Here is a 57,671-nt window from a genome sequence, read left to right as displayed (position 1 = left end):
TGCTGCTCACCAACGGCACCACCGGCCTGAACGCCGCACAGATGGACTTGCTGCCGCAACTCGAACTCGTGTGCGCCTTCGGCGCGGGGTATGAGCGCATCGATGTCGCCGCGGCAACCCAACGCGGCATCGCCGTCGCGCATGCCCCCAACACGAACGGCCAAACGGTTGCCGACCACGCCCTCGCGCTGATGCTCGCGGTCTCGCGCGGACTGGTGACGCTCGACCGCGCGGTCAAGGCCGGCGGCTGGGCCAAACATCGCGCACCGCGCCCCACACTGCACGGTGCACGGCTCGGCGTGATCGGCCTGGGCAACATCGGGCAGGCCATCGCCAGGCGTGCCGAAGGCTTCGGCATGTCCGTCGGCTATCACACGCGCACACCGCACGACGATCGACGCTGGCAGTACTTCGCCAACGTCGCGGAACTCGCCGACGCGAGCGACTTCCTCGTGCTCGCCTGCCCCGGCGGTCCTTCGACCCATCATCTGGTCGATGCCGACGTCCTCGCGCGACTTGGCGCCAACGGCTTTCTCGTGAACGTGGCGCGCGGCAGCGTCGTCGATACCGAGGCACTGATCGAAGCGCTGTGCGACGGCGTCATTGCGGGCGCCGCACTCGACGTCTTCGAGACAGAACCCGAAGTGCCTTCCGCGCTGCGCATGCTCGAAAACGTGGTGCTTACCCCTCACGTCTCCGGCCGCTCGCCGGCCGCATTGCAAGCCCAGATCGATTCAGTGCTCGCCAACGTGCGCGCCCATCTGGCAGGCCAGCCGCTGCCGACACCCGTCAACTCGACAACACAGACGGGAGCGAAGTCGGGTCGCGAAGCATCGAGATAAAAAAGAAGCGGGCAACCGGGAGACCATCGGAGGTTGCCCGCTTCAACACTTCACGCTTTGGAGGCCCTGTGAAGTCGACTGCGGAAGACGGCGCCGCCGTCCGGCGTTACCGTCCTGATGCCATGCTTATGCCTTTCCGACACCTTGCCGGATGCCGCTTGCGCTCGATTACCGCGCAGGCCAGGGCTTCGCCGGCGCGCCCATCACCGGCTCACCCAGCAGCGGGCTCGACAATGCGTAGGCACCGTTTTCCGTGAAGGCCCACATGATGTTGCGGTCGTACTCGGTGTACATCGCGAAGACCCCCTTGCCCAGCGTGTAGACCGGCAGTTCCGTCTCGTCGGCCAGGCCCGGCACGAAGTAACCGGCAATGTGCGGCTTGGCGGGATCCTTCACGTCGAAGATCTGCACGCCAGCGTTGTAGTAGGAGTACGGCACGATGCCCTGACGCCAGGTCCCCGGCTGTCCGATCGAGTTCGAGCGCTTCGGCCCGTAGTTGCCGCCACGCTGGCAGAAGCTCGTGAACGGCGCACCGGCAGGCACTTCCGGTTCCGGCAGCTTGGCAGCGACCTTCATCTTCGCGGGGTTTCGCGCGTCCACCACGAAGATGTCCTTGAACGGCTCGTAGCAGTCGCGATTCATCGGATACCCGCTGGTGAACACGTACCCGGTGCGCTCATACTGGCTCACGTCGGCGTTGTCGTACTCCGTGCCGGCGAAACTGGGCGCAGTGTTCACGTTGCCCATGACCTTCGGATGCGCCGGATCGGACAGATCGAACGACCACAGTCCCAGACCACCCATCGCGCCGAAGCCCACCTTGCCGCCCTGCTCCAGCGGCTTGGGCAGAAAGATCGGCATACGCGAGCCCATCCACGACGTGCGATTGCCCGCGCGCGGGTTCTGCAAATACGCCTGCTCATGCTCCGCGTTGCCGAGGATCTGGCCGGGCACCGAGATTTGCGAGACGAACTTCGGATTCGCCGGATCCGACATGTCCCACACCTGATAACCCGGCGAATACAGATAGTTCGGGTATTCGGTGAGCGCGTAGCTATCGTCGGGCGCTGACGAGAGAATCATGTACTTGCCGCCGTAGAACTCGGGCGAATCCAGCGAACCGGAGCCCTGCTGCTGGCCGACCGGCGCGTCCGGATGCCTGTAGTCGGTCGTGCGTGTGGCGATCAGCTTCCAGTCGGACGGCAAGGGGCCGTCCATCACAAACACCTTGAAACCCTTGAGCGAGTTGTAGTTGCGCTGCGCCGCCACCTTGTCGGGCTGCTTCGACTTGTCGCGCATCAGCCCGTAGCGTCCGATCTCGAAGGACGCGACAAGAATCGGCTTGCCCAGCTTCTTGTTCCACACGATGGTGGCGCCGCCGAGATAGTCCTGAATGTTGTCGGCGTCGAACTTCTCGCTCGACCCCTTCGGACCCCACACGCCGCCCTTCGAATAGACGACCTTCCCGTTGGCCGGGTCGGTCACGTCCATGATGCGCAGGTAGTCTCGGTCATGGATGTAGAGATAGCGCTTGCCGTTGAAGTCCGCGATGTTGTTCCACGCGTGGAACGGTGAATCGACACCGGGATAGAACGCGAGCACCTTCACGTTCTTGGCGTAGCTCTTCTTGTCCCAGAACGTCAGCTCGCCGGGAAAGCGCTGTCCGGTGTGCACTTCGGGCGTCGCCTTCGGCCAGATGAACTTGCCCGTGGCCGGGTCCATGCCGTAATCCACGCCGGGCTTGAGCGGCTTGGGCTCACGGTCCGGCGTGAGGCGCAGCCATCCGGCCAGATACGGATCTTTGACACTCGGCGTGCCGGGCGTGCCGGCGGGTTGTGCGTCGAGCGGTGCGGCCTGCGCCGCCGGCGCGCTCTCTGGCGCCGAGGCACGCGCGGCGAACGCCATCGTGAGCGCGGCGAGCACCGCGGTCGCGGTCAACGAAACGCTCAGGGTGTGCTTGCGAAACATGTCTTCCTCCTTCGTCTCAAAAGTCTTCTCTCCAGCGCACGGATCGAGGGATCGCCCGAACGGGAGGCGTAATGCGGAAAAGCCGGAATGTGCGCTCAGAACGCGTGACGAATGCCCAACTGAACGCCGGACGGGTTTTGCGAGCCGGTCGGGGTGACCTGGAACGTCACAGGGTAATGAACCAGCGTGTCGTTGCTGTGCTGGACACGGGCGTAGGTGGCGTAAAGCGTAGTGCGCTTGGACATCCCGTACATGTAGCCGACGACGAAACCGTTGGCGTTCGAGAGCGCCTTGTTGTCGTCGTCCTGACGGTGGACGAAGCTCGCATAGAAGCGGTGGCGATCCGTGAGCGCGTAACGCACGCCCGCTTGAATGTCCCAGCCGCGCACGTTGAACGCCACATACGGCGGATACGCGTAGTAGCCGTTGTACGTGTGATAGATCAGCGTCGGCTCGACGCTGCCGAACTTGTACGTCGCCGCGAAATAGTTGTCGCGCGACGAGCGGATCTGACTCGCCGAATAAATGTCGCGCGTGTATTGCAGCTCGCTCACTGCGCCGAGAAAGATGTCGCCGCTGCGATATTCGAGCGCGGCGGAATAGAAGCGGCCCGCGCGGGTCCCGTCTCCCAGACCGGTCGTGGCCATGAAGCGCGCGTTCAGGCCGTACCAACTGGGGGTCTTGTACTGAATGGCGTTATCGACGCGATACGACGCGTAGAAGAACTCCATGTTGTTGACCATACTGAAGTCGGCCGCCCAGCTCGGATCGGCATAACCTGCAATCCAGTACGAGGGCGTGAACTGACGGCCCAGCGACAGATCGCCCCACGGGCCCTTGATGCCCACGAACGATTGCCGTGCCTGTGTGGACTGCACGCCATTGGTCGCCGTAAACATCGGCTCGTAGGTGAAGAAGGCGCGGTTGCCGCCGCCCAGTTCTTCGTAACCGCTCAGATTGAAGCGAGAGTTGTTCAACCCGCCGCTGGACATTCTTGTGACCTTGCCGCCGTTCGCCCCCGATCCCCACAGTTGCTCGAGATTCAGGTCAATGAAACCCGAGAGCGACACTCCCCCGGAAGATTGCGCATACGCACCACCCTGCATTGCACCCAGCAGCAATGCACACAACACTCGCTTCTTCATGCTGTCTCCTGATAGTTCTCGTTTTTGTCGCGGCGCCCCCGTGTTGCTTGTCAGGATGTCTGCCGCCCGCCCGTTGTATGTATACAATCTTTCGAGCGATTATACATATCAAGGAAATTGAATTTCTACTGCTATTTATTTATACAAACGACTGATTTTGTTATAGCGGGTTACCCCTGATAACCGATGCCGGCGGGCATGCCGATGCGACCCAACCGCCGCCGGCCGATCGGTCCGGCGGGGTTGCAGCGCTTGGCATTGCGGGGTGGCCCGGCGCTCAGATGCCCGAGCGATCCGCCTGCAATCCTTCGTGACGCAGTTTCGGCGCATTGTCGGCGCCCGTGCCGTCTTTCGATGCGCCGCCCCAACCGTGGGCCGTCACGTCGAAGATCACGCCGTTCGGATCGAAGAACTTCACCTCGTAGAAGATGTTGCTTTTCACCGGCACCTCGCCCATGTAGTACCGCCCGCCCGCCTGCTCGATCTTTGCTCGCGCGGCGTCAACGTCTTCGACCCAGATGCCGATGTGATGCAGGCCGACAAACTCGCGCCCGCGCTCGCCGGCTGCCTCGTCGTTCTTGTAGTTGAGCAACGCCAGGTTGATGACGCCATCCGAGAGGTACACCCCCCGCGCGAGCGACGAATCCGTCTCGCCGACTTTCTTGAAATCGAACGCCTGCATATAGAACTCGGCAGCCTTCCAGGGATCGGGAACGGACAGCGCAATGTGACGCAGTTTGGCCATGATGTATGTCTCCTTCGTATTGAGGTAGTAAGCCCGGCCGGGAACACCCGGCAGATGGCGTATGTATACTATCTCAGCATATTGCATTCAAAAACGTATTTTTGAATGCAATGAGGCACTTCGGCAGGCGGGCGCTCCTGCCAAACCGGGTGCCGCGCGGCGTCCGATCGAATGGAGAGGAAAAATACTCGTATAATCGGCATGTATACAATCCAACCAAAACGACGCATCCACGAAGCGAGATAGACAAGCATGGCCGAAACCATTGCCGCACGAATCTGCCGGGTGTTGACGGGCGAGATCATCGACGGACGCCTGCCGCCGGGTCAGAAACTGGAAGAAGTCGCACTGGCCGAACGCTTCAAGGCCTCGCGCACACCGATTCGCGAAGCGCTGCGCGAACTCAACGCCCGAGGCCTCATCGAGCTCACGCCACACAAAGGCGGTGTGGTGGCGAGCATCAGCGTGGACGATTTGTCCGACATGCTCGAAGCCATGTGCGAACTCGACGCCCTTTGCTGCCGTCTGAGCGCCCAGCGCATGAGCGCCATGCAGAAAAAGCAGCTGGAAATGATTCACGTCCAGAGCAAGCAGTGCATGGATGCGGGCGACGAAGCCGGTTACCTCGCGCTCAACCGCGAATTCCACCAATTGCTGAGCGCGGGCACGCAGAACAAGACGCTCATGGCGCTCATCGACAGTCATCGCGAGCGTCTCGCACCGTTCCGGGCGGCGCAATCCGACGTCGAGGAACGCTTCACGGTGTCGTTCGACGAGCACGAACGTGTCGTCGAAGCCGTTCTGGCGGCCGACGCCGAAGGCGCCTACAACGCCATGCGCAGCCACACGGCACGCCTGAGCATCCACGTTCTCGAACGCCTGCAACACAGCCGCAAGCTGTCATAGCCGTGCGGTGCCGGGCCACAACGCTGTGCGCCCGGCCTCCCCATCCTTCCTTCCATCGCCTCCCGCCTCCCCTGACGCCGCCCGCGCCAGCCGCCGTTCGTTCGCTCACGTATTTCAACGCCCGCGCCCGTTGACGAGGCGTCGCGCGCCGGTCCTTTAAGCGGCCCTTTAAGCGGCCCTTTAAGTGGTCCTTTAAGTGGTTCCGCTCCAATCCATCGATTGGTGAGCGACGCGCGATGACGCCAACGCTCGCCCCCGCGCGGCTTTGCGCACCAATGTCACGCAAAGTGAGCCGCCCGTATGAGGTTGTCCGACGCTTGGGCGCTGCCTAGGCTCCATCGGTGAAACGCGGCGCGCGGCATGCCTGCGCTCTCCCTGTTGACGGGCGGGCACGGATACCGATTCGCTTCGCGTTTGCGGGCCGTCGCCCTCACGGGGCCGACGGCATTCCCTGAGCCTTTCGTGGAGACACACATGTCCCAAATCACCGATGTGCTGGTCAGTATCGACACCAAGACGATCCTCGACCGGTACGGCAAGAACTGCAGCATGGCCAACCCACCGATCATCGACTTCAAGCATGTCTTCATGATCGTGACGCAGGGCAACGTCGTCAGTGGTCAGGCGGGTGGCGAACTGGATGTCGCAGCCACGGTCGGCGACGTCATCCGGTGGCGCGAATGCTCCCTTTCGCTGGGCTTCGAGCAGTCGTGCATCTTCTACAAATTCGTGGGCAATCAAGGCAATGAGCTGATCTCGCCCCCCTCGCCGCGCGAGGCCGAGGTCATTATCCCGGTACCGAATCCGCCCGATCCGACCAAGCCGAAGAAGCAGCAGTGTTCGAACTATTTCTGGTCTTGCGAGACGCTCAAGACCGGGCGCGTGACCTACCACTTCCAGTTCATGGTGCTCGATCGTGGCGGCAATGTCTGCGGCTGCTATCAGTGGGACCCGTTCATCACCATCCGCAACCACTAAGCCATCAGCGCTGCTCTCCCGCGCCACGCCACACCAGGGCGCACCACGCAAGCCGGGCGCGGGAGCGCGCGCATACCTTGCCGCAAGGAGTCTCCATGTCCGACCCATCGACCTGTGGCGACCTTCATGACGAAAGCGCCGCCGACGTGCTGCTCGCCATCGACACGGTGACACTGCTCGATCATCCGCACGATTCGCCGGTGGGCGATGCACACACGACCGCCGTCGACGGCAGCGCCTGCTTTTGCCTGTCATCCGGCGCCGACGCGTTGACAGGCGTCAACACGACGACCTGGCCGCTCGACGTCCGTCCGGGCGCTCGACTACGGCTGCGCTGGACACCCCTCGCCATGCGCGGCGAGCATGCCGTGCTGTTGCACCTCTCGCTGGCCGACGAAGCGGTGCTTGGCAATCTGCAGCTTCATGTCGACGACAACGCCGTTCGGTATGCGCCGCTGCCCGGCTCGCCGGGAGACGCCATCGCACGCCCTGCACCGGACGCGTTCTGGCAGGCGCAGGTCGTCGCCAGCGGCAAGGCGACGCTGACCGTCCAGGCGATCGTCACGGACCGCGACGCCGCCGTTCTGGGCCGCTTCGGCTGGACAGTGCCCATCGCCGTGCTGTGAACCCGTCGCCGACCATGGCACGGCGCATCCACCGCAGCGGACCACAGCGGACCGCGGCAGACCACAACGGCCGGTGGCAGATAGCAGTGGATGGAACACATGCGGGACACCGATACATCGACGCCAACTATTTGTAAATCGAATGCCGTGCATTCCAATATTTAATTTGTCGATGCGCGACCGGTTCGCTATCTTGTAAGTCTTACCCCACCGTTTCACTCCCCCAAGAGACCCCGCGGCGCGGCGGCGCCCACCCACACGGAACGCAGCGCCAGCGAGGGCCCGGGCAGTACAGAGGTCGTTCCATGAGTTCCTCCGGTCACCACCGCATTTTTCAGGGCGCTGTCGATGCCGACGGCGCGCCGATGACCCTCGCCACGCGCGACGGTCGCTTCACCTACATTGGCGCCCCGACACCGGATCTGCCCGGCGCCGCCAGCGCTGAGGTCATCGATCTGCAAGGCAAGCTGGTGTTGCCCGGTTTTGTCGACGGCCACATCCATCTGGACAAGAGCTTCGTCGGCGACCGCTGGCGGCCCCATCGTCCCGCAGCCACCCTGCGCGAGCGTCTCGCCGCAGAGAAGCAGGAAATCGCTGCCGCCGCCCCGATGGCGCAACGCGCGGACGCCCTGATGCGGCAAACGGCGTCCTTCGGCACCGTCGCCATGCGCTGCCATGTCGACGTCGATGCCAGCACGGGCCTGTCCCATCTCAACGAAATCATGACCATGCGCGAGACGTGGCGCGAATGGCTGGACATCGAACTCGTCGCATTCCCGCAGGCCGGTGTCATGAGTTGCCCCGGCACCGCACGGGTGCTCGAAGACGCCGTGCGTGCTGGCGTGCAAGTGATTGGCGGCATCGACCCGACCACACTCGACGGCGACCCGCATGGCCAGCTGAATGTGATCTTCGGCATCGCGGAAAAATACGGTACGAAAATCGATATCCATCTGCATGAGCCCGGCGATATCGGACTGGCGCAGTTGCATCGCATCGCCTCGCGCACGCAGGCCGCCGGCTTGCAGGGACGGGTGAGCGTGAGCCACGCATACGGGCTGGGCGACATTGGTCCGAACGAACTCGACACGATCGCCCGCGCGCTGGCAGACGCCGACGTTTCGATCATGACCAACGCGCCGGGTGATCGCGCGTTCCCGCCGATTCTGCGCCTGCGCGAAGCGGGCGTGTGCGTATTCACGGGCAACGACAACATTCAGGATAGCTGGTGGCCGTACGGCAACGGCGACATGCTGCAGCGCGCGATGCTGATCGGTTATCGCTCGGGCTTTTACACGGACGACGATCTGCGCGTTGCGCTGGAGATGGCCACGAGCGCCGCCGCACGCGTCATCGGCAAAACCGATTACGGACTGCAAGTGGGCTGCGAGGCGAGCTTCGTCGTCTTCGACGCGCCGAACGCAGCCGCCGCCGTGGCCGCCGCACCGGCTGCGCGCGCGGTCTTCCGCCACGGGCGTTATTGGGGCGGCCCGGCGCAACTCGCGCTGGACCCTGCCCTGCTCAGGGACACAGCAGGGTCCACCCCGACCTGACTGTCATGCGCGACGCCGCGCGCCCCGCGACGGCATCGCATGCGTTCGTTGCACCGAAGTGACGCGATCTGTGCGCGCCCCCAAAGCGTACAGACCCGACCGAGGGGCCCGGCGACGGACGATGGGGAGAAAAATCAGAATGCATCAGGAGCCAACCAACATGTCGAAGACTACGTATTACGCGCCGCATGGCGGGCATCCGGGTCAAACCGAACTGCTCACCGACCGCGCCATGTTCACCGAGGCATACGCCGTCATTCCGAAGGGTGTGATGCGCGACATCGTCACGAGCCATCTGCCGTTCTGGGACAACACCCGCCTCTGGGTGCTGGCGCGCCCGCTCTCAGGCTTCGCCGAAACGTTCGCTCAATACATCATGGAAGTCGGTGCCGGCGGTGGCAGCGATAAACCGGAGCAGGACGACAAGGCCGAAGGCGTGCTGTTCGTCGTCGAAGGCGAAATCACGGTCACGATCCAGGGCAAGGCGAATACGCTCACGCCAGGTGGTTATGCGTTCATCCCGCCCGCGACCGACTGGCAACTGCGCAACCACAGCCAGAGCACGGCCCGCTTCCACTGGATCCGCAAGCACTATCAGGCCGTGGAAGGTCTGCCGTATCCGGAGCCGTTCGTGAAGAACGAGCAGGATGTCGAGCCGATTCCGATGCCGGGTACCGATGGCCGCTGGGTGACGACGCGCTTCGTGGACATTCAGGACATGCGCCACGACATGCACGTCAACATCGTGACGTTCCAGCCCGGCGGCGTGATCCCGTTCGCGGAGACCCACGTCATGGAGCACGGCCTGTACGTGCTTGAAGGCAAGGCCGTCTACCGTCTGAATCAGGACTGGGTGGAAGTCGAAGCCGGTGACTTCATGTGGTTGCGTGCGTTCTGCCCGCAGGCTTGCTACGCGGGCGGCCCCGGCCCGTTCCGTTACCTGCTGTACAAAGACGTCAACCGTCACATGACGCTGACGCTGGGCGCGCAGCCGAAGTAAGCGGCCTCTGTCCCGTCGCTCTGCGCCGCGCGTGTCGTCCAGTCGTATCGGTCACTTCGATGCGCGCGGCTTCGATTCCAACAGTCCCACCAGCACCTTGGCCAGCGCCCCGACCATCGGGTCGGCCGTCGGGCGGTGAAAGATCGCCAGCTCGAACGTGTCGATGGCCGGCAGCCCCTGCGCCCGGCCCAGCACCACATGCCCCGGTAACACGGCGCGCGGCGGCACCAGACTGATCCCCATCCCATCGGCCACAGCGCCCTGAATGCCGCTCAGGCTCGAACTCGTGAAGCTGATGCGCCAATTGCGGCCCATCGATTCGAGCGCATTGATCATGTCGTCGCGATAGAGTCCGCGCGTCGGGAATGTGACCAACGGCACCGGATCGAGCCCGAACGACGGATGCTTCGCACTGTCGATCCAAGCCAGCTTTTCCGGGCGGCTTGCCACCGACTCGCGACTATTGCGGCGCTGCTTGACCAGCACGAGGTCGAGTTCGCCATGATCGTAGCTGCCAAGCAGATCGCGACTCAGCCCGCTCGTGACTTCCAGTTTGACCTGAGGATACTGACGGTTGAAACGCGCGAGCACCTGAGTGGTGGCGCCCGTGGCGAAATCCTCCGGCACGCCCAGCCGGACGGTCACAGCCACCACGGCGCCCGAGAGCGCCTCGAACATCTGGTCGTTAAGGGCGAGCATCTGGCGTGCGTAACCCAGCAGCAGTTCCCCGGCATCCGTCGCATGCACTTCGCGATTGCCACGGTCGAGCAGTTTGTGCCCCACCATGTCCTCGAGACGCCGCACCTTTTGACTGACCGTGGACTGTGTCGAATGCAGGCGTGCGGCGGCCGTCGTGAAGCTGCCGCAATCGGCCACCATGAGGATCGAGCGCAGCAGGTCCAGATCGAAAAGTGGCCGATTGACACGGCTTGGACGGTTTGGACGATTGAGACGATCGGGCGGTCGATTCGATTTTGCACTGCCAGCCATGTTGGGCATTCATTTTGTCGATGGATGGCAGACCTTTTATCATGCGCGGCGAACGCCCGACAACTGGGGTTTTCGGGGCGGTCCCGGCACGGGCGAAGCGCCGCGCGCCCCCCCTGCCCCATTACGCGCCCAATGCCCGTCCGTCGCTGCGGGGATCGTGGGCGCCGCTCATTTGCCCGTGCTCCCCGATGCGAATCGCGCCCGGATGCCCCGCCAACTGGCTTTGCGGTGGCAGCGGGCTCATCTCGTGCCCACGTGCCGCCAGGGCCGAAAAGACATCGGCACCCGCGTCCTGTTCGAGCTTGAGGCTGTCGCGCGAATCGGAGAAGGTCTTGCCGAGCAGAAAGCGGGGCCGCCTGAGCGCGGCGAGCGGATCCATGTCGTAATCGATCAGGCGCGTGAGCACGGCGGCGAGCGTCTGCGGCTGACCGTCGGCGCCCTGCGTGCCATAGAGCAATTGCGGGCGTCCCTGCTTCAGATACATGCCCGGATTGAGCGTATGGAATGGTCGTTTGCCACCGGCGAGCACGTTCGCACTGGACGGGTCGAGACTGAACGACGCGCCACGGTTATGCCACAGCACGCCGGTGTCGCCGAGCACAACACCGCTGCCCCAGTCGAAATACACCGTCTGCAACATGCTCACGCAATTGCCCTGAGCGTCTGCTGCGCCGATATAAACGGTATCCCCGGTCTTGAAGACATGTGGCCAGGGCATGGCGCGATCCATCCGAATGCTGCGGGCGTGCGCATCGAGATTCGCGCTCGCGAGCAAACGGTCCACGGGCACGTCGACGAAGTCGGGATCGGCCACATAACGGTTGCGGTCGATGAAGGCGAGCTTCACCGCTTCGACAAGCACGTGGTAATAGTCCGGACTGCCTTCGGGCATCGACTTGAGATCGAAGCGATTGAGAATGCCCATGATCTCCAGTGTGGTCACCCCTTGCGTTGGCGGGCGCAGTCCCAGCAACTCGCCATCACGATAGGCCACGCGCAACGGCGCCTCTTCACGCGCCTGCGCACGCGACAGATCGCTCGCGCGCAGCGGAGAGCCGACTCGCTTGAGGCCGGCGGCAATGCGTGCAGCGAGATCGCCTTCGTAAAACTCGCGTCCGCCATGTGTTGCGATGCTGTCGAGACTTCTGGCGAGCGCCGGTTGATGGAATCGTTCACCGACCTGCGGGATACGACCGTTCGGCATGAAGACAGACGAGAAACCCTCCCAGTTGGGTAGGTCGCCAGCGCGAAACGTCTGCCAGAAGTGCTGCGACGGCGTGATCGGAAAGCCGTTTGCCGCATACTCGGTCGCGCGCGAAAACAGCGACGACCAGGCTTGCTGCCCGTTCCACTGCTTGCGGCTGATGTCGTATGCCTTGTCCCAGATGGCGACGGTCGCCGCCGTGGTAAGTGTTGCCCCCGGCCCGCGCACAGGAATGGCGCCGGCATATGCCGGCGGTTGCGCGGCGGCCTGTCCGATGCCGGACAACGTGCGGACATTGCCGTCACGGTCGCTGATGACCATGAAGGCGTCGCCCCCCAGTCCCGTGAAGTGCGGATAAGTCACGCTCAACACGGCGCCAATGGCGATCGCCGCCTCGATGGCGTTCCCGCCCGCACGCAGCACTTCCAGTCCCGCTTCGCTCGCCAATGCATGCGGACTGGTGACCATGCCCCGCGTGGATCGCGCGAGACGCGGATCGTTCGTGCCCGTCCTTGCCTGGGGCATGGAGGCGGAACCGACGGCTTCGGTGACCGTGGCGGCGGTGGCGACTGACGCCGCCGATGCCGTGGATGCCGCCGATGCCGTCGAGAGCGGCAGCACGGCGCTTCCTGCCAGCGCTGCCGTACCCATCAGAAAATTCCGACGCGCCGCGAGGCTGGCAGCGTCGCCGGCGGTGGCCGGTTGTGTCGTCATCAGCCCTTCGGCCATTTTTTGCTCAAACGTCATGCCGTTCTCCCCTGTTGGAACCTTTTCTGGGATCTCATCAAACGACGAAGCGTGCCCGACACTGGCGACGCTTCGTGCGCACATCAAAGCATCGTCGAAGCCCCATCGAAGCCCCATCGAAGCCCCATCGGAGAGGCATCGGAGAGGCATCGAAGACGCACCGAATCGTCGGATCAGACTTCCGCCTTCCAACCCTTCCAGTTGCGCTGATGCGTCACCTCCGGCGCCGAGTAACGCTCCTTCAGCCACGCGTAGACGGGGCCCAGGGCGTTCATGGCGACAGCGGCGGCGAGCGCTGCAAACGGGTCCTGCGCCACCGGTCCGAAGCCGCCGAACAGCGTGGCGAAGTACGTCGCGAAGCCGAAGAACATGCCGGGAATGAAGTTCAGGCCCGGGAAGACGCGGGCGAGCGCCATCATCGACCCGTTACCGACGAAGAGAATCACCATCTCGGCCAGAATCAGCGTGTTGCCGCTGAACTGCGTGGCAGCCTGCTTGAATCCGAGCACGATCAGGAAGGCAAAGCACGAGCCCACGGGCAGCGTCGCCCAGATGCGCTTGAGGTTCACCAGCGTCGGGCCGCCCATCGCGAAGGTCGCGGCCCAACTGATGAAAATCGCCCAGGGAGGCAGGTGCAACGGCAGCATCGCAATCGGGATGGTGGTGACAGCAAGCAGTGAGGCAACGACTTCCGCAGGCAGCTTCTTCATGATCGTCTCCTTGAGTGTTATGAGAACTTCATTGCGCACAACAACATGAATGCCGGTGAATTTCGCAGTGATGCTGCGTCACGACCGTGATGCGGCCGCGTTTGATGACCCACAGGCGTGGCGGGATGTCGAGCAGCGCGTCGGCCACCCGGAACGTATCCAGAATGATGAGATCGGCCTGCTTGCCTACAGCGATGCCGTAGTCATGCGACAGGCCGATGGCGCGCGCTGCGTTGTGCGTGCCCATGTCGAGAATCGCCTGCTGGTGCTCGGGCACCCCGAACTGTGCAACGTGGGCGAGCAGATTGCCGATCTGCAACATGTCGGCCTTGCCGAACGGTGTGAAGGCGTTGCGCACGTTGTTGGACGAATACGCGACGTTCACGCCGGCGGTATGCAGCGCCTTGACGGGCGTGAGTCCGCGACGCGGGTTCTGCACGTCCTTGCGTCCGCCCAGATACAGGTCTGTCGCGGGCAGCGTCACGATGCTGATGCCCGCGAGTCGAATCTGTTCGATGACGGGGGCGAGCGCGTCGTTGTCGAGCGCACCGAGACTCGTCACGTGCCCGAGCGACACGCGTCCCTGATAACCGGTCTCGATGGTTTTCTGCGCGATGTACGAAATAGCGGCAAAGCGCTGGTCCGCAGTGTCGTCCGCGAAGTCGGCGTGCATGTCGACAGGGGCGTCGAAGCGCTGGGCGAGCTCGAACACGATGTCGATGTGACGCTTGGTGTCGTCCCAGTTCAGTTCGTTATAGGGACAACCGCCCACGACGTCCGCGCCCATGCGAAGGGCGTCGATCATCAGTTCGTAGGTGCCCTTCGACTTCAGAATGCCTTCCTGCGGGAACGCGACGATTTGCAGGTCGAGCAGGCTGTCGTATTCGTCCTTGAGCGCGAGCAGCGTCTCCACGCCGATGAGGCCCTGAATCAGGTCGACGTCAGGGTGCGCGCGCACGGCTACGGTGCCGTTCTTCACTGCCATGTCGAGGACCTGACGCGAGCGGTCGAGTACGTCTTCGCGCTCCTGCTTGCTCTTGAGAATGCCCGTGACACGGATGGCTTCGTCGAGCGTGCCGAAGCGCGCCGGCAGACGACGATGCAGCAGCGCCTTGTCAAGATGGAGGTGCGCCTCGACGAGACCGGGGATCGCGGCACGTCCCTGCGCATCGATGCGCTCATCTGCGCCGGCGTCGATGCCCGGCTCGATCGCTGCGATGCGTCCTCCCTTGATGGCGATGTCCACGAGCGGCGCATCGTCGCGTACGCACACGTTGTTGATCAGCAGGTCCACATGCATGGTGCGGTCTCCTTACGTCACGAAGTCGATGAGGGTCAATGGATGGCAGGTGCCGGTGAACGCTGCCGGCCGGGTGGCAATGGCCTGAACCAAGCGTAGAGGAGCGCCCGTGCAGGGGGCATCGGGATTTGCTGGTTTTCGTCTAGGAATTTCCCTAGACGCGGTGCAGCAAGCAATAACGACGTACCGAATGAAGTGCTGAATGAAGCGCTGAAGGAAGCGCTGAAAGATTGCGCGCAACGGCCGACGTAAGATCAGACGCGACGCCCGTCCACGTTCAGGCAATGGGGCGATACGCAGCCGGGCGACCGAAATCGGAGAAGAAGATTGGAGAAGAAGCTCAGAGGCGAGAATCAGGCATCGGTCCCGGCCACGATCAGGCCGTGTTCGATGGCGTAGTGGACGAGACCGGCGGTCGAAGGAATGTCCATCTTGGTCAGAATGTTCGCCTTATGCGTGCTGACCGTCTTGGCCGAGAGCGACAGGCAACGTGCCATGTCGTTGATCCCGTTGCCCTCGACAAGCATCTGGAATATCTGAAACTCGCGGGCGGTAAGGCGCGTATGGGGAAGTGCCTCGGCGGGCTGCTGCAACTGGCGAACGAGCTTCTCGGCAACGAGCGGCGAGACGACCGTGCCGCCGCGTGACACGCGTCGGATCGCGCTCATCAACTGCTCGGATTCGGCGTTCTTCGTCAGATATCCCGCCGCCCCCGCGCGAATGGCCTGCACCGCGTATTGCGATTCGCGATACATGCTCAGGACCAGCACCGGCAGTGTGGGATACGTCGACTTGATCTGCGAGATGAGGGCGATGCCGCTCTTGCCCGGCATCGACATGTCGAGCAGCAGCACATCCACGGTGGTGAGGCGCAGGCGCCTGAGGACGTCCTCACCATCCACCGCCTCTGACACCACCGACATGTCGGGCGCCATGGCGATGATCTTTTTCAGACCGTCGCGAATGATCGCATGGTCGTCCGCAATCATGACCCGCATGACCACCCCGCTTCCTGTGTCGTATCGACGCCGCCCGCTGCGTCCAATGCACCCGGTGCACCCGGTGCGCCCGGTGCATCCCATCCAGCCAGTGTGTCGGCGGTCGTCATGCCGCCGGCCGCCGGGCGTGCCGGAATCCGGACCATGACGCGCGTGCCCTGCCCCGGTGCGCTCTCGATCTCGAAGGCGCCGCCCAACATCAGCGCCCGCTCGCGCATGCCCATCAGGCCGAGGCGCTGACCGTGACCGGCGCGGGCCGTGTCCATCCCGCGACCGTCGTCGGCAATGCTCACGTGGCAATGCCCGTCGCGCAGCGCCAGCGACACGCGGACGTGCGTGGGCTGACCGTGACGGCTCGCGTTGGTGAGCGACTCCTGCACGATGCGAAAGATCGCCGTGCTGCACTCGCTGTCGAGGCATGCGGTCACGGCTTCGGGCATGTGAAGTTCGCACGGCAACCCGTGGCGCTGCGCGAACGACTCGGTGAGCCACTCCAGCGCCGCATGCAGACCCAGTTCATCGAGCACCGCCGGGCGCAGGTCGGTCGCGATGCGATGCACGGCGTCGAGGGTCTCATCGACCAGTTCCTTGAGCATCTGGATGTGTGCGGTCTGGTCCGCCGGCGGCATGTCGGGTTGCGTTTCCATGTAGCTGAGGCCGAGTCGCAATCCGCCGAGCCACTGCCCCAGTTCGTCGTGGAGTTCGCGAGACAGGCGCGTGCGCTCGGCTTCGCGCACGGTTTGCAGATACGCCGAGAGCTGGCGCAGTTGCGCGCGCGAGTCGAGCAATGCCATCTCGGAGCGCTTGCGGTCGGTGATGTCGCGCGAAATGCCGACGGTACCCACGATGCGACCGCGTTCGTCGCGCACGGGCATCTTGACGGTGTCGAACCAGCGCGGTGCGCCGTCGGCACCGGGTCGGCTCTCTTCGTAGCGACGCCGCACGCCGCTCGCGACGACGGCCTTGTCCGTGGCGAGATAGACACGTCCCCATTCGGACGACCAGACCTTGTCGGGGGTGCTGCCGATGATGTCAGCCTCGGTGCGCCCGCACGCGGCCATGAACGCGTCGTTGACGAGGATGTAGCGCGACTCGGTGTCCTTTAGCCACGCCTGATCCGGGATGTTATTGAGAATCGCCCTATGCAGTTCGCCATGCGTCTCCACTGCGTCTCCTTGCCTTGCCGATAAATGGCGCGGCGCAACACGGTCAGAGGCTCGCAGACAAGGCGTGAGGCTTGCCGGCGGTGCGGGCAGATGTCGGCGCCGATCCGCCACCAATATAGCCAGACCGGCGTGTGCGCGCGCCTCTAGTTTTCCCGCATATCGGAATGCTGCGATGTTTCATGATTTTTGCTGATGGTCGCCTCACGGAACGCTCGCGTCGGCGCTCATCGGATCGGCAAGGTCGATCAGCAAGCTCCGCTATTCTGGTTCAGCAATGCCGGCGGCCAGCCAATGACGTGCTTGCGGCGTGGCGGCAGCGTCTTATCGCATTACCCACTTCCGATGTATGATCCGAATCCATGAATATATAAAGTACTTCTAATAACAAGGATGCGCATACTCTTATGAGTGAGATCGACGCGCGAGAAAAATCGGGGAAGCCAGACGTTACAGTTGCACTCGGCGGCGTTGTGTCAACCGCTGGGCAACAGGCATTTGGCATGCGCTTTTTTCTTCAGCCCAGGCTTCGTGCGGTCTTCGTGCTGCTGGCATGTGTACTGTGCATCGATCTCGTTTGCGTATCGCTTGAAGGACTTTCGCTTGCGGGACTTGACCATTTGTACTGGCTCAGCCCAACAGCCGCGATTGCGGCAGGCACTTATTTTCTGTCACGACAACGTGCATCGAGAATTACAGGCCTGTGGGCCCGGGTGAGTATCACGCTCTTTTGCCTTTGTCTGCTGACGCTATTCTCGTTAGCGGCAGTGGTACTTCAAGCGAATGCCATTGCGACTCGCTTTGATCTGGTCGACGCGCGGCTCGCGCAGATCGATACGGCCCTGGGCTTTCACTGGAAAGAAGCATATTTCTGGTTCGAGCGGCACACGACTGCCTTCTACGGGCTACGCGTTTCGTATCGGCTTTACCAATGGCAAGTGGCGCTGCTACCGGTACTGCTCACGTTCAGCGGACGTCTGGAAACGCTTGCCGATTTTTTGTGGTTGTTCTGCATAAGCGTCGTTCTGGCAATTCTCGTGTCGGCCTTCATGCCGGCGTCCAACCCTTACATCTACTTCGGCCTCGTGGGTCCCCACGACGTCTCCGAGTGGTCTCAGTTCGCTGCGTTGCGCGACGGAACGCAGCGCACCATCGACCTCAACGACAATCAAGGGCTGATCTCCTTTCCGTCGCTTCATGCAGCGCACGCTGTGATTTTTACCTATGTCGTCAGGCATCTGCAGGGATTGAATGTGCTGCTCGCCGGGATCAACGGGGTCATGATAATCGCTGCGCTACCCTTCGGCGGGCACTACCTCATAGACATCATCGCAGGGGTCGGGCTGGCTATCACCGTCATCTATCTGACGCGAAAAATGACGGCCCGTACCCCCTTCCGCCATCACCCATCGTAGCCGCGGAACAGGCCGCACAAGCGGAAAACGTCTTCCGTGTAGGGCATGTTCCTGACCTTGCAATAACGGCTGGCGAGCTTCATCAATTCCTTGATGTCGCGCCCGCTCGCCTTCGGATAGCGGGCCGCCAGCGTCTCGATGAGTCCATCGTCGAGATACGCCCCGACCTGCTCCGCCTGCATGCGCCATAGTCTGCGCGCATCTGCGGCAGACGGTACTTCGTAGTGGATCGTGGCGATGCAGCGCGAGAGAATTGCGTCGTCCACGTCGCCAATGCGATTGGTCGTCATGAACAGCAACCCATGGAAGTACTCCAGCGAGCGCAGGAACTCCGCCACGATGGCGTTGTGCTCCAGATCGTTGTCCCGCCGCCGGATGTAGACGTCCGCTTCGTCGAGCAACAGAATCGCGTTCCAGCGCATGGCGCGCCGCAAGATGCTCATGAGCGTGGCGCCCACCGACGCCGCCGTCGTGCCCAGTTGCCCCGAGTGAACGCGGTAAAGCGGCTTGCCGACCACCTCCGAGTAAATCTCCGCCGTCAGCGTCTTGCCCAAGCCCGGCGCCCCCTGACACAGAATCGTCGCCCCGCCCGACTTGCCCGGCACGAAGTCGGGCATCATCACGTCCATGTTCGACGTCAGAATGTCGATCAGATCATGGTGATGCGCGGGGAGCACCAGCTTGTCGCGCAGGCTGGGCTGGTATTCGTATTCGGTCATGTTCTGCACGTGCACCCAGAGATTGCGATGCCAGTCCAGATGGAAGACATGCACGTAGCAGTGCAGCGGGATCGTCTCGAAGGCCTGCGCGATTTCGGCATTGCGCCAGAACTCCGCGTCGCATGCCATTTCGAAATTGCGCTCCAGCCGCTCTTCGTCGTTGACGCATTTGGCCGTCACGCCATCGCCTACCCGAATCAGCTCCGTGACCCCCTTCGGATCGATGGAAAAGGCCGCCCGTCGCAATACGAACTGTGCACCGAACGCCCGCTGCACGCGCAAGAAGCGCTGCGCATGCTGTTCGTACTCGGCCTTGAACTCAGCACATTCCTTGTAGAACCCGAACTCCGCGAGCAACTCCGGAATCGTGCGATTGGCGATGTCGTCGCGCGTAAAGACGAGCGACGTGGTCATGCCGGAGCGTCGAGGGCGGTGCTCGGTCGGACTCAGATTCGCCGACTGCATCGTATTCGCGAGCATGTCCACGACGACGTACGGCGCTCCCTGATCCGGCTCGACGTACCGCAGGCGGCGCACGAGCCACGGCAGCAGCGCACCGTCGCGGTGCCGCTGATACAACCAGCCGTCGATGACGTCACGCGCGAGATAAGCCACCAACCCTGGCACGAGCTTGTCCAGACTCGGTATCACACGGGCCTGCGGCGCGTTGTAGACGTTGTCGAGTGCGAGCATCTGGAACATCAGCGCACGCTCGTTTTGCGATTTGCTCAGCACGTAGAGCGTGTTGAGCGACTTTGCGTCGAACCACTCGCTGGAGACCAGCATGTTGCCCCGGCACACGCCGTAAGCCGTCAGGTGTTTGCCCAGCGGTGAGTCGGCGCCGATGAGTTGCATCAGCGGATGAATCAGTGATTCGGGAATTTCGAAATCCATGGACGGCACTCCCCCGTTTGACGTATGAGCAAGTGAGGCATTTGGCAAACCCGCGCAGCGCGTCCCGCGCGCGGTGCAACGCTTGTATCTGGCGACGGGTCAGGCGAGGAAAAAGTCGATGGCTTGCGCCACGACGCCCGGCTCGATGATGTGCAGACCGTCGAATTCCACGTACCGGACATCGTAGCCTGCCGCTTTGAGCTTGTTTGCGTTTTGCCGACCGCTGGTCGCAATCGGCAATTGCTCGTCGATGCGCCCGTGCGCGATGAAGATCTGCGGCTGACCTTCCTGGACGAAGATGGACATGAAACCGCCCGAGAACGCAATCACATGGCTCGCAATGTCGCCATTCGTCACACCGATGGATAGCGCATAACTGGCACCGTCCGAAAATCCGGCGAACGCCACCCGCTGCGGATCGATGGCATAACTTGCGCTCACCTGGCGCAGTGCCGCTTGCAGACGCTCCAGGTCGGGCCCATTGCCGCCGATCACGATGTCCCAGGTCGGGAAGGTCGAATGCGGCGCAAGCACCAGAAACTTGTGACGGTCCGCATGGGACTCGATGAAGGGCAACACCTTCTCCGGGTAACCGCCCGCGCCATGGAACATCACGAATAGCGGCACCGGACGATCGGTAGGCAAATCAGCGGGAACATAAAGGACGGCGTCGCGTGTTTCGCTCAGGCCCAACGCGTTGCGGCCCGGCGTGTACAAAGGGACGCCGACAGGCGCCGCAATGTCGGCCGATACAGATGAGGAGATCGAGCGGGACGCGATGACGTCCGGTGACATCCGTCCGAACAATGAAGGGTCGAACATGGCGCAGTGATTGTCTCGTGATCGTTGATATTATTGATATATTGTATATCACAAGATTCCTCGTCGACGATCCCGACGGTTTCGTCGACAGTTTTATCCGGCCATGTAAGCGGTCAATCCGGCCACCAGCGCGTCGAACGTCACCTTGCACCGGGCACTGGTGCGCAGGTCTTCGTGCATCGTCACCCATGTCTGCAACCTGAAGCGAAAGGCGCTCGGAAGGACGCGCACGAGTCGTGCATCGCGCCGGGCGAGCGGCACCTGCGCGCCCCCTATTCCGTATCCCGCACGAATCATCGCCAGTTGTGCGAGGTCGCTGTCGGCGCGAAACGCGAAGGCATCGCGCGACCATGCCGGCACGCCGCGTGTGGCTCCGCGCAGGAACGGCGTCATCTTGTCGAAACCGATGACCGTGTGGTGCGCGAGATCGGCCAGCGTCGACGGCGTGCCATAGCGCGCCAGATAGTCGTCGCGTGCGTGCAAGCCGACGTCGATGACGCCGACGCGGCGTGCAATCAGTGCGTCCTGCGTCGGCGGCGCCATGCGCACGGCGATGTCCACTTCACGATGCAGCAAGTCCTGAATGCGATTCGTCGGCACCAGTTCCACGGTCAGTTCCGGATGCGCGCGGCGCAGTGATGTGAGGATCGGCGGCAACACCTCGACGCCGACAACCTCGCTTGCCGAGAGACGAACGACCCCGCGTACCCCCTCGCCGTGACTTGCCGCCGCCCGCTCGAATGCCAATGCCGTGTGCTGCATTGCCTGTGCGTGGGTACGCAGCGATTGCGCCGCGTCGGTTGCCATCAGCCCTGTCTGTGAGCGCGTAAAGAGTGTCTGACCCAGCGCCGCTTCTAGCGTGGCGATATGGCGTCCGGCAGTCGGTTGCGTGATGCCCAGCGCACGCGCGGCACCCGAGAGCGATCCCTCCGTCAGCACGGCAAGAAACGTTCGGTACAGATCCCAGCTGAGATTGGACGTCATACAAAAATGTATAGCCGATAGATATCTTTCGGCAATTTTATTCCAATCGACTTATGGGGAGAATGGCATCGACGATAACGAACGAGGCCTCGCTTCATGAACCCTTCCACTCAGAAATCCCTGTCCCGCGCGCTGGTGCTGGGCGCAACGGGCGGTATTGGCGGCGAAGTCTCGCGCCAGCTCAATGCCTCCGGATGGCAAGTGCGCGCGCTGCGGCGCGGCGGTGCGCCTGATGCGCACGATGCGACCGGGGCGGCCCGGGCAATATCCGACGAGACCGTAACGCAACCGCGCATCGAGTGGATCGATGGCGATGCCATGCGTGCCGACGACGTGCTCGCCGCCGCACGCGGGTGCGACGTCATCGTGCACGCCGTCAATCCGCCGGGCTATCGCAACTGGCATACGCAAGTCCTGCCCATGATCGACAACACGATCGCGACGGCGACGCGCCATGGCGCGACTATCGTCCTGCCGGGCACCGTCTACAATTACGGCCCCGAGACGTTCCCCCTGTTGCGCGAAGATGCCCCGCAGCGCCCGCTGACCCGCAAAGGCAAGATCCGCGCGACGATGGAAGGTCGCCTGCGCGACGCCAGCCGCAATGGTGTGCAAACGATCATCGTGCGCGCCGGGGATTTCTTCGGCCCCCGCACGCGCAATAGCTGGTTCGGCCAGGGTCTGGTCAAGCCGGGACACACGACGCGCGTCGTACAGGTGCCGAATGCGCCCGGCATCGGACACGAATGGTCGTACCTGCCGGATGTCGCCCGAACGATGGTCATGCTCATCGAACGGCGGAAGGCGCTGGCGAACTTCGCCAACTTTCACATGGCCGGGCATTGGGACGCCGACGGCACGCAGATGGCGGCGAGCATCACGCGCGTGATGGCACGTTATGGTGTGGAGGTCACCACACGGCGCTTTCCGTGGTGGCTGATGACGGCGCTCTCGCCGTTTGTCACGACGTTGCGGGAACTGCGGGAAATGCGCTACCTGTGGCAGCAACCGGTGCGCATGGACAACACGCATCTTATCGATGCGCTCGGCGAAGAACCGCACACACCGCTCGACATTGCGATACATGCCACGCTCGATGGTCTCGGATGCCTGCCGGGCAAGCCCTCGGCTCGGGCGGTCGAGGAGATATCGTGACGCGCGGTGCCGTCAGTCCCGCCGTCCCGTCAGTCGCCTCGGGCGCCGCCGAGCAGACGCGAGATGCGCCGCGCCGCGTCGGTCAGCGCGGCAACGGTCTGCGGATTGGGATGCGCGGGCAGATAGTGGATCGAGCCGACGATGGCCAAGGTGCCGAATAGCGAACCGTCGTCCTGGACGATGGGCGCGGCCAACGCATTCACCCCGAGGAACACTTCTTCCGGGGCGTCCGCCCAGCCGCGCTCGCGCACCAGCGCAAGCTCATGGGACAAGCGCATGGCATCCGTGATGGTGTGCGGCGTGCAGGCGTCGAGCGGGCCGGCGAGCACGGCGTCGCGACGCTCCTGAGCGCCGAACGCCAGCGCAATCTTGCCCTGCGCCACGCTGTGCAGCTTGAATTGCGTGCCGGGGTGCAGCAAGATCTCGAGCGGACTGCGCCCGCGCATCACGTCAAGCACGACGACGTCCGTTTCGGTAAACGAGCTGATGACGATGGTTTGTCCGACGGCATCGCGCAGTTCTTCCATCACCGGTCGGGCCAATCCCACCACGTCGAACTGCTTGACCAGCTTCTGCCCCAGCAGGAACAAACGCCAGCCGATGCGATAGCGGCTCGTGCGCGGATTCTGCACCACGTACCCCTCCTGACGCAGTGCCGTGAGATGCCGGTGAACCCGCGCCTTGGGCACGCCGAGCGCCTCGGCCAGATGCGTGACGCCGCACTCGGCATTGCGCTCGGCCAGCAACTCCAGAATGCGCAGCGAAATGACCGACGTCGAGGATGTGTTGAGTTCGTCCCCGCCCGAGGCATCGGACCGCTCGCCCCCCTCAGCATGTTCGGCACGTGCCGTGCTCACGGCGCGGGCGTTGCGGATGAGGTCGTGCGGAGTGTCCTTCGATCGTTTCACTGATTGTCCTTTGTCACTGTCGCCACGCACGCGCCGGTTACTGTGCGTCGAGCGAGATGAACCGCTCGCCGAACACGTGATAGCGCTGCGGCTTGTTCTTGTTCACGTCCTCGGGCCGCACGTATCGAATCGAGCTGCGATTGCGACATGCCCGCGGCAGGATGAAGCAGCGGATGAAGGTCGTATCGCGCGCTTCGGTCGTCGGTGCGAGCACCGGCGCGTGACCGAGTTCGAGCCAGGCCTGTCCCGGCCCGTGGGTGTGCGACGCACCGAGCGTTTCGATCGTGATCTCGCCTTCGAGCGTGCAACGCACGCCGGGCCCTTGATGCACGTGCGTATGCGCCACGCCGCCGGGGGGGAATTGTACCTTGTCGCAACGCATGAGCCACTGCTGACGCGGGTCCAGTTCGATCGGCGCGGCGAGCTTCAGGGTGGACGAAGCGCCCGGTGCCGACGCGATTTCGCCCGGCGTCGGCTCACTGCCCGACATCAACTCCCAACGCCACAAGGTCACGCCCTCACTACCGGCATTGAGCGCCACGCTGTCTTCGCCAAGCCATGCGCTCTGTGCCGGATGGTGTTGCGCCCCCGTATCGAACTCGATGGCGACATCGCCGCGCACGACATAAATCGCCCGGCGGGCCGACGGCAGATACACCGGCGGATGGCCAGGCGCGATGACATCTTCGAACAAACGCAATTGAAACGGCTTCACTTCTCGATCTCCTGTGACGAGTTCATTGCCCCGAACATCGAGACAATTTCCGCATTCAGTATCGACTATCGATACGCAAAGCACTATTTATGGTTTACCACGAAACGCAACTTCGGAATGTGCTGGTACCATTCAAACGAAATCATTCCCATGTGTATCGATCATCGATACACGAGGTATGACACTAGGATGGTTCCATGAAGGAGACAAGAATGGACACTGGCACGACCGCCCTGAAATCGGCGGGCGCGGCACGCCGGCCGTGGTATCGCGGCGCGAGCCCCGCGCAATGGCGCGCATTTGGTTCGGCCTACATCGGCTGGATGCTCGACATCATGGATTTGATGTTGTTCGCGATGGTGATTCGCTACATCAGCGCGGACTTGCATTTCGACAAAGGCGTGGCGGGCATCATTGCGTCGCTCACGCTGCTGGCCACCGCCTTCGGCGGCTTGTTCTTCGGTTTCCTCGCCGATCGCATCGGGCGTACGAAGTCGATGATCCTGTCGATCTTCTGCTACTCCATCGGCACGGCCCTGTGCGGCTTCGCCGACTCGGTGACCTCGCTGCTCATCTTCCGTTTCCTGCTCGGCCTCGGTATCGGCGGAGAGTGGTCGGCGGGCGCTGCACTCATCACCGAAACATGGCCGGCGGAACATCGCGCCAAGGTCATGGCCTGGGTGCAGAGCGCGTTTGCCGTCGGGTATGCGGTGGCGGCCATTGTCGCGGCCGTGATCCTGCCGCACTTCGGCTGGCGCTGGGTGTTTGCCTTCGGGCTGGTGCCGACGGTGCTCGCGTTCTGGGTGCGCCGTCACGTGGAGGAGCCCGCGATCTGGCGCGAGCAACGCGTGCGCCTCACGCTCGGTCAGACGCTGGGTATGTTGTTCGGTCCGTACGCACGCAGCACGATTGTCGGACTCGCCTTCACGGCCGCGGCGATGTGCGGGTACTGGGGCCTGTTCACCTGGATTCCGGCCTATCTCTCGACGCCGGTCGAACAAGGCGGCCCGGGATTCGACCTGATTCGCTCGACGACCTGGATCGTCATCATGCAGATCGGTGCGGCGGCAGGTTTCGTGTGCTTCGGCTACATTGCCGACCGTATCGGGTGCCGCAAGTCTTTCCTGTTGTTCTTTATCGTGTCGGCCATTACGGTGCCGCTTTACGTCGTGATCCGTGAGCCGATGCTACTGCTCGCGTTCGGCCCGGTCGTGGCGTTCTTCGGCACGGGCTTCTACAGCGGGTTCGCTCCGACGTTCGCCGAAATGTTCCCGACGCAGGTGCGCGCCACCGCGCAGGGCTTCATCTACAACACCGGGCGGGCGACCAGTGCCCTTGCACCGGCAGCCGTGGGCCTGCTCTCGCGCGGCGAGAACGTCAGCGTGGCGTTGGGGGCCACCGCCGGCTTCTTCCTGCTCGCGGCGATCATCGTCTACTGGTTCTTGCCGGAGAGCCACGGCGAAGCACTCGCCTGATCGGGTGCACCACGCATGCATAGAACGTGGCGACTTCGCGCGCCGATGGTAGTCACCACCATCGGCGCGCTGTCGCTCTCACTTCCCCTGCCGCTTGAGTTGTCGCCCCGGTCTTACGACTGGGACAAGTGAATGACCGACGGGCAGTCCGAGTAAAGCCGTGCAACGTCATCCGCGCGCAGCGTGAGCACCGCACGCTGGTTGACGTATCCCTTGTCCGTGATCTCCCCTTGCTCCAGCGATGGCGGCGACGCGAGGATCGCAGCGCGGGCGGCGCGTTGCGAACTGCCGGCGTCCTGCGCGAGTTGCGCGAGCGCCTGGGCGACGACGGCGCGAACATCGTCGTGCATGGCCATCGCCTTGCCTGCATGCGCCGACGTGCCAGGATCGACCGGTGACGCTCTGGCCCGCATAGCCGGACTCGGAAAGATCAGCAATCCGATTTCGTCCCGATCATGGCCGGCAATGACGACGTCCGACGCATAGGGCGCGAGCGCCGTCACCGCGCGCAGGCGCAACGCCCCGACCGAAACCCACGTGCCGCTCGTCAGCTTGAAATCCTCCGATACGCGGCCATCGAAAATGACACCCGCGCCCGGATCATTGACGTCCGAGAGTCGCCCCGCGTCGCCCGTTCGATAAAAGCCCTCGTCGTCGAAGGCTTCCGCCGTGGCCACCGGGTCTCCCGCGTAGCTGCGAAATACCGACGGCCCCCTCACGCGCATTTCCAGCTTGTCGCCGTTGGGCACGAACTTCAGTTCGTTGCCCGGCGCAGGCACGCCGATGTTGCCTGCCCCCGGAATCGGAAAGTGCACGCTGGTAATGAGCGGCGAGGTCTCCGTCGCGCCCCAGGCCGAGGTGAAGAACGGCATGGTGTCGCAATGGCGCGACGCCAGTCGCTCGAAGCGCTGCCACACGGCGGGCGGCAGACTCGCCGCTGCATAGAACAGCACTTGCAGCCGACCGAAAAAGCGCGCAGCAAAGGCCTCGTCCTCTTCCAGAAACGGCGCCAGCGCTTCGAACCCCTTCGGCACATTGAAGTGCAACGTCGGGCAGACGTCGCGCAGCGCTTCGACGCTGCGCCCGATCAACTCGGGTACCGGACGGCCATCGTCGACATAGAACGATCCGCCGTTGCGCAATGCCATGTGAAAGTTGTGGTTCGCGCCAAAGGTATGACTCCACGGCAACCAGTCGACGATCACCGGCGGCGCCTCGTCGAGGAAATGCCAGCACTGCGCGATCATTTGCTGGTTCGCCGCGAGCATTCGATGCGTGTTGACGACGATCTTCGGTTTTCCTGTCGACCCGGAGGTGAGCAGCAGCTTGGCCGTGTCCTCCGGTTGGACCTGTGCGAAGGCCGCATCGAGCGCCGCAGACGCCGGGGTGCGTGCCAACGCGTCGAACGTCAGCCAGCCGGCACGTGCATGACGTGTAGCCACGATCGGACAGCGCACCGGCGCACCCGCCAGCGCGTGCGCATAGGCGTCGCCGTCTTCCACATAAACCAGCGCCGGGTCGAGCCGGGAGAGAATGCCGTGCAGCTTGCTCATGTCCTTGGCGATGCGCGAATACGCCGACGACACGATGGCCGTCTGACGCCCCGCCATCATCGCGCCGAGCACGAGCAGTGCGTGATTCACGCTGTTGTCCGAGAGGATCACCACCGGCCGCTCGCGCGGCACGTCGAGATCGAGCAAGGCCTGCCCGATACCGCGCGCCATGGTCAGTGCACCGCCGTACGTCACCCGTCGCCAGAGATCGGAGGACGATGTACGTTGCCCCGACGCCAGACGCTCGGCGACGAATACGGCATCCGGCGTACGCGTCGCCCATTGCACGAGCCAGTCGGCCGGACTGCGCGCGAACTCGCCCAGACGGGTACGTGAGCGGATGACGAAGCTGCCGTCTTCGCGCACCTCGCGCTCGATGTCGGGTCTGGCAAGACGGCGCGTACCTGGCCTTGTCGCGTACCCGGCGGTTGGCACCTGCGTCATGGTCGGGGCGCCTGGCATGTTCACTCGATCGTCCACTTGCCGCCCTTCACGGTAACGAGCACGCGACCGTCTTCGCCATAAGCCGAATGGTCCTGTGCGTTGACGTTGATCATGCCGTGCGTCGCCGCAAGGCCGCGGGTTTGTTCGATGGCGGTGACGAGCGCGTCGCGAAATGCCTGCGTGCCCGGCTGCGCCTGTCTGGCCGCCACTGACACGGCACGGTCGAGCACCAGATAGGCGTCGTAGGCGTAGCCCGCGAACAGATTGCGCGAGCCGGCGCCGTACTGGGCTTCGTAGCGTTTGACGAAATCCGTTGCCACGGCCTTGCCCGCGTGAGTCGCGGGCAGCTGTTCGGCCACGAGGATATTGCCCACCGGCAGGATCACGCCTTCGGCGCTTTTGCCGGCGACGCGCAGAAAGTCGTTATTGGCTACGCCGTGCGTCTGATAGATGCGCCCCCGGTAGCCGCGCTCGCGCAGTGTGCTCATCGGCAGCGCGCCCGGCGTGCCGCTCGCGGCGATGATGACGGCGTCCACGTTCGACGACATCACCTTGAGCACCTGCGCCGTGACGGACTGATCGTTGCGGGCGTATCGCTCGACCGGTGCGACCTGAATCTGACGGGCCGTTGCGCGCGCCTGAATATCCTTGAGCCACGCTTCGCCATACGAGTCGCTAAAGCCGATAAAGCCGAGCGTCTTCACCTTGTGGGCCTTCATGTCGTCGAGCACGGCGTCGGCCATGACCGCGACCGATTGCGGCAGCGAGAAGACGTAACGCATCTGCGCTGCGCTGGGCACGAACGGACACAGTCCGAGTTGCGGGGTGCGTGTGTCGGCCGCCACGGCGGCGACGGCCAGACAGGCGGGCGTGGTGGACGAGCCGATGATGGCGTCGACCTTGTCCTCCGTTGCCAGACGCCGTGCGTTTTTCGTCGCGGTGGTCGGGTCGGTGGCATCGTCGAGCACGATGTAGCGCGCGGGCAATCCGCCGAGGGTCTGCGGCAGCATGCCGATGGCCTGCTTCTCCGGAATGCCCAGCGATGCACCGGGGCCGGTGCTCGATAGCGTAACGCCGACGGTGACGCCCGCGGGTTGTGCGCTCGCCTGTGGGGTCGCGCACAACGCCGCGACGCACAGGGAAAGCACCGAAAGCGAGAATGCGCGCGAGCGCGCGCGCAAGCCAGCGTGCAGGGAAGCGAAGTTGCGTGTGAACCGGTTTGCCGCCATGTGACATGTCTCCTGGAATATTCTCGTTCTTGAGGCCGGACCGCGTGCGACGCCCACCGTTGAATCAACGCACGGCAAACTCCGGCAGCACTTCGCGATTGCGCGGCAGGCCCATGATGTCGCGCGCCTCGGCTGGCGTGGCCGGCTCATACCCCATGTCGCGCACCATGCGCACGATGCGCTCGGTCAGTTGCTGGTTGGTCGCGAGCACGCCGTGTTCGTAGTACAGGTTGTCTTCCAGGCCGGTGCGCACGTGACCGCCGAGCAGCAGAGAATTCATGGCGGACGGCAGTTGCGCCGGACCGATGCCCGACACGCAGAAGATGCTGCCCTTGGGCAACATGTCGACCATTTGCTGCAACACGCGCGGCGTGTACGGCATGGCGTTCTGAAAGCCGCGATGCACGCCGAGCACCAGGTTGACGAAAAACGGCTCGTCGTCGAAACCGGCGGCCGTGAGCGTGGCGAGATCCTGCACGATGTGCGTCGGACTGAAGACTTCCCACTCCGGCTTGATGCCGCGCTTTTTCATCTCGACGGCCAGTTGCTTGCACCGCTCCGGCGAGGTGTGCATGAGCAGTTCCTTGCCCCCGAAGCTCGCGATGATCGTAGTAGCGTCGAGCGTGCACATTTCGGCGCCCGCGTCCATGCCCTTGATGCGCTCCTCCCAGAGGATTTCCCAGTAACCGTTCTCGGCCGTCTGCCCGATCATGTCGCCATGCACGCCGCCGCCGGTCGAGTTGTTGATGACGATGTCGCACTTGTCGCGAATGCGGCGATTGATGTCGCGGTAGATCGCCGGGTCGCACGTGGCGCCGTCGTCGCCCGGACGGCGCGCATGAATCGCCACCACGCTGGCGCCGGCGTTGTAGCAGTCGTAGACGTCGCGCGCAATCTCGTCGGGCTGCGTGGGCAAGTGCGGATTCTGCGACTTATGGGCCATGCCGCCGGTCGGCGCGATGGTGACGATGACTTTGGGCTTGCTCATGCGTGTCTCCTTCTATTAATCGGTGGTGTTGTATTGGGTCGCCGCCAGGTGGCTGGCTGATCGATCTGCGGCGGGTCAGCCACATCGGGACCGCTACGACTTGCTCGCGAGGATCCCGAGAATGACGGCGTCGCGCTGGGCTTCGAGGCGTGCGTTGCCACGCCCGGCCAGTTCCGCTTCGACGCCGGCCGTGATCCGCGCCTTGAGTTCGTCGGTCAGCACCGGCTCGCCAAGATCGGCCCACCACGACTCGATGGGCGGGCCGAGATGTTCGAGCAGATGCGCAATGCCGCCCGCGCCACCGGACAAATGCAGATTGAGGAACGGGCCGAGCGCCGCCCAGCGCAGGCCGGGTCCATAGGCGATGGCGTCGTCGATGTCTTCGACGCTGGCCACGCCCGCGTCGACGAGGTGTATCGCCTCACGCCACAACGCCGCTTGCAGTCGGTTCGCGATATGACCCTTCACTTCCTTCCTGACGTGAATGGCGCGCTTGCCGATGGCACGGTAGAACTGCATTGCCGTGTCGATCGCGGCTTGCGACGTTTGCTCCCCGCCGATGACTTCGACCAGCGGTATCAGATGCGGCGGATTGAACGGATGGCCCAGCACCACGCGTGCCGGATGCGCGCACACGGACTGCACCCGGCTCATGAGCAGCCCCGACGAACTCGACGCGATGACCACGGACGGCACGAGCGCGGCATCCATCTTGCGGAACAGGTCCTGCTTCAGATCCTCCCGCTCGGGACCGTTCTCCTGCACGAAGTCGGCGCCTTCGAGCGCGGCGTCAAGGGTGTCGTGGAACGTCAGCGACTCGCGTGTCGCACCAGGCGTGAGGCCAATGCGCACCAGTGTCGGCCAGTGTGCGTCGACGGCGTCACGCAGGCGCTCGCGCGCGCCCGGCGCCGGGTCCCATGCGCGCACACGCAGGCCACGTGCGAGGAAGTATGCGGCCCAGCTCGCACCGATGACACCGGTGCCGATGACTGCGACCTGCTCGATGTTGTCGTATTTCACATTCGTCTCCGGGGAAGATGCCTGAAGATGCCCGTACGCGTGGTGTCCAGGCGCTTAGCGCGTCGCTCGACCGAGAAAGCTCTCCATGCGCTCGCGCGCTTCCGGCGTGGCGAGCATCAATGCGCTCGTCACCGATTCGGTAAACAAGCCATCGGCCATCGACATATCGTGAATGCGGGACAGCGCGTGGATCGTGGCCCAGTTCGAGAGCGGACTGTTCGCTGCCGTCTCGCGCGCCAACTGTGTCGCGAGCGCCAGCCCCTCGCCGACATCGCTCAGGTAGTGGCCCAGGCCAAGACGCTCGCCATCGGTGGCGTCGTAACGACGTCCTGTGAGCATCATCTCGGTCATACGATCCGGGCCGAGAATGCGCGCCACGCGCACCGAAGCACCGCCCCCGACGAAGATGCCGCGTTTGCCCTCGGGCAACTGGAAGAAGGCGTTGCGCTCGATCACCCGCACATGCGCCGCCAGCGCCAGCTCAAGGCCGCCACCGATGACAGCGCCCTGCAACACGGCAACGACAGGCCGCCCGCCAAACTGAATGTCATGGAAGACCTTGTGCCAGCGCTGGGAGACACGCAGCACGTCGACCGGATCGCGCGTGCTGTTCTCCGCGAGATCGAGGCCCGCGCAGAAGTGCTCGCCGGCGCCGCTCAGGACAACCGCGCGCACGCTATCGTCGAAACCACGGAAGACCGCTTCGAGCGAGTCGATGGCCGCATCGCACAGCGCGTTGCGCTTCTCGGCGCGATCGAGGGTCACGAAAGCGATGGCGTCTTCGACGCGTACGCGCAAGTGGGGATAGGTCATGATCTGCATTGGCTCTAAATCGTGAAAAGTATCTTATAAGATATTTTTCGCGTTGCGTGAATTGTGCAATGCAGTTCAGGGTTAACAGGGATGATTTTTATGAAATGCACTTTAGTGCATGTTAAAGACGTAAAGAGCGGGATTAACTATGCAAGCGAGGTGACGAGGTGATATCTCATAGTATATTTACCGCTCACCCCGACGAATTCGCTGACTCATGACGCAGCCGCCCGCCGACATCCCTGCCGATCTGGACGACCCCACCGACCAGACCGATGATCGGACCGCCGACCGGATCGATCACGTCCGAGTATCGTCGCGTCTGGCGTCGCTGGCGCGTCAGGTCCGAACGTTGCGTGCGCAGCGTGGCATGACACGCAAGCAGCTGGCCGCGCAGTCGGGCGTTTCACTGCCCTATCTCGCACGCGTGGAAGCAGGTACCGGCAACGTATCGCTTGCCGTGCTGCACAAACTGGCCGAAGCCCTGAACGTGGGCGTCGAAACACTGGTGGCCGAGCGCCCGGCGTACGACGGCGACCTGCTCATCCTGATCGAGTACCTGCGGCAGCAGCCCGCCGAAGTGCTTTCCCGCCTGCGTCGCCAGATCGTGGCGCCCAGTGCCGCGCAGGACCGCCACACCGGGCAGCGCATTGCCCTCATCGGGCTTCGCGGCGCGGGAAAATCGACGCTCGGCCCCCGACTGGCGCAAGCCATGGGTGCACCGTTCATCGAACTGGACAAGGAAGTCGAGCGCGAAGCCGGCATCGCCATCGGCGAAGTCATTACGCTCTACGGACAGGCGGCTATGCGCCGCATCGAACGTCAGTGCATCGAGCAGATCATCGCCGAGCATGAGCATGTCGTGCTGGCCACGGGCGGGGGCATCGTGTCGGAAGCACCGACTTACGAACGGGTGCTTCGCGCGTTTCGCACCGTGTGGCTACGGGCCCGGCCCGACGTCCACTTTCAGCGCGTCATGCAGCAGAACGACGCGCGCATTGCCACCGAAGCATTGCGCGGCGAAGCGCTCGAACACATTCACCGGATGCTCGACGCTCGCGAGTCCCTCTACCGTCTGGCCGATATGACGCTCGACACGTCCGACCTCACGACCGATGAAGCGCTTTCCAGCCTCACGGCCCGCCTCTTCCCGGCTCGCGCAGCCTGAAGCGCCTGAAGCGCCTGAAGCGCCGCGCTAGGCCGCCGCGCGCCGCTTCGACTTGTCCGTACCGACACGCGGCGGCGGCGTATCACGCACCGACACCCTGGCCTGCTTCGCACTCGCGAGCCGCATCAGTCGCTGAAACTGCGGGCACGCCAGGTGTTCCGGTGCGGGACACACCGCTGCGTGACGAAGGCCGTCGCGTAGCGCGCTGAGTTGTCGGATTGTCTTGTCGATGTCGTCGGCTCTCGCTGCCAGACGCGCTCGATCGATGTTCGCCTTGCCGCGCGGAAGCAGCATGCCCGCAATGTCGTCGAGCGAGAAGCCGGCGGTTCGTCCCAGCGCGATCAGCGACAACGTCTGCAACACCGAGTCGTCGTACTGTCGACGCAGCCCCCGTCGGCCGGTCGCGGCGATCAATCCCTTTTCCTCGTAATACCGCAGCGTGGACGGCGGCACGCCAGCCCGTGCCACGACTTCGCCAATGTCCAATGCCATATCGCCCCCACTTGACCTCAAGTTGACTTGAATTCGTATAGTGCCCCAATCGCGGTCATGGCGTCACGTCGTGACCCTTTAGAGCATGTTCGGAACGGGCAGACCGTTCAGCACATGGAAGCCTTTGAAGATTCAGGAGAGGGAAATGGGAACGCTCGGTCTTGCGGCACAGATTCTGGCTATCGGCGTATTGGCCACCCTTGCGATGGACGTCTGGAGCCTGCTGCTGCGCCGTGTCTTCGGCATCGTGCCGCTCGACTTCGCCATGGTCGGACGCTGGCTCGGGCATATGCCTGCCGGGCGTTTCGCTCACGCCGGCATCGGGCGGGCAGCCCCGGTGCGCGGCGAACGCGCGCTTGGGTGGTTCGCCCACTACGCGATTGGTGTCGCCTTCGCCGCCGGTCTGGTCGGACTCGCCGGTCCGACGTGGCTGGCATCGCCGACACTTTTGCCAGCGCTTGCGTTCGGTGTCGTCACCGTCGTGATGCCGTTCTTCGTCATGCAGCCCGCCCTCGGGGCAGGCATTGCCGCGTCAAGAACGCCAAACCCGACACAGGCGAGACTGCGCAGCCTGGTGACGCACAGCGTGTTCGGTGTCGGTCTGTACGTCGGCGCGTGGCTCGTCCATCTCCTCGTTGTGTCGCCTAAGGGATAGTGCCCAGCCGTCATGTCGGTCTGCACCGGTCTTCCGACCGGTCTTCGGCCTGGCTGTCGAACGCCCCGGCCCACGGCCCAATCCCGCGCGGCGCGCTTGAGCTGTCACGGACGCCGTACTATAGTGGCCGACGCCATCGCGTAATTGCCGCGCCGTGGCGTCCTCACAAAATCAAGGATTTCGCCCCCTATGGACACCACCGTCGTCGAGAGCTGGAAGGATTTCATGGAGTTGTCCTCTCGCTTCGAAGGGTGGGCCTTTCGCGGGCAGCAGGATGCCCGCTGGCATCTCCAGAGTTCCCTGTCGCGCTACCTTCACGCCTACGTGTCCGACAAGGACCAGTGGCGCAGCCGCGAGGCGCGCGCGATCCGCATTTTCCGGCGCAAGGCCCACAACCACGTGCCCTGGCCCAAATTGCTGCATGACGACCTGCGCTGCCTCGGACTGATGCAGCACCACGGCGCCCCGACACGGTTGCTCGACTTCACGAAGTCCCCTTTCGTCGCCGCATTCTTCGCCCTGGAGCGCGCCACGTCCGACTCCGCCATCTTCGCGCTCAACACCCCGGCGCTCTACGACGATCGCGCACGCCCGCGGCATGCTCCGTGGCTCACGCGCGATACGATCGATCCGCGCGTCAAGGGCAACATGGAGAAGTACTTCCTCGGCAACGACAACGAGGTGGTGTGGTTCGGTGAGCCCGAGGAAATGGATGGTCGCCTGATCGCACAATCGGGGACGTTCGTCGTGCCCGGCGTCATCGACCGACCGTTGCACCGGATTCTGGACGGTTATGAAAGCGATGAACCGTTGCTGCGCAAAATCGTCCTGCCCGTCGCATTGCGCGCCGACGCCATGAAATGGCTATACCGGATGAACGTCACGAACGCGTCGCTATTTCCCGATCTCGACGGACTGGCACGCTCGATTGCGGTGGAAATCGAAATGGTGTGGCCGACGCAGACGCTGGGGTGAGCGCCACGGACCGCGCATCCGCCTCGCTAAAGAAGTCGCTCCAGAAAGCTCGCGCCACCCGACTTGCGCGCGGCCTTGTTGGCGTACATGCGTTGATCGGCGACGCGTATGAGCTCATTCATTGATTCGCCGTCATCCGGAAACACCGCCACACCGAAACTCACGCGCACGGCCACCTGAGCGTTGTCGACGGCGATGACCTGCTCGATTTCCGCGCGAAGACGCGTGAGCGCAAAGTCGATCCGATCGACGATCTCCGCGTCATGAACGAGGGCGACGAATTCGTCGCCGGAGTAGCGCGCCGCAAAGCCGCAGTCGGTGACACCGACCTGCATACGGCGTCCGATTTCCCTGAGCACGATGTCACCGACGGCGTGCCCCAGACTGTCGTTCACGTCCTTGAAGCCGTCGACGTCGGCAAAGAGTAGTGCCAGCCGGCCGTTGGTGCGCTGTGCTCGGCGTACGGCGTCGCCCGCGTATTCGCCGAACGTGCGGCGATTCGGCAATCCCGTGAGCTCATCGAAGCGCGCCGCGTTGTAGAGGTCGTCGATCAGTTGCTTGCGCTCGATGGCCAGCGCGGTCTGATCGCACACGAACGCCAGCAGCCGCTGCGCGGCCTCGGCCTGCAATGCCCTGACCGGACCGTAGATCATGAGCGTGCCCACCGCACGGCGCGCCGTGTGCATCGGCAACACGGCAAGCGCATGTCGCGCCGCCTCGACGTTGCCGTCAAGGGACAGTGGCACCGCCCTTACCCCGACAGGCGCGTTCGCCGCGGTGTCGCCAGGCTCGACTTCGATCAGGCGCCAGAGCGGCGCCTGTGCATCCGTGGCTTGCGTCGACAGTTGTTCTGCCTGTGCCCAGTCGACCCATGGCACTTCGGCGCTCTCGCGATACTGATATGCCTTGTCCCAGGCCATCGCCTGCGCGTCGCACGTCGTCACGACGATGGCATCGATGGGAAACAGCGAACCCAAGGTATCGTGAACGGCCTTGCAAAGCGAGCGGATGTCGGCGGCGTCGTGTGCTGCCTCGGAGATGGAATAAGTGGCGCGCTGGAGCGCTTCGGCGCGCTTGCGGGCAGAGACGTCGCGCGCGACGCCGATACGCAGGCCGTGCTCCTCGGACCAGCGGGCCGACCACATGATGTGGACGTAGTGTCCGTCCTTGTGAATGTAACGGTTCTCGAATCCGATTCGTGCACGCCCGGCCATCACGAGCTTCGATTCTTCGATGGTGCGTTCGCGGTCTTCCTTCGCCACGAAATCGATCATCGAGCGGCCCATCAACTCTTGTGACGAATACCCGAGAATCGCCTCGCAGGCCGGACTCACATACACCAGCGTGCCGGCCCGATTGACGAGAAATACTGCGTCCAGCAGCAACTCCATGCAACTGGCCAGGACCTCTTTTGTTACGAATTCCATTGATTTCTAACGGCCTTCAAGCGCTCGGCCAGTCCAAGACAATCTCAATATGTGAATGTTTCATCATCATGACAACGCATCGCTTCTCATTGCGGTGCCCATGGCGCGCGTTGGGGTGTACGGCATACGCCGAAAATATCGCTTAGAAAATCAGATGTCTTGCGCAGCGCGGCCCGGCGACCTCTGCGACGCACTCCGCCCGAACGCGACGGCACAACTGCTCATACTCATGTCGCAGCAGCCTGATTCTTGCCGCAACGAGATGGCGGAATGCCAACTCACGTTCGCTAAACCCCACCCGATCGACGTATCGCGTGCCGTCAGGCAGAGCACCCCGAATTTCGTAATAAATTACGCCATCGCGCGAATACTTCACCACTTTGGCAGCCATCTTGTCCCGATCGATAGTCGTTTTTGCCCGCCCTGCGCGTCGTTTGTTCCAGGCGCCGGGTTTTGCCGATTGTCACTTGGGAAATTCAAATACGCAACCGCCGAAACGCTCGCGTGGCGGGCACGCCACGGGGATATCGGTGTGCGACGCCTTCACCGGATCGAGCGCTGTTTTCATGGGTTTCCGTGAATTTTCGGTCGCTGGTGCGTTGACGGCGAAAGACTCGTCTCACTTTCCCGAGTACGGGAAGGTTTTTTTATTACGCATTTTTCATTGGATTACGAATCAAATGATTCGTCAATCGCCCCTCCGGGTTGGGATATAGTTGTCGCTCAACGCAATGCCTGACATTCAGGAGAACGATTCATGGTCGATCGACGAGAATTTCTTCGAATTTCCGGACACCTCGCAGGCACGGCGCTGCTCACCGGCACAGCACTTCGTGCGCATGCGGCTACCGATCCGTCCTATCTGAGCGCGACGGAACTGATCGCTCAGTTCCGTCGCGGCCACCTCTCCCCCGTCGACGTTCTCGACGCCCAGATCCGGCGTATCGAGACCCTGAACGACAAAGTCAACTGCATCACGGTGAAGCATTACGAAGACGCACGCGCAGCAGCCCATGAGGCGGCGGCCCGGTATCGCCGCGGCGATGCCCGCCCGCTCGAAGGACTCACGGTTGCCGTCAAGGACGAATATGCGGTGAACGGCTGGCGTACGACCATGGGCTCGACCTTGCTCAAGGATGTGCCCCCCGCACAGGACGACGGCCCGATTGCCGAGCGTCTGCGCGCAGCGGGCGCGATTTTCCACATTCAGACCACGGTGCCGGAATTCTACGTGTGGATGACGACCGCCACCCGGCTGTGGGGCGTGACGCGCAATCCGTGGAATCTGGCCTACACCCCGGGCGGGTCGTCCGGCGGCTCGGGCGCCGCGCTGGCAGCGGGATTCACAACGCTGGCGCTCGGCTCCGACATGGGCGGATCGATCCGCGTCCCATCGTCGCAATGTGGCCTGTACGGTTTCAAGCCACCCTTTGGCAGAATTCCGACAAGCGAAGTGCCGTATGAAACGGACGGGCCGATGGCCCGCACCTTCGACGACATGAATCTGCTCACCGATGCCATGGCGGGCCCGCATCCGCTCGTGCACAGTTCGGTGCGCCCTCGCCTGCGTTATCCGGCACGCTACGAAAGCGTGTCGGGCTGGAAGGTCGCCTACGATCCGATGCCGCACATGACGGCGCTCGATCCTGCCGTGACCCGCGCCATGGCGCAGGCCATCGCCGCGCTTCGACAGGCCGGCGTGACGGTCGAGACCGTGGATGTCGGCTTCACCGCCGACGACCTCGACACCTATATGGCCGGTCTGATGTCGACGAGCATGGGCGGCATGATGACCGAGGCCATGAAGCACCCGGAGCAACTCATGCCCTACACGCGGGCCGTCTTCGAAAAAATGCAGGGCAAAGCCGGGCCGGAAGCGCTCGTGCACACAGAGGAATTGCTCAACGAGTATCAGCGCCGCGTCCAGGAAGCCGTGTTCCTCAAAGGCTATCGCGCATTACTCACGCCAACGTTGGGCACACCGCTCATTCCTGCCGAACACGGCATGCAACCCGAGACCGACTCGGCGAAGATCGGCGATCAGCAGGTCACCGGCCTGAAGTTCGCGTTGACGTGGGTGTGGAACATGTTGGGACTCTATCCAGTCGTGAGCGTGCCCGCCGGCCTGGGTCCCGGCAACATGCCGATCGGCATGCAGATCGTCGCCAATACGCTGGACGATCTCTCCGCCTTCCAGTTGGCGTCGGCGTACTCGCGGGCCGCATCGCCGCTCTACATCGGAAATCGGCTGCCGGACTTTCGCAACCAGCAGGTGTAGTAATCTGGAGCACTCGCCCCCGCGGCGGGCAACTCACACTCCAGGAGACCCTCATGACGAAGCTAGTCACCTGCGTCTGGTTTAACGGCGAGGCCCGTCAGGCCGCTGAATTCTATGCGGCGACCTTCCCCGACAGCCATGTTCAGGCCCGCCACGTCTCGCCGATTCCCGGCGTGGGAACCGGCGAGGAGTTGACGGTCGAGTTCACGGTGCTCGGTCAACCGTTCGTGGGACTGAACGGCGGTCCCGAGTTTCAGCCGAACGAAGCCGTCAGCTTTATGGTGGTCACGAAGGATCAGGAAGAAACGGACCGCTATTGGAACGCGATTCTCGGCAACGGCGGCAAAGAGTCCGCATGCGGCTGGTGCAAGGACCGGTGGGGCTTTTCCTGGCAGATCACGCCAAAGCGGTTGCTCGACCTCATGGCGGACCCCGACGTCGCCCGGGCCCGCCGCGTCATGGAAGCGATGATGACGATGCGCAAGATCGACATCGCTGCGCTAGATCGCGCCGCGGCCGACTGATGCAGACGCCGCGGCACCTCATACCCGATACTTGATACCCCAAGCCTGATCCCGCGCAGTCAACGCTCGACCGCCACCGCTTGCGTGTCGGCCGAAGCGCCGACGGGTTTGCCCGCAGCACCTGACGCGCGCTGTACCGGCACCGTCGTGCGCAGCACCGACACCAGCGGCAAATGGTCGGATGCGCGTCGCGCCAGCGGCGTCGCGTGCGCGCGCACCGTGCCGAGGTGGGCTCTGGGCGACGTCCAGATCCGGTCCAGCGCGAGCAACGGCCAGCGCGACGGGAATGTGGCCACATGCGGCGCACGCTCGAAGAATCGGTGCAGCCAGCGCAGCGGACGTCCCCACAAGCACCACTCGTTCACGTCTCCCATCAGCACCGTGGCCGCGCCCGGTTGATTCGCAAGACACTCCAGCAGGCGCTGCACCTGCTCGCGCCGCTCTCCGGGACGCAGGCCGAGATGAGTCGCAATGACACGCAACTGCACGTCACGGCCATAGGCGTCCTGCCATGCCAGCGTTGCGTCGATGGCCGCACGGGGCTCTCGCCCCGGTACGCTCAGGTCGATATGGCGCAACGCCACCGGCGCAAAACGCGTCATGATCGCGTTGCCATAATCGACGTCACCGCGTTTGAGCGTGGGCCCCGGGATGAAGTGCATATCGCGCGCGGTCGCGATTCGGGCAAGGGTGCCGACGTCCGCGTCGCTCGCTTCGATTTCCTGCAAGGCGACGATATCGGCGTCGATCTCATCCAACACCTGCGCAATGCGATCCGGCGAATGCTGGCCGTCCGTCCCGACACAACCGTGTACGTTGTAGCTGGCCACCGTAAGCTCACGACTGACGACTTCCTCGTGCGGCAGAACAGCGCCCGCCGTTCCCCGCGCCTTGGACGAATCGCGTGAGGAATCTTCGTCGTCCATGCGTCTTATCCGTCGTCGCAATGCCACCACGCCCATGCCCGGCAACACGAGTACGGCGCCCAGCAGCGCCGCGGTCAGTCCGCTCGGACGCTGCGCGAGTGCTGCCACCCGGTCCACCAGCGCGGCGGCAATCAGAATGCCGGGCAACATGCCGATCAACGTCCCCAGCAGACAGTCGCGCAGACGGATGCGCGATGCTCCCACGACGAGATTCACCAACGTGAACGGCGCAATCGGCATCAGACGCAACACGATCATCGCAAGCAAGCCGTGATCGCCGATCTGCCGGCTCAAGGCATTCAGCCGTTGTCCGCCGAACCGCTGCACCGCGTCGCGGCCAAGGCCTCGCCCGACACCGTATCCCGCCATGGCGCCGAGCGATGTGCCGGCGAGCGCATAGGCCGCCCCCGCAAACGGTCCGAATACGACGACAGTGACGACGATGAGCACCGTCACCGGCACCATGACCAGCGTGCCCGCGACATATACCGCCATGATCATCAACGGCGCGAGCGGCATCAGCCGAATGCGTTCGACTGCGCGCATGACGCGTGGCAGATCGGCCCACTCGCGCAGCGGCGTGTAACGCCATGCCAGCGCCATTCCTGCCAGAACGAGCAGCAACGCCACGAGTGCAATGATGCGTCCGGCCAGAAGCGGTCGCGCTTCCGTCTCGATGAACGTTCCCATCACGTTTTCGAAATCGATCGGCTCCATGGGATCGAGCACGACGGCGCCCGGCGACGCCGCGTCGTCCGCGTCCTTGAGCTCCGGTGTGAAGGCAGTGAGCGTTCTCTCGCCGTCACGGTGCAGGGTGTCGATTGCGTCATGCAGCCCCTTGTCGCGCGACAACGCCGACGCTACCGCCGCATCGGTCACGCCGAGATGCTCCGCCAGCAACCGGTTGCGGGCGCGGGCGATGCCTGCCGCGATGCGCGCGTCGCCGTTCGCGGCAACGGCGAGGTTGCACTCGGTGTCCAGCGCCATCGAGCGGTTGTTGAGGTTCGCCGAGCCGATGACGAGCAAGGCATCGTCCACGACCATCACCTTGCTGTGGACGTTCACGCAGGCGGGCGCTACGCCCGGCACCTCGGGGCAGTAAAGACGAAACCGAGAACGCCGAGAATGCCCAGAGCGCTGAGCGCGCTCGCCCGAATCCACCTCGCGCAAACGGCGATATAGCCGCGCGCGCAGCACGCCCATGCTCTGCTCCTGCAACCAGCCTGACTCCGCGCGACGGGACACCACGGCGATGTCCGGGCAATCCTCGGACATCAGGCGCTCGCTCAGTGCATCGCCAATGCACTTGGCGGTGAAGTACTGATTTTCGAAATAGAGCCGGTGGCGGGCGCTGGCAATCGCGTCGAGGTAGAGCGCCTCGATTTCCTGCACCGCCGGGCGCCCTTCGAATGCCGGCGCGGTACGCGAGATGGCCACATCGATGTCCGTCATGTCCGGGGCGACCGAGACGGGCCAGGGGTCCAGCGGCGCGTAAGGCGCGTCGCGCTCGCTGCGCAGGCGCAGATCGACGTGCATACCTGTCGCACGATGCCAACGATCCTCGGCCATTTCGGCCAGGGCCTGCGCGGCCTTGCCGTCGACCAGCGCCTGAACGTCGTGGAACGGCGCGTAGGCATGGCCCGAGGGATCGCGCCGTGCGGGCTCGTCGGGGGCGTGGGCCGAGGTATCCCAGCGGTTGCGTGTGAGATCGAGACCGCCGACGAACGCCAGGCGCTGGTCGATGACCACGACCTTCTGATGGTGAGACGCGCCGGTCGGGTGACGGCCGTCGAGACGGAAACACAGCCGTCGGTGCGTCTTCCAGTCGAGCTTGACCGACGGCAGCCACTCGCGCTCCAGCGCGTAGAGCATCGCGAAGTCCCAACTCAGGCAGTAGATTCGCAGCGTCTTGCGACGTCTGACCAGCGCATCGAGAAAATCGCGCAGACCGGGCGGGAAACCGTCGTCCGGGCCGTTGGGCGTGAGCTGCATGCGGCTGTCGATGTCCCAGCCCAGAATGAATACGGTATGACGTGCCGCCCGCAAGGCTTCGCGAAGCGCGCTGAAGTAGGCTTCGCCGTCCACGAGCATGCGCATGCGCGCTGCGGGCGCGATCCGCCAGCAATTGCGCCCCTCCCTGAGCAGCGTCGAAGTCTGCTCCGGCACGCGCTCGGATCCACCCTCAGGTAGCTTGTTCGGCAATTTGTCCGATACGGTCGGCGGCACGTGTCCCAATCCGGGGTCGCGCACTTACTTCCCCATCTCGACCTTGGCGGACACTTCACGCGCTTCGCTCAGATGATGCCGCAGCGTCGGCAACGTCTTTTGCGCGAAGGCTTTGAGGTCGGGGTCCTGCCCCTTCTCTGCCTCGGTCTGGAAAAGCGTGACCGCCTGCTCGTGCGCGTCGGGCCCGGCAACGCTCAGATAGGCGACGTCGAACTCGCGGCCCTTCTTGCCTTTGAGTGCCTCGACATCCGGGTTCACCCCGGGATCGTTGGGCACGCTCACGCCCTTTTTCGCCGCCAACTGACGCAGTGCTTCATTGGCTTTGCTGTGGTCGGTGACCATTTGCTGCGCAAACCGCTTGACGGACGGATGGTTGGAGCGCTGCACCGCCAGTTGGCTGGCTTGCACTTCCGCTTTGCCTGCCTTCTGGGCCTTGTCCACGAATTCCACGTCGATCCCCGTGGCAGGCTGCGCCGTGCGGACCGCCTTGGCCCCGGCGCGCGTCACGTCTTCACCGGCGGAAATCGTTGCCTGATCCGTGCCGCCGCCCTGACCCGGCACCCCTTTCGGTAACTCTTGTGCGACGGTCCACGGCGCGACCAGCAATGCCGCGCACAGCGTGCCGATGCGGCGCACGGAAACGATTGGTGTCAGCATATTGCCCTCCCGGAATGTGCGTTGGTATTGGATATAAAGCCGGATAAGTCAGGGATGCCCGTTCGACTATGCGATCTGCAATGCCGTTCGGCGTAACGTCATCGAAACTTCCTATGCGCAGTCCTTGTCGCTTACAGAATTTCAATGTCGACATCGCGCATCGCCGGGAGGGTCCGTTCGTTGCCGCGCCGATCGCCCAGGCTCAGCGCTCAGTGGTGCTTACCGCCATCGCCGGACGCCCCCTGCTTGCCTGACGTGCCCGACGTGTCGGATACCCCCGACGATGACCCGGTGGAACCTGCGGCGCTGGAAACCGTGTTGGAACCCGCGGTGCCTACGGTGCCGGTCGGTTGCGATGCGTGCGGTGACGATCCCGTGCCGACGCCAGTGCCGCCACGTGAAGGCTCGCCCTGGGCGTACGGCGACTGTGTGCGGATGCGGTTCTCCACGTCCTGTACGCCGAAACACTGATCGGCAACGTCCTCGATGGCATGCTTCATCCAGCGCTGCGGCACGCTGCCTTGCAACTCGACTCTCCCGTCCCTGACTTGCACGCTGACGTCCTGCACCTCAAGCTCGTGCGCCATGCAAAGGCGTTCGCAGACATCCTCGCGAATGCGCTCGTCCGTGCGGCTGTAGCCCTTCGGCCCCTGACGATGACGCATGTCCGTCGTCTGGCTCCCGTACCCGCGCGGGCTCGTGCCCGGACGTCCCTGCCAGCGGTCCTGACCTTGCGCCTGGCGGCCACCTCCGTAGCCATACGCCTGCCCGCCGCCGCTTACCCGACTTCCATAGTCGCGATCGTAGTCGCGCCCATAATCGCGGCCGTACACCGGTCCGAGGTCACCAGCGTAGTCACCGCCATAATCGCCATAAGCACCACGATAGGCGCCGCCATATTCCCCGCCAAAATCGCCGAAGTATTGATCTTCGTAATCGCGACCGTAGTCGTTGCCGTAACGCTGCCCGTAGCCGCGCCCGCCGCCCGGGCCACTTGCGCCCCGCTCGGCCCGTGCCCCCCGCTCATCTCCCATCCCGCGCGTGCCACGGCGGCCGCCGGAGGCCCCATAAGCGCCATAGGCGTCCCGGTTCTGCCCGCCGCCCTGCGGGCGGTCATCGGCCTCACGCGGATCCCGACCACTGCCGTACCGCTCGTAGCGCGCATGAGGCGCATAAGCCGCCTCGTCGTCGCGCGAACGCCCCGCCTCGCTCCAGTCGGCCTGCCATTGCCCACGCTCGCGCGACGGCTGCGTGCCGTATTCGTCTTCCTGAGCGTATGCCGAGACGTCACGCTGCATCGCCTCGTCGTCGTAATCGCGACGGTATTGGCCGCGCTGCCCGCCGCCCTGGAATTGCCGTTCGGTACGTTCAGGATCACGCGTTGCGTATCGTCGTTGCATGATGGTTCTCCTGTTGAGCGGTACCGTCGGCCCAGAAGCAACGGCGTCTGTTCAGCCGCATCGGCACCAAAACACAAGATGAGCAAGTCACGTGCCACCTGGCACGCCCAGCGATGTCGGTCCCGCTGCTCGATCGCCCGGTCGGCCGGCGGGGAGAATTTGCCAATGCTGGCAAGTTCGCGCTGTCGTTGGACAGGCGCCGGACACGACGCTCTCTCGCCCTTTGCCCACCGTCACCCACCGTCACTCACTGTCACGCACACCGTCTCGCACCATCTCGCACCGTCACCCACCGCCACATGACACGCTCGGGACAGCGCGGCTCGCCCGGTGTGGTCTGCCGCACGTTGCGCGTCGACGCGCTTGACGTAACCCGAGCGCAACGTTTACAGTCGCCTGATGACGAATCCCCGCACTCACCATCCGCAGACTTTGCGCACTGTCCTCACGGGACAGACGGGTGCGTTCGTCAAAAGCAAAAAACAGTCGCTCAACTGACCGGGGCGTGCTGTTCCGTCAGTTGAGCGACGGAATAGCCTCGTGGACCCGGCAGTCCCGCCTCGTGCCTCGCGCACACCAGTAACACCCTAGTAGCACCCCGGCAATACCGGCCAGACTGCCCCGCACTCTCCCACGCGTCTCGATCTCTGCGTCGCCCTGCTGAACGGTTTCCGTACAGGTCACCCACGTTCATCGCACTCGTATCGTCCAGGGAGACACCATGCAAGACGCACTCGCGCACACGACTTCTCACACCTCACGTTCGGCACCGTCGGGCAATGCCCCGGCATTTCGCGGCATCTGGTTGCCGCTCGTCACGCCGTTTACACGCAACGGCACACAGGCGCCCGTCGACCATGCCGCCCTGCGAAAGCTCGTGGCGCATTACCGTCATTCGGGCATTGCAGGGTTCGTGATCTGCGGCACCACAGGCGAGGCGGCTGCGCTGGACGATGCCGAACAGCGCGCTGTGCTGGAGACCGTGCTCGCGCACGCGGATGGCCTGCCCGTGATCGCAGGGCTGGCGGGCAACCACCTCGGGCACACGCTCGCGCGTCTGGATACGTTCAACACGTTGCCGCTGGCGGGCGTACTCGCGCCTGCGCCGTATTACATTCGCCCGTCGCAGGCGGGTCTGGTCGATTGGTTTCGGACACTGGCGGATCGCTCTGCCGCACCGCTCGTGCTTTACGACATTCCCTACCGAACGGGCGCGACGCTCACGCTCGATACGTTGCTCACGCTCGCAGGACACGCGAACATTCGCGGCATCAAGGACTGCGGCGGCAATGCGCACGCCACGCAGGCGCTGATCGCCGACGGGCGTCTCTCAGTCCTCGCGGGAGAAGATCATCAACTGCTGCCAACACTGGCGATGGGCGGCCAGGGCGCCATCATCGCGTCGTCGCACTGCCGACCGGCCCATTTCGCGGCGCTCTATCGCGCAGTGCAATCGCAGCAACTGGAGGTGGCACGCGTCTTGTTCCACGCCGTCATGCCGGTAGTGAAGCTGCTCTTCGCGGAACCGAACCCCGGCCCGCTGAAGGCCTGGCTCGCTCGTGAAGGCTTGCTGGAAGATGTGCTGCGCGCGCCGATGACGAGCGCATCGCCCGCACTGACGCAGCAGCTCGTCGACGCCGTGGCAGCGATCGACGCCGCGTTCGACGCGGCGTCGTCGCATGGGGCGAGCGTGACAAATGCTGGCGGCGTCGCCAAGGCGGCAGACGCCGAAGCGTCCGAAAATGCGGCCTAACTGCGGCTCCGGGGGGGGCAGGCGTCAGGCGACGGCGCGCAGCGGCGCGTCGTCCGGCGCCACCCGCTGCAGCGCCGCCGTGGCGAACGACGCGCCGGAGGCAGTGCGCGCTTGTGCGCCACCCTCCCTGCCCTCGATGCCACCCATAGCGTCGCGATTGACGCGGAACTTCGACGCTTCGCTCACCAGATCTGCGGCCTGTGCACGCATGTGCTCGGCGGCGGCCGCCGCCTCTTCGACCAGCGCGGCGTTCTGCTGCGTGACCTGATCCATCTGCGTGACGGCCTGATTGACCTGCTCGATACCGCGCGCCTGCTCATCGCTGGCCGCGGCTATCTCGGTGATGAGTTCGCTGACGCGGCGCACGGAAAGCACGATCTGATCCATCGTGCGTCCGGCAACTTCCACGCGAGACGAACCGTCCTGCACTTGCTGCACCGATGTCGCGATCAGCTCGCGAATATCCTTTGCCGTGCCTGCCGAACGTTGCGCCAGCGTGCGAACCTCCCCTGCCACCACGGCAAAGCCACGGCCCTGCTCGCCCGCACGCGCGGCTTCGACCGCTGCATTGAGCGCCAGAATGTTGGTCTGGAATGCGATCCCTTCGATGGCGGAAATCATCTCGCTCATGCGCGCCGAAGCGCTGGCCATTGCCTGCATGGTCTCGACGACGGCACGCACGCTGTGCGCACCCGCGTTTGCCACACCGGTGGCTTCCTGCGAGAGTCGCTTGGCTTCGAGCGCATGCTCCACGTTCTGACGCACGGTCGACGTCAGCTCTTCCATTGAGGCGGCCGTCTGCTCCAGCGATGCCGCCTGTTCCTCGGTGCGCTGAGACAGATCGGTATTGCCCTGCGCAATCTCGCGCGCTGCGGTATCGATCGCGCCCGACGCGCTCTGGATATTGCGAACGAGATGGGAAAGCTGATCGATGGCGGTATCGAGCGCACTGGCCATCTTGCCGATTTCATCCGTCGAATCGACATGCACGCGATGTGTCAGATCGCCGCTCGCCAACGCTGCGGCGCCCTCGGCCGTGGCCCGCACCGGCCGCGTCACCGAGCGCACGATCGCCACGCCGGCCACAACCGACACGACGATCGATACCAGCAGCGCCATGAGCAGCCAAAGGCGCGCAGACAGATACGCGGCATTGGCTTCGTCCGCCTCCTTGGCGCTCACCGCCTTGCCCACCAGCATCAGATCGTCGAGCGGTGAAAAAAGCGCCAGTTGCGCCTTTTGCAGCGGCCCCAGCAGTTCGGCCCGAGCCTGCGCGTAGTTGCCGCTTCGCACGAGCGGTTTGAAGGCGTCGAGTTGTTTGCCGTACTCGGCGCTCGCCTGCACGAGTGTGGCGTACAGCGCCTTGCCCTTTTCCGTATAGAACATCGTCGCCATGCCCTCGATGCCCTTGAGATTCGCCTGACGCAGTTCGTCGATCTTCGACAGACGCGCGTCTAGCTGCGAGGCATCTTCCGACATGGCGATGTCGCGCATGAGCACGGCCACATGCGCCGCGCGGTCCTTCAGGTTGTGAAACTCGAGAATCTTGTTGTTCAGATCGGAGACGATCAGTTGGGTGTTCGCGTCCATCGTCGCCATCTTGGTCACGGCAACCACAGCCACGACCAATAGCATGACCACATTGACGGAGAAGGCGGCCGCAAGCCGCTTGCTGATACTCAGATTCTTGAACATTGCCTTGCGCGCTATAAGTAATCGTTATGCGGTGGGTGAACGATGCGTCTCGTGCGACAGCTCGTTCGGCTCGACCCGCGACCGCGTACGGCCCGGGTCACGGTGTCTCGGTCCCTCTGACGAGACTTAACGAGTGCTTTTGACGAAAACTTGAGCGTCGCGACGACAAAATCGGTCGCCCTCCCGCAAACGCCCGCGACACAAGGCTGTCCGCCGGTGGACATCCTCCCCCGAACTCACCGGAAACGACACAAATTACGTATATCAGCGACGGCATTACATCGACGTTGAGCGCAATGCCGACAAGGTGTCGCCGATCCACGGTGCCACCACCCAGGCAAGGGACGCTCAGGTGCCGACCGCTCCCGTCGTTGCGGCGCTCGCGGCCGCCGCCCGGGTGCCCCACTGCACGACCAGCATGCCCGCGACGATAAGCGCCACGCCCGCCACACGCGTGAGGTTCACGGGCTTCGCCATCAGGCCCATCAGACCAAAGTGGTCGATGATCAGCGACGCGACGACTTGTCCGGCGATCACGCAGACGATGAAGCTCGCCGCGCCCAATCTCGGCGTGAGCACCAGCGCCGCCGTAATGTACGCCACGCCCGCAACGCCACCGATCCACAGCCACCACGGCCCGCGCGCGGCCGCCGCAAGGTTCGGCCACCCGGCGCGCATACCGACCAGCACCGGCACGACGACGATCAGGCTTACCAGCAACGACGCCACCGTCGCCCATAAAGGATGGCCGAGCGTTCGCCCGAGTGCCGCATTACTGCCCGCCTGAAACGGTACGGCCGCGCCGGCGACCATCGCGATGAACAACGGCAACAGCACGGAAGCCGGCATTTGGGGACTTAGGGATGCATTCATGGGGTGACCTCTCATTCGGAAATATCGCTTGCCACCAGCATCCACCATCCATTTCAATAATGGAAATTCGAATTTGTCACACGAAGTATTCGTCAAATGGATGATTTGCGCCGAATCGATCTGAATCTGTTGCTGACGCTGCACGCGCTGCTCGCGGAGCGTCATGTCTCGCGCGCTGCCGTGCGTCTGCACCGCAGCCAGCCAGCGGTGAGTCACGCGCTGGCACAGCTTCGCAGGCTCTTCGACGATCCCCTGCTTGTGCGTCGAGATGGCGCGCTCGCGTTGACGGCGCGAGCGCTGGAATTGCAGCGTCCGCTCGAAGACGCGCTGGATCAGTTGCAGGGGTTGTTGCACGCCCCGACATTCGACCCGGCGCGGGCAAGGCGTACGTTTCGCGTTGCGTTATCGGATTACGGGTCGCGCGTGGTCCTGCCCGCGCTGACTCGCCGACTTCGCGAGCACGCGCCGGGCATCGATCTCGCCGCCACGCAAGCCAGCCGTGAAGCGATGCTCACGCAGTTGCTCGATGGTGAAATCGATCTCGCGCTGGGCGTGTTTCCCGAATTCCCGGGCGAGCTGGAGATGCAGACGCTCTTCGAGGAGTCGTTCGTGTGCGTGGCCGATCGGGCAACCTTGCCCGCACGCGGCGGTTTGACGATGGCGGATTGGCTCGCGCGGCCTCACTTGCTGGTCGCAATGCGGCCCGGCGCCGACAACGAAATCGATCGTGCGCTCGCCGAGCTGGGTCGCACACGACGCGTTGCGGTCACATTGCCGCATTGGAGCATTGCACCGGAATTGGTGAGAGGCACCGACCTCGTGCTGACCGTCGCGCAACGTTCGCTATTGCATTCACGCCATATGCATCAGTTGCGCCACGAACCGCAGCTACGCCAGTTCGCCCCGCCATTTCCGATACCGCCGTTCAAATTTCAGGCCGCCTGGCACGCGCGACGCGAAGTGGACCCGGCACACCGGTGGTTGAGAGCGCAGATTGCAGACGTGTGTGTCGACGCCGCATAGCGCCATTACCGGTATTTCTGCTATTGCCGCGGCACACGGCACTCGCCCACATTACCCCTTAGAAACTCATGGCAAAGCCGAACGACACCCCCTGCACATCGCGTCCGAAGACATACCGTGCCATCAAACGCGTACGGGTCACGATGACCGGATACTTGCTGCTGTCGAGTTCGAGCCCCACGCCCAGTGATGTCAGATTGTTGAATCCCAAGACGCCTGCGCTGTCGCCGAAATACTGCGAGTACGCCGCTTCGAGCACGTAACGTACCGGTCTGTCGAGCGCGCGCCAGCCCGTCGGCGCACGCCAGCGCGACCACAGGCTCAGTTGCTGGGCGTTCGCGCTGCCCTGCATGCCTGCGGACGTGCTGCCGAAGCTGCGCAAGTGGATGTCGGTCGCGCGCAGTTCGACATCGATTTCGTAGCTTTCCCGGTAGTGCTCGAAATCGAGCATCAGTGACCCGCCCACCCCATAGGCGTTGAGCGCGCCGTTCTTGAGAAAATCGAGATCGAGATCGGCCACATGGTTGACGAGCGTTTGCCCGGCGCGAAGATCGCTGACGACACGCCCGAGACTGCCGTTCAGAATCGGCCGCAGCACCAGTTCGTCGCCGAGCCGGAAGTCCCAACCCACGCCAAGCGTCGTACTCAGCGTGTTCCAGCGCACGGGAAGCGTGCGCGATTCGGTGCCATCGGACGCGACGAACGTCGGATCGTAGCGGCTGTAGGCCAGCGTGCCTTCGAGGTAGAGGGGAAACGACCGGCTCAACGTAAAGCCACCGCCAAGTTGCGTCTGCCAGAAGCCGGGGTCGCCCGTCGTGCCATTGTTGATGGACAGCGAGCTGGTCGTCACGTCCGGCACCGTCGTGTAGCTCATGACGGCCAGCACACTGTTGGCATGACTTCTGACGTTGGTGCCGACACGTAACGGTGCCTGCTGCGCCTGCACGGACGATGCCCCGCCGGCAAGGCAAGCGCCGACGACGAGCCAGGCGGCAATGCGCCCGCGACGACGCGAATGGTCCGGATGACCGGGAAGGCCGGAATGGTCGGCGTGACCGGAGTATCCGGGTTGGCCGGGGTGCCCATGAGGCACGCTCGCGGCACGGCGTCGAATTTTCCGAATGGCGATGCGCATCCTTGACGTCGTTGTCAGCCGGTCAGGTTCGGGGTCCGACATTGTTAGCAGAAAACGATTGCCATCGCTATCGGCATTTCGGGCAACGACATTGCCCCACGGGGCAATTTCGGGCAACCGTCTAGGCATCGATAGTTGGGCACACTACATTGACGTCAGGATGCCGGTGCCCCCAAGGCTAACCTCCGCCAACGCGCACCGGCGCGCCCCACTGCCACGCACATCTCCCGAACCGAGGCACAGCCATGAGAAGACAGGCAATGGCATTCCTGACGCTGCTCACCACGGTTGCAGCGTCACACGGATGGGCGCAGACGACGCCCGCCGCTTCCGCGAGTCCGCCTACCGCCCCGCAAGCCCAGGCGGTGGACCCCGAGGCCGTGCAGGCATTGCAAACCATGGGCGCCTATCTGCAGTCCCTCAAGCGGTTTCAGGTCACCACCGACGTCACCGGCGAGCGCGTGCTGAGCGACGGCCAGAAACTCCAGCACAACGCACGTGCGGTGCTCGACATCGATCGTCCGTATCACATTCGGGCCGTCATGACGAGCGCACGCAGTGAGCGTGAAATCGTCTACAACGGCAAGGCCGCAACGCTGTATTCCCCGGCGCAGAAGTACTACGCCACGGTTCCCTATACGGGCACGCTGTCGCAACTGGTGGACGAACTTCGCTCGCGCTACGGCGTGGATCTGCCGTTGGCCGACCTGTTCGTCTGGGGTACGCCGCAGGCGCAGACGCAGCAATTCGAATCGGCGATGTACGCAGGACAGGATTACATCGGCAACGATCTTTGCGACCACTACGCCTACCGTCAGGCGGGGATCGACTGGCAGATATGGATTGCCGGCTCAGGCAAACCGCTGCCCCGCAAGATCGTCGTCACGCGCACGGATGACGAGGCGCGTCCGCAGTCGGTGTCGATCCTGACGTGGCGCCCCGACGCATCGTTCAAGGCGTCGACGTTCGATTTCCGCCCCCCCGAAGGCGCGAAAAAGATCGAAGCCATTCAACTTCCGGCAAACAAGGGGTGACGACATGACGAAGCGACTTTCCCCTCGCATGCCGGTGTGGACGCTGGCGGCAATCCTGTCGATGATGCTTGTCTCGGTGCCGGTAGCGCAGGCCATCGGTGGTCGCGTTGGCGGCGGTGGCGCGAATGCCCGCGATCATGGCGGCGGCGGTGGCGTGCAGCGCAACGCGACACGTCCGCCGCCGAACGCAGGCCATCGTCAACCGGACGCGCGCACCAACAACGTTCGCAATACCAGCGTGAACAATGTGAATAACGTCAACGTGAATCGCAATGTCAACGTGAACCGCAACGTGAACGTCAACGTCGACAACCACGGCGGGTATTACGGTGGATGGGACAACGACTACCACCCGGTGGCAACCGCTGCCGCAGTCACGGCCACGGTCGCGGTGACGAGCGCCGTCGTTGGATCGATCGTCCGGTCGGTGCCGCCGGACTGCGTGCCGGTGAACTACCGCGGCATGGTGTATCAGCACTGCGGAAACACCTGGTATCAACCGCAGGGCACGCAGTTCGTGGTAGTGACGGCCCCGTATTGAGGTATTGCCGCATGACGTGTTGCCGTATCATCGACGTACCGCGATCAAACGCGATCAAAGGGAACGTCGAATGCCGAACGGCAAGCACGTCAGGTCAGGTAGCAAGCCGCGCAAGAAGGTCCGCTGGGCCACCCCGGAGGCCCGGCTGGAACGGCTCACCCGCGAGCGCGAACGCAAGATGGCGCGCTCGCCCCATGCGTACGTGCGGGGCAGTACCGCCCGGTTCTACGAATGGCTGGCCGAGGCCGACGTCAATCTCCCGCAGGGGCCCGCCATCTGGATTTGCGGCGATTGCCATACAGGCAACCTCGGCCCGCTCGCGGACGCCCGCGGTCATGTCGATGTCCTCATTCGCGATCTGGACCAGACCGTCGTGGGCAATCCCGTGCACGATCTCATCCGGCTTGCCCTCTCGCTCGCCAGTGCGGCCCGAGGCTCGGCGCTCTCCGGGCTGACCATCATCCACATGCTCGAATCGCTTACGCGCGGTTATCTGTCCGCGTTCGCGCGTGATGGCGACGGGGACGAGCCGGAAAAAGACAAAGCCAACGGTGGCAAGGGTAACGGCAAAACGAAGCGCGCGAAGACCGACGACACGCGCCCGGAAATCGTGGACCTCATCATGCGCGAGGCCGTCAAGCGCTCGTGGAAGCATCTCGCGCTGGAGCGCATCGAGGACATCCGCCCCAGGATTCCGCTGGGCCGCCGCTTCTGGCCGCTCAGCAAGACGGAGCAAAAGCAGATCGGGGCACTATTCAAGATCGACGACATCGCCGGTCTCGCGACGTCCTTGCGTGGGCGCCCGAACCACGGCACGGTCGAAGTGCTCGATGCCGCCTACTGGGTCAAGGGGTGCAGCTCGCTTGGACGCCTTCGCTACGCGGTCCTTCTCGACGTCGACGGCGACGTGGTGCAAGGCGACGACCTGTGCCTGATGGACCTGAAGGAAGGTGTGAGCGCTGCCGCGCCGCGATATGCCGGCGCTCGCATGCCTCGCGACAATGCGCAGCGCGTGGTGATGGGTGCTCGACACCTGTCTCCCTCGCTCGGTGAACGCATGCGCGCGGTGCGACTCATGGATCGCGCGGTCGTGATCCGCGAACTACTCCCGCAGGATCTCAAACTCGATATCGAGACCCTTGCACGCGATGACGCCGCCGAAGTCGCGCATTACCTGGCTCGGGTCGTGGGCAAGGCGCACGCGCGTCAAATGGACGACGCCACCTGCCGCGCGTGGCTGACGGAGCTGCAACGCAACCGCTCGAAGACCATCGACACGCCCGTGTGGCTCTGGAACAGCGTAGTGCAGCTCACGAGCGAACACGAGGCCGCCTACCTGGAACACTGCAAGCGGATGGTTTCCGGCGAATCTGCCGGCTGATCGCCGGCCTGACGACCGGGTGCCGTCAGCCGCTCAGAACATCGAATTTCCGCTGACGGTCTTCGCTGGCGTCTGTTGCGAGACGTCCCAGTGCTCGACGATCTTGCCCTTCTCCAGCCGGAAGATGTCCACGATGGCGATCGGCAGATCGCCCGGATGGGGCACCTTGCGCACATGCAGAATCACGAAGTCACCGTCCGCGAAAGCACGCACGATCTCGCTGTGCGAGTCCGGCTGGTTCTTGCGTAAAAAGTCCAGAAACTGGCCGAAGCCTTCGACGCCATCGGCAGCATTCGGATTGTGCTGAATGTACTTGTCGCCAAGATACTGGCGCGCCGCCGCAAAGTCCTTGCGATTGAGGCCGGCTTCGTAGAACGCCAGAACGACCTGCTTGTTCGCGGCGAGTTGTGAGGCGGGCACGACGGGCGCCGTGCTGGCCGACGCGCCGAGTCCGCCGGTCGCGGCCGCCGAGATCGCCGAGCCGGGCAATGGCGCCATGCCTTCGGCAGCGTTGGCGAACGGGGCGCTCGCCAGCACAGCACCAATGGCGGTAACGGAGGTAACGGAGGTAACGGAGGTAACGGCGAGCAACGAAGCAAGCGATGGATTCATGGCATTTCGCTCATAGGGCCTGGATACGCCATTGTCGCCGCAAAGCCGCTTTTAGGGGTACGCTTGCCGTGCTGTCGCTCGGGCGTCGGCGCAGCCCCCGACACTCGATCATCAACACCAGTTTCCCTTCTCTCACTCTCTTGCTCTCTCGCTCATGGACCGAATCGACGCCATGAAAGTCTTCGTCGCCACCGTGGACGAAGGCAGCCTTGCCGGCGCTGCCCGGCGTCTTGGACGCTCCGCCGCTGCCGTGAGCCGCGCCATCGCGTTTCTGGAATCGCACACGGGCACCGCCCTGCTCCATCGCACGACCCGCACCTTGAAACTGAGCGCCGCCGGCGAGCGCTATGCCGCCGCGTGTCGGCGCATTCTGTTCGATCTGGATGAAGCCGACGTCATTGCCGCCGGAGAACGGTCGGCGCCGCGAGGTCAATTGACGATTTCGTGCCCGCTGGCCGCCGGAGAGACGTTCATGCGTGAAATCGCAGACGCCTTCATCCTGCGCTACCCCGACGTCGTCGTTCGCCTCCAACTGAGCGACCTGCCTGTGAACCTGATCGACGAAGGCGTCGACGTGGCAGTGCGCGTTGCCCATCTGCCGGACTCATCGCTCGTTGCCACGCAGGTCGGTGAGGTACGTCGCGTTGTCGCGGCATCGCCTGCGTATCTGGCGTCGCATGCCCCTATCGACACCCCGGCGGACCTGTCGAAGCATCGCATCGTCTCGATGACGTATTTCGGCATCGACGCCTGGCGCTTCCCGCCCACAGGACGAAGCGCGGTGCCGCAGATCGTTCAGTTCACGCCGCGTCTGATCGTCAATTCGATTCGTGCGGCCATCGCCTCCGTGGTCGCGGGGCACGGCGTGGCGCGCATGCTTACGTATCACATCGTCGATGAGCTGGCGCATGGCTCGCTCAAGATCATTCTCCAGAACTACGAACATCCCCCCATGCCGGTGCATGTCATCACACCCCAGGGGCGTCTGGCCGTGCCGAAGGTGCGTGCGTTCGTCGACTTCGCCGTGCCGCGTCTGCGTAAGCATTTTTCGCATGTGCACAAGCTCGCGGCGGGCAAGGCCTGAGGTAGCGCGGCACACCAACGCGCATGAGGTGCGGACGGCGGGTTGGCGCGCACAAAACGAGATGCCCTTCGTACGATTCGTACGATTCGTACGATTCGTACGATTCGTACGCCGTGCGCAAAAGTGACTTCCGACGCATGGCCTTTTTCTGACGTATCGCCGCCACCTACACTGACGCCATCGCTTTTGCGCATCGCACCGGCCACGACCCGGCGCGATGTCGCGTTCCCGGAGTCATCATGTCCCATGCAGTGCTCGGCGGCACGTCGACCGCCCCTTTCAACGCCTGGCGCGCCACGCTGTGCGCCGCCTGCGCAAGTCTCGTCGGTATCGGTTTCGCCCGCTTCGCTTACACCGCGCTGCTGCCCGCGATCATCGGTGCGCACTGGTTCGCGCCGGCGACGGCAGCCTACCTGGGAGCGGCAAATCTCGGCGGCTATCTCGCAGGGGCGCTCGGCGCGCGCGTGCTTGCACGTCATGCCTCGAACATCGCGATCCTGCGTACGATGATGCTGCTCGCAGCGATTGCGTTCTTCGCCTGCGCGTGGCCGATCTCGTTTGCATGGTTTTTCGTCTGGCGGTTTGCGTCGGGCTTCGCCGGGGGCGTGTTGATGGTCATCGCCGCACCGTCCGTGCTCGCTCACGTCGCGCCGTCGCGACGCGGCATTGTGAGCGGCGCGATTTTCGCGGGGCTCGGGTTGGGGATTGCCGCCTCGGGCACGCTCGTGCCGCTGTTGCTCAGGCAAGGGTTGGCACAAACATGGAGCGGTCTGGGCGTATTGTCGCTGCTGCTCACCGCGCTCGCGTGGCGTGGCTGGCCAGCCGGCGCGCCGGCAGCCGCAGCGCCCACGCATGCCCGGCATCGCGTCACGACACCGATCGCACTGCGCTCGCTATACGTCGAATACGCGTTGAACGCCGTGGCGCTCGTGCCGCACATGATCTTCCTCGTGGACTATGTCGCGCGCGGTCTCGGCAAGGGACTCGACGCCGGCGCGAACTTTTGGGTGCTGTACGGACTCGGGGCTATCGTCGGTCCGTTATTCGTCGGCCATCTCGCGGACCGGATAGGCTTTGCCCGTGCGCTGCGTGTCGCTTACGTGACGCAACTCTGTGCGGCGCTCCTGCCCGTACTCGGGCTTGGCCTGCCTGCACTGATCGTCTCCAGCGTGGTCATGGGCGCCTTCACACCGGGCATCGTGCCGCTGGTGCTCGGCCGCGTGAACGAACGCCTTGCGCACCATCCTGCGGCCCAAAAGGGTGCCTGGAGCACCGCTACGACGAGTTTCGCCACATTGCAGGCCGGGGCCGCTTACGGGATGTCGTTCCTGTTCGCGGCGACATCCGGCAACTACGCGCTGCTGTTCATGGTGGGCGGTGCGGCCATGGCGATCGCACTGTGCGTGAACCTCGTCGCTTCGCGCATGGACCGGCCCTGAGCGCACCGCGCAGGGTTCAGCCCCGGCCTGCGTCTTCGCTGTATGACTCGCGGCCTTACTCGCGGCCTTACTCGCGGCCTTACTCGCGGCCTTATTCGCTGCCTTCCTCGACGCAGTACTCGATCCCGTAGCCGCCGTTCGTCTGTCGGATGCTCGCGAATCCGAGCTCGCCCAGATGCATCCCGGCGATCAGCAGCCGGTCTGCACTCACACGGTCGAGCAGACGCGCGCGCGTGTCGGCGGCCACGGACGAGTCCTGATCGAAGGCGATCGATACGTCAGGCCGCTGAATCTGGATGTGAGGAAAATGCACGATATCGCCCCAGACGAGCAGACCCGCGTTGCCCGATGCGGCGGACTCGTT

General features: G+C 63.9%; 50 protein-coding genes (2 of these 50 running past the window's edge). 21 read left to right on the top strand and 29 right to left on the bottom strand.

Going from position 1 to position 57,671, the window contains the following annotated elements; translation table 11 throughout:
* Positions 1-842, top strand: partial view of a 2-hydroxyacid dehydrogenase gene (locus PCA31118_RS03675; protein ID WP_150623005.1) — the 3' portion only. 172 nt of this gene lie to the left of the window's left edge; 842 of the gene's 1,014 nt are visible here — the last part of the coding sequence; the start codon falls outside the window, past its left edge; the stop codon is at positions 840-842.
* Between the two features lie 168 nt (positions 843-1,010).
* Here PCA31118_RS03675 and PCA31118_RS03670 read toward each other — a convergent pair whose 3' ends face one another.
* The 3 genes from PCA31118_RS03670 to PCA31118_RS03660 form a co-directional block, all read right to left on the bottom strand.
* On the bottom strand, positions 1,011-2,810 hold the full coding sequence (locus PCA31118_RS03670) for an LVIVD repeat-containing protein (RefSeq protein WP_150623003.1): 1,800 nt from the start codon (positions 2,808-2,810) through the stop codon (positions 1,011-1,013).
* 95 nt (positions 2,811-2,905) lie between these two features.
* The gene (locus PCA31118_RS03665; protein ID WP_150623002.1) at positions 2,906-3,955 is read right to left on the bottom strand and encodes a porin; all 1,050 of its coding nucleotides are present in this window, start codon (positions 3,953-3,955) and stop codon (positions 2,906-2,908) included.
* Positions 3,956-4,232: 277 nt separating this feature from the next.
* Positions 4,233-4,700 (bottom strand): VOC family protein, encoded by a 468-nt coding sequence (locus PCA31118_RS03660; protein ID WP_246190036.1) that lies wholly within the window; start codon positions 4,698-4,700, stop codon positions 4,233-4,235.
* A gap of 252 nt (positions 4,701-4,952) precedes the next feature.
* On the opposite strand from PCA31118_RS03660, the gene PCA31118_RS03655 reads away from it, so the two are divergent.
* From PCA31118_RS03655 to PCA31118_RS03635, 5 genes are all read left to right on the top strand, one after another.
* Positions 4,953-5,606, top strand: coding sequence for a GntR family transcriptional regulator (locus PCA31118_RS03655; RefSeq protein ID WP_150623000.1), 654 nt, complete (start codon positions 4,953-4,955; stop codon positions 5,604-5,606).
* Positions 5,607-6,080: 474 nt separating this feature from the next.
* Positions 6,081-6,584, top strand: a complete 504-nt coding sequence (locus PCA31118_RS03650) for an inclusion body family protein (protein WP_150622998.1) — start codon at positions 6,081-6,083, stop codon at positions 6,582-6,584.
* Positions 6,585-6,679: 95 nt separating this feature from the next.
* Positions 6,680-7,210, top strand: a complete 531-nt coding sequence (locus PCA31118_RS03645; RefSeq protein WP_150622996.1) for an AidA/PixA family protein — start codon at positions 6,680-6,682, stop codon at positions 7,208-7,210.
* Between the two features lie 305 nt (positions 7,211-7,515).
* Complete coding sequence (locus PCA31118_RS03640; RefSeq protein ID WP_150622994.1) at positions 7,516-8,763, top strand: amidohydrolase family protein; 1,248 nt, start codon at positions 7,516-7,518, stop codon at positions 8,761-8,763.
* 160 nt (positions 8,764-8,923) lie between these two features.
* The gene (locus PCA31118_RS03635) at positions 8,924-9,763 is read left to right on the top strand and encodes a bifunctional allantoicase/(S)-ureidoglycine aminohydrolase (protein WP_150622992.1); all 840 of its coding nucleotides are present in this window, start codon (positions 8,924-8,926) and stop codon (positions 9,761-9,763) included.
* Positions 9,764-9,814: 51 nt separating this feature from the next.
* Here PCA31118_RS03635 and PCA31118_RS03630 read toward each other — a convergent pair whose 3' ends face one another.
* From PCA31118_RS03630 to PCA31118_RS03605, 6 genes are all read right to left on the bottom strand, one after another.
* Positions 9,815-10,753, bottom strand: a complete 939-nt coding sequence (locus PCA31118_RS03630) for a LysR substrate-binding domain-containing protein (protein ID WP_150622990.1) — start codon at positions 10,751-10,753, stop codon at positions 9,815-9,817.
* Positions 10,754-10,874: 121 nt separating this feature from the next.
* Positions 10,875-12,482: a gamma-glutamyltransferase family protein gene (locus tag PCA31118_RS03625; RefSeq protein ID WP_425495322.1), complete on the bottom strand. Its 1,608-nt coding sequence runs from the start codon at positions 12,480-12,482 to the stop codon at positions 10,875-10,877.
* A gap of 395 nt (positions 12,483-12,877) precedes the next feature.
* Positions 12,878-13,414, bottom strand: coding sequence for a DUF1097 domain-containing protein (locus PCA31118_RS03620; RefSeq protein WP_150622988.1), 537 nt, complete (start codon positions 13,412-13,414; stop codon positions 12,878-12,880).
* A 28-nt stretch (positions 13,415-13,442) separates the two neighbouring features.
* Positions 13,443-14,714, bottom strand: a complete 1,272-nt coding sequence (locus PCA31118_RS03615; RefSeq protein WP_150622986.1) for an amidohydrolase family protein — start codon at positions 14,712-14,714, stop codon at positions 13,443-13,445.
* A gap of 353 nt (positions 14,715-15,067) precedes the next feature.
* Positions 15,068-15,712 (bottom strand): response regulator, encoded by a 645-nt coding sequence (locus PCA31118_RS03610; RefSeq protein ID WP_150622984.1) that lies wholly within the window; start codon positions 15,710-15,712, stop codon positions 15,068-15,070.
* The gene (locus PCA31118_RS03605; RefSeq protein ID WP_246190035.1) at positions 15,700-16,878 is read right to left on the bottom strand and encodes a PAS domain-containing sensor histidine kinase; all 1,179 of its coding nucleotides are present in this window, start codon (positions 16,876-16,878) and stop codon (positions 15,700-15,702) included. The genes PCA31118_RS03610 and PCA31118_RS03605 overlap by 13 nt, the downstream gene beginning before the upstream one ends.
* A gap of 404 nt (positions 16,879-17,282) precedes the next feature.
* On the opposite strand from PCA31118_RS03605, the gene PCA31118_RS03600 reads away from it, so the two are divergent.
* A complete protein-coding gene (locus PCA31118_RS03600; protein WP_150622982.1) occupies positions 17,283-18,290 on the top strand; it encodes a phosphatase PAP2 family protein in 1,008 nt (335 codons plus the stop codon).
* Here the strand turns inward: PCA31118_RS03600 and PCA31118_RS03595 are convergent.
* The 3 genes from PCA31118_RS03595 to PCA31118_RS03585 form a co-directional block, all read right to left on the bottom strand.
* The gene (locus tag PCA31118_RS03595; protein WP_150622981.1) at positions 18,278-19,903 is read right to left on the bottom strand and encodes an AAA family ATPase; all 1,626 of its coding nucleotides are present in this window, start codon (positions 19,901-19,903) and stop codon (positions 18,278-18,280) included. The two genes, PCA31118_RS03600 and PCA31118_RS03595, sit on opposite strands and share 13 nt — an antisense overlap.
* A 99-nt stretch (positions 19,904-20,002) precedes the next feature.
* Complete coding sequence (locus tag PCA31118_RS03590) at positions 20,003-20,725, bottom strand: alpha/beta hydrolase (protein ID WP_246190034.1); 723 nt, start codon at positions 20,723-20,725, stop codon at positions 20,003-20,005.
* 93 nt (positions 20,726-20,818) lie between these two features.
* Entirely contained in the window at positions 20,819-21,709 is an 891-nt protein-coding gene (locus tag PCA31118_RS03585) for a LysR family transcriptional regulator (RefSeq protein ID WP_150622980.1), read from the bottom strand.
* Between the two features lie 96 nt (positions 21,710-21,805).
* On the opposite strand from PCA31118_RS03585, the gene PCA31118_RS03580 reads away from it, so the two are divergent.
* The gene (locus PCA31118_RS03580) at positions 21,806-22,864 is read left to right on the top strand and encodes an NAD-dependent epimerase/dehydratase family protein (protein WP_150622979.1); all 1,059 of its coding nucleotides are present in this window, start codon (positions 21,806-21,808) and stop codon (positions 22,862-22,864) included.
* A 29-nt stretch (positions 22,865-22,893) separates the two neighbouring features.
* Here the strand turns inward: PCA31118_RS03580 and PCA31118_RS03575 are convergent, their stop codons facing one another.
* Both PCA31118_RS03575 and PCA31118_RS03570 read right to left on the bottom strand, forming a co-directional pair.
* On the bottom strand, positions 22,894-23,772 hold the full coding sequence (locus tag PCA31118_RS03575; protein WP_150622978.1) for an IclR family transcriptional regulator: 879 nt from the start codon (positions 23,770-23,772) through the stop codon (positions 22,894-22,896).
* A gap of 37 nt (positions 23,773-23,809) precedes the next feature.
* Complete coding sequence (locus PCA31118_RS03570) at positions 23,810-24,487, bottom strand: cupin domain-containing protein (protein ID WP_150622977.1); 678 nt, start codon at positions 24,485-24,487, stop codon at positions 23,810-23,812.
* A gap of 212 nt (positions 24,488-24,699) precedes the next feature.
* On the opposite strand from PCA31118_RS03570, the gene PCA31118_RS03565 reads away from it, so the two are divergent.
* Positions 24,700-25,962: an MFS transporter gene (locus PCA31118_RS03565; protein WP_150622976.1), complete on the top strand. Its 1,263-nt coding sequence runs from the start codon at positions 24,700-24,702 to the stop codon at positions 25,960-25,962.
* Between the two features lie 113 nt (positions 25,963-26,075).
* On the opposite strand, the gene PCA31118_RS03560 is transcribed toward PCA31118_RS03565, so the two are convergent.
* The 5 genes from PCA31118_RS03560 to PCA31118_RS03540 form a co-directional block, all read right to left on the bottom strand.
* A complete protein-coding gene (locus tag PCA31118_RS03560; RefSeq protein ID WP_246190033.1) occupies positions 26,076-27,977 on the bottom strand; it encodes a feruloyl-CoA synthase in 1,902 nt (633 codons plus the stop codon).
* 2 nt (positions 27,978-27,979) lie between these two features.
* Positions 27,980-29,188 (bottom strand): ABC transporter substrate-binding protein, encoded by a 1,209-nt coding sequence (locus PCA31118_RS03555; protein WP_150622975.1) that lies wholly within the window; start codon positions 29,186-29,188, stop codon positions 27,980-27,982.
* A gap of 64 nt (positions 29,189-29,252) precedes the next feature.
* Positions 29,253-30,176 carry a beta-keto acid cleavage family enzyme gene (locus tag PCA31118_RS03550; RefSeq protein WP_150622974.1) on the bottom strand — a complete coding sequence of 308 codons (924 nt, stop codon included), beginning with the start codon at positions 30,174-30,176 and terminating at the stop codon, positions 29,253-29,255.
* A 93-nt stretch (positions 30,177-30,269) separates the two neighbouring features.
* Positions 30,270-31,196 (bottom strand): 3-hydroxyacyl-CoA dehydrogenase NAD-binding domain-containing protein, encoded by a 927-nt coding sequence (locus PCA31118_RS03545; RefSeq protein WP_150622973.1) that lies wholly within the window; start codon positions 31,194-31,196, stop codon positions 30,270-30,272.
* A gap of 54 nt (positions 31,197-31,250) precedes the next feature.
* Complete coding sequence (locus PCA31118_RS03540) at positions 31,251-32,018, bottom strand: crotonase/enoyl-CoA hydratase family protein (protein WP_246190032.1); 768 nt, start codon at positions 32,016-32,018, stop codon at positions 31,251-31,253.
* Positions 32,019-32,226: 208 nt separating this feature from the next.
* On the opposite strand from PCA31118_RS03540, the gene PCA31118_RS03535 reads away from it, so the two are divergent.
* Positions 32,227-33,177: a helix-turn-helix transcriptional regulator gene (locus PCA31118_RS03535; RefSeq protein ID WP_150622972.1), complete on the top strand. Its 951-nt coding sequence runs from the start codon at positions 32,227-32,229 to the stop codon at positions 33,175-33,177.
* A 27-nt stretch (positions 33,178-33,204) separates the two neighbouring features.
* Here the strand turns inward: PCA31118_RS03535 and PCA31118_RS03530 are convergent, their stop codons facing one another.
* Positions 33,205-33,669, bottom strand: a complete 465-nt coding sequence (locus PCA31118_RS03530; RefSeq protein ID WP_150622971.1) for a helix-turn-helix domain-containing protein — start codon at positions 33,667-33,669, stop codon at positions 33,205-33,207.
* Positions 33,670-33,814: 145 nt separating this feature from the next.
* On the opposite strand from PCA31118_RS03530, the gene PCA31118_RS03525 reads away from it, so the two are divergent.
* Positions 33,815-34,324 (top strand): DUF2938 domain-containing protein, encoded by a 510-nt coding sequence (locus PCA31118_RS03525; RefSeq protein WP_150622969.1) that lies wholly within the window; start codon positions 33,815-33,817, stop codon positions 34,322-34,324.
* A 189-nt stretch (positions 34,325-34,513) separates the two neighbouring features.
* Positions 34,514-35,299 (top strand): FRG domain-containing protein, encoded by a 786-nt coding sequence (locus PCA31118_RS03520; RefSeq protein ID WP_047904856.1) that lies wholly within the window; start codon positions 34,514-34,516, stop codon positions 35,297-35,299.
* Positions 35,300-35,325: 26 nt separating this feature from the next.
* Here PCA31118_RS03520 and PCA31118_RS03515 read toward each other — a convergent pair whose 3' ends face one another.
* Positions 35,326-36,726: a sensor domain-containing diguanylate cyclase gene (locus PCA31118_RS03515; protein ID WP_150622967.1), complete on the bottom strand. Its 1,401-nt coding sequence runs from the start codon at positions 36,724-36,726 to the stop codon at positions 35,326-35,328.
* A 757-nt stretch (positions 36,727-37,483) separates the two neighbouring features.
* Between PCA31118_RS03515 and PCA31118_RS03510 the strand changes: the two genes are divergently transcribed.
* Positions 37,484-39,004 (top strand): amidase, encoded by a 1,521-nt coding sequence (locus PCA31118_RS03510; RefSeq protein WP_150622965.1) that lies wholly within the window; start codon positions 37,484-37,486, stop codon positions 39,002-39,004.
* A gap of 53 nt (positions 39,005-39,057) precedes the next feature.
* Entirely contained in the window at positions 39,058-39,528 is a 471-nt protein-coding gene (locus tag PCA31118_RS03505; RefSeq protein ID WP_150622963.1) for a VOC family protein, read from the top strand.
* Positions 39,529-39,587: 59 nt separating this feature from the next.
* Here the strand turns inward: PCA31118_RS03505 and PCA31118_RS03500 are convergent, their stop codons facing one another.
* From PCA31118_RS03500 to PCA31118_RS03490, 3 genes are all read right to left on the bottom strand, one after another.
* Positions 39,588-42,680: a VTT domain-containing protein gene (locus tag PCA31118_RS03500; protein ID WP_246190031.1), complete on the bottom strand. Its 3,093-nt coding sequence runs from the start codon at positions 42,678-42,680 to the stop codon at positions 39,588-39,590.
* Between the two features lie 24 nt (positions 42,681-42,704).
* Positions 42,705-43,337: a DUF4142 domain-containing protein gene (locus tag PCA31118_RS03495; protein ID WP_150622961.1), complete on the bottom strand. Its 633-nt coding sequence runs from the start codon at positions 43,335-43,337 to the stop codon at positions 42,705-42,707.
* A 209-nt stretch (positions 43,338-43,546) separates the two neighbouring features.
* Positions 43,547-44,737, bottom strand: coding sequence for a BON domain-containing protein (locus tag PCA31118_RS03490; protein WP_246190030.1), 1,191 nt, complete (start codon positions 44,735-44,737; stop codon positions 43,547-43,549).
* 721 nt (positions 44,738-45,458) lie between these two features.
* Between PCA31118_RS03490 and dapA the strand changes: the two genes are divergently transcribed.
* Positions 45,459-46,490, top strand: coding sequence for a 4-hydroxy-tetrahydrodipicolinate synthase (gene dapA / locus PCA31118_RS03485; RefSeq protein ID WP_150622959.1), 1,032 nt, complete (start codon positions 45,459-45,461; stop codon positions 46,488-46,490).
* Positions 46,491-46,514: 24 nt separating this feature from the next.
* On the opposite strand, the gene PCA31118_RS27480 is transcribed toward dapA, so the two are convergent.
* Positions 46,515-48,185: a methyl-accepting chemotaxis protein gene (locus tag PCA31118_RS27480; RefSeq protein WP_150622957.1), complete on the bottom strand. Its 1,671-nt coding sequence runs from the start codon at positions 48,183-48,185 to the stop codon at positions 46,515-46,517.
* 348 nt (positions 48,186-48,533) lie between these two features.
* Positions 48,534-49,058 (bottom strand): DMT family transporter, encoded by a 525-nt coding sequence (locus PCA31118_RS03475; protein WP_217431236.1) that lies wholly within the window; start codon positions 49,056-49,058, stop codon positions 48,534-48,536.
* Positions 49,059-49,154: 96 nt separating this feature from the next.
* Here PCA31118_RS03475 and PCA31118_RS03470 point away from each other — a divergent pair, with 96 nt between their 5' ends.
* Entirely contained in the window at positions 49,155-50,081 is a 927-nt protein-coding gene (locus tag PCA31118_RS03470; RefSeq protein ID WP_150622955.1) for a LysR family transcriptional regulator, read from the top strand.
* A 58-nt stretch (positions 50,082-50,139) separates the two neighbouring features.
* Here PCA31118_RS03470 and PCA31118_RS03465 read toward each other — a convergent pair whose 3' ends face one another.
* A complete protein-coding gene (locus PCA31118_RS03465) occupies positions 50,140-51,216 on the bottom strand; it encodes a hypothetical protein (protein WP_246190029.1) in 1,077 nt (358 codons plus the stop codon).
* Between the two features lie 260 nt (positions 51,217-51,476).
* Between PCA31118_RS03465 and PCA31118_RS03460 the strand changes: the two genes are divergently transcribed.
* The 3 genes from PCA31118_RS03460 to PCA31118_RS03450 all read left to right on the top strand — a co-directional run bounded on the left by PCA31118_RS03460 (position 51,477) and on the right by PCA31118_RS03450 (position 54,172).
* Positions 51,477-52,250 (top strand): DUF2092 domain-containing protein, encoded by a 774-nt coding sequence (locus PCA31118_RS03460; protein WP_150622953.1) that lies wholly within the window; start codon positions 51,477-51,479, stop codon positions 52,248-52,250.
* Between the two features lie 4 nt (positions 52,251-52,254).
* Positions 52,255-52,791, top strand: a complete 537-nt coding sequence (locus PCA31118_RS03455) for a hypothetical protein (RefSeq protein WP_217431235.1) — start codon at positions 52,255-52,257, stop codon at positions 52,789-52,791.
* A gap of 70 nt (positions 52,792-52,861) precedes the next feature.
* Entirely contained in the window at positions 52,862-54,172 is a 1,311-nt protein-coding gene (locus PCA31118_RS03450) for a DUF2252 family protein (protein WP_150622951.1), read from the top strand.
* Positions 54,173-54,205: 33 nt separating this feature from the next.
* On the opposite strand, the gene PCA31118_RS03445 is transcribed toward PCA31118_RS03450, so the two are convergent.
* Positions 54,206-54,784 carry a nuclear transport factor 2 family protein gene (locus PCA31118_RS03445; RefSeq protein WP_425495312.1) on the bottom strand — a complete coding sequence of 193 codons (579 nt, stop codon included), beginning with the start codon at positions 54,782-54,784 and terminating at the stop codon, positions 54,206-54,208.
* Positions 54,785-54,938: 154 nt separating this feature from the next.
* Between PCA31118_RS03445 and PCA31118_RS03440 the strand changes: the two genes are divergently transcribed.
* Positions 54,939-55,868 carry a LysR family transcriptional regulator gene (locus PCA31118_RS03440; protein ID WP_150622948.1) on the top strand — a complete coding sequence of 310 codons (930 nt, stop codon included), beginning with the start codon at positions 54,939-54,941 and terminating at the stop codon, positions 55,866-55,868.
* Positions 55,869-56,107: 239 nt separating this feature from the next.
* On the top strand, positions 56,108-57,307 hold the full coding sequence (locus PCA31118_RS03435; protein WP_150622946.1) for a YbfB/YjiJ family MFS transporter: 1,200 nt from the start codon (positions 56,108-56,110) through the stop codon (positions 57,305-57,307).
* A 91-nt stretch (positions 57,308-57,398) separates the two neighbouring features.
* Here the strand turns inward: PCA31118_RS03435 and PCA31118_RS03430 are convergent, their stop codons facing one another.
* Positions 57,399-57,671 carry the 3' portion of an MBL fold metallo-hydrolase gene (locus tag PCA31118_RS03430; RefSeq protein ID WP_150622944.1) on the bottom strand. 609 nt of this gene lie beyond the right edge of the window, so 273 of the gene's 882 nt are visible here — the last part of the coding sequence; its start codon lies beyond the right edge, outside the window; it ends in the stop codon at positions 57,399-57,401.

The sequence above is a fragment of the Pandoraea captiosa genome (assembly GCF_902459775.1).
Taxonomy (GTDB): Bacteria; Pseudomonadota; Gammaproteobacteria; order Burkholderiales; family Burkholderiaceae; genus Pandoraea; species Pandoraea captiosa.
The sequence above is the reverse complement of the archived record's forward strand: the minus strand, read 5'-3'. Positions and strand labels throughout refer to the sequence as shown.

Excerpts from the sequence above, each read along its gene's own strand:
- PCA31118_RS03630 (WP_150622990.1), bottom strand. The coding sequence starts at position 10,753 with ATGGCTGGCAGTGCAAAATCGAATCGACCGCCCGATCGTCTCAATCGT.
- PCA31118_RS03445 (WP_425495312.1), bottom strand. The coding sequence starts at position 54,784 with ATGAATCCATCGCTTGCTTCGTTGCTCGCCGTTACCTCCGTTACCTCC.
- PCA31118_RS03490 (WP_246190030.1), bottom strand. The coding sequence starts at position 44,737 with ATGCAACGACGATACGCAACGCGTGATCCTGAACGTACCGAACGGCAA.
- PCA31118_RS03475 (WP_217431236.1), bottom strand. The coding sequence starts at position 49,058 with ATGAATGCATCCCTAAGTCCCCAAATGCCGGCTTCCGTGCTGTTGCCG.
- PCA31118_RS03600 (WP_150622982.1), top strand. The coding sequence starts at position 17,283 with ATGAGTGAGATCGACGCGCGAGAAAAATCGGGGAAGCCAGACGTTACA.
- PCA31118_RS03615 (WP_150622986.1), bottom strand. The coding sequence starts at position 14,714 with ATGCATGTGGACCTGCTGATCAACAACGTGTGCGTACGCGACGATGCG.
- PCA31118_RS03450 (WP_150622951.1), top strand. The coding sequence starts at position 52,862 with ATGCCGAACGGCAAGCACGTCAGGTCAGGTAGCAAGCCGCGCAAGAAG.
- PCA31118_RS03645 (WP_150622996.1), top strand. The coding sequence starts at position 6,680 with ATGTCCGACCCATCGACCTGTGGCGACCTTCATGACGAAAGCGCCGCC.
- PCA31118_RS03580 (WP_150622979.1), top strand. The coding sequence starts at position 21,806 with ATGAACCCTTCCACTCAGAAATCCCTGTCCCGCGCGCTGGTGCTGGGC.
- PCA31118_RS03435 (WP_150622946.1), top strand. The coding sequence starts at position 56,108 with ATGTCCCATGCAGTGCTCGGCGGCACGTCGACCGCCCCTTTCAACGCC.
- PCA31118_RS03595 (WP_150622981.1), bottom strand. The coding sequence starts at position 19,903 with ATGGATTTCGAAATTCCCGAATCACTGATTCATCCGCTGATGCAACTC.
- PCA31118_RS03585 (WP_150622980.1), bottom strand. The coding sequence starts at position 21,709 with ATGACGTCCAATCTCAGCTGGGATCTGTACCGAACGTTTCTTGCCGTG.
- PCA31118_RS03650 (WP_150622998.1), top strand. The coding sequence starts at position 6,081 with ATGTCCCAAATCACCGATGTGCTGGTCAGTATCGACACCAAGACGATC.
- PCA31118_RS03505 (WP_150622963.1), top strand. The coding sequence starts at position 39,058 with ATGACGAAGCTAGTCACCTGCGTCTGGTTTAACGGCGAGGCCCGTCAG.
- PCA31118_RS27480 (WP_150622957.1), bottom strand. The coding sequence starts at position 48,185 with ATGTTCAAGAATCTGAGTATCAGCAAGCGGCTTGCGGCCGCCTTCTCC.
- PCA31118_RS03620 (WP_150622988.1), bottom strand. The coding sequence starts at position 13,414 with ATGAAGAAGCTGCCTGCGGAAGTCGTTGCCTCACTGCTTGCTGTCACC.
- PCA31118_RS03665 (WP_150623002.1), bottom strand. The coding sequence starts at position 3,955 with ATGAAGAAGCGAGTGTTGTGTGCATTGCTGCTGGGTGCAATGCAGGGT.
- PCA31118_RS03535 (WP_150622972.1), top strand. The coding sequence starts at position 32,227 with ATGACGCAGCCGCCCGCCGACATCCCTGCCGATCTGGACGACCCCACC.
- PCA31118_RS03495 (WP_150622961.1), bottom strand. The coding sequence starts at position 43,337 with ATGCTGACACCAATCGTTTCCGTGCGCCGCATCGGCACGCTGTGCGCG.
- PCA31118_RS03530 (WP_150622971.1), bottom strand. The coding sequence starts at position 33,669 with ATGGCATTGGACATTGGCGAAGTCGTGGCACGGGCTGGCGTGCCGCCG.
- PCA31118_RS03550 (WP_150622974.1), bottom strand. The coding sequence starts at position 30,176 with ATGAGCAAGCCCAAAGTCATCGTCACCATCGCGCCGACCGGCGGCATG.
- PCA31118_RS03455 (WP_217431235.1), top strand. The coding sequence starts at position 52,255 with ATGACGAAGCGACTTTCCCCTCGCATGCCGGTGTGGACGCTGGCGGCA.
- PCA31118_RS03590 (WP_246190034.1), bottom strand. The coding sequence starts at position 20,725 with ATGTTCGACCCTTCATTGTTCGGACGGATGTCACCGGACGTCATCGCG.
- PCA31118_RS03525 (WP_150622969.1), top strand. The coding sequence starts at position 33,815 with ATGGGAACGCTCGGTCTTGCGGCACAGATTCTGGCTATCGGCGTATTG.
- PCA31118_RS03560 (WP_246190033.1), bottom strand. The coding sequence starts at position 27,977 with ATGCCAGGCGCCCCGACCATGACGCAGGTGCCAACCGCCGGGTACGCG.
- PCA31118_RS03515 (WP_150622967.1), bottom strand. The coding sequence starts at position 36,726 with ATGGAATTCGTAACAAAAGAGGTCCTGGCCAGTTGCATGGAGTTGCTG.
- PCA31118_RS03555 (WP_150622975.1), bottom strand. The coding sequence starts at position 29,188 with ATGGCGGCAAACCGGTTCACACGCAACTTCGCTTCCCTGCACGCTGGC.
- PCA31118_RS03510 (WP_150622965.1), top strand. The coding sequence starts at position 37,484 with ATGGTCGATCGACGAGAATTTCTTCGAATTTCCGGACACCTCGCAGGC.
- PCA31118_RS03565 (WP_150622976.1), top strand. The coding sequence starts at position 24,700 with ATGGACACTGGCACGACCGCCCTGAAATCGGCGGGCGCGGCACGCCGG.
- PCA31118_RS03670 (WP_150623003.1), bottom strand. The coding sequence starts at position 2,810 with ATGTTTCGCAAGCACACCCTGAGCGTTTCGTTGACCGCGACCGCGGTG.
- PCA31118_RS03465 (WP_246190029.1), bottom strand. The coding sequence starts at position 51,216 with ATGCGCATCGCCATTCGGAAAATTCGACGCCGTGCCGCGAGCGTGCCT.
- PCA31118_RS03655 (WP_150623000.1), top strand. The coding sequence starts at position 4,953 with ATGGCCGAAACCATTGCCGCACGAATCTGCCGGGTGTTGACGGGCGAG.
- PCA31118_RS03460 (WP_150622953.1), top strand. The coding sequence starts at position 51,477 with ATGGCATTCCTGACGCTGCTCACCACGGTTGCAGCGTCACACGGATGG.
- PCA31118_RS03540 (WP_246190032.1), bottom strand. The coding sequence starts at position 32,018 with ATGCAGATCATGACCTATCCCCACTTGCGCGTACGCGTCGAAGACGCC.
- PCA31118_RS03610 (WP_150622984.1), bottom strand. The coding sequence starts at position 15,712 with ATGCGGGTCATGATTGCGGACGACCATGCGATCATTCGCGACGGTCTG.
- dapA (WP_150622959.1), top strand. The coding sequence starts at position 45,459 with ATGCAAGACGCACTCGCGCACACGACTTCTCACACCTCACGTTCGGCA.
- PCA31118_RS03625 (WP_425495322.1), bottom strand. The coding sequence starts at position 12,482 with ATGCCCCAGGCAAGGACGGGCACGAACGATCCGCGTCTCGCGCGATCC.
- PCA31118_RS03470 (WP_150622955.1), top strand. The coding sequence starts at position 49,155 with ATGGATGATTTGCGCCGAATCGATCTGAATCTGTTGCTGACGCTGCAC.
- PCA31118_RS03660 (WP_246190036.1), bottom strand. The coding sequence starts at position 4,700 with ATGGCCAAACTGCGTCACATTGCGCTGTCCGTTCCCGATCCCTGGAAG.
- PCA31118_RS03640 (WP_150622994.1), top strand. The coding sequence starts at position 7,516 with ATGAGTTCCTCCGGTCACCACCGCATTTTTCAGGGCGCTGTCGATGCC.
- PCA31118_RS03520 (WP_047904856.1), top strand. The coding sequence starts at position 34,514 with ATGGACACCACCGTCGTCGAGAGCTGGAAGGATTTCATGGAGTTGTCC.
- PCA31118_RS03440 (WP_150622948.1), top strand. The coding sequence starts at position 54,939 with ATGGACCGAATCGACGCCATGAAAGTCTTCGTCGCCACCGTGGACGAA.
- PCA31118_RS03635 (WP_150622992.1), top strand. The coding sequence starts at position 8,924 with ATGTCGAAGACTACGTATTACGCGCCGCATGGCGGGCATCCGGGTCAA.